This is a genomic window from Geodermatophilus sp. SYSU D01119, from assembly GCF_054049975.1.
Genome location: NZ_JBJGYL010000026.1, coordinates 1 through 57,169 on the forward strand (window position 1 = coordinate 1; position 57,169 = coordinate 57,169).

49 protein-coding genes (1 of these 49 cut by a window edge) are annotated in these 57,169 nt (G+C 77.0%); 30 read left to right on the plus strand and 19 right to left on the minus strand.

Translation table 11 applies throughout. The features are described 5' to 3' along the window. Positions 1-118: 118 nt before the first annotated feature. On the minus strand, positions 119-916 hold the full coding sequence (locus tag ACI79X_RS18185) for a LuxR C-terminal-related transcriptional regulator (RefSeq protein ID WP_457026820.1): 798 nt from the start codon (positions 914-916) through the stop codon (positions 119-121). Positions 917-1,143: 227 nt separating this feature from the next. Then, complete coding sequence (locus ACI79X_RS18190; RefSeq protein WP_457026821.1) at positions 1,144-1,875, minus strand: LuxR C-terminal-related transcriptional regulator; 732 nt, start codon at positions 1,873-1,875, stop codon at positions 1,144-1,146. 379 nt (positions 1,876-2,254) lie between these two features. Between ACI79X_RS18190 and ACI79X_RS18195 the strand changes: the two genes are divergently transcribed. From ACI79X_RS18195 to ACI79X_RS18255, 13 genes are all read left to right on the plus strand, one after another. Further along, positions 2,255-2,569 (plus strand): TcmI family type II polyketide cyclase, encoded by a 315-nt coding sequence (locus ACI79X_RS18195; RefSeq protein ID WP_457026887.1) that lies wholly within the window; start codon positions 2,255-2,257, stop codon positions 2,567-2,569. Further along, entirely contained in the window at positions 2,566-4,281 is a 1,716-nt protein-coding gene (accA, locus tag ACI79X_RS18200) for a carboxyltransferase subunit alpha (RefSeq protein ID WP_457026822.1), read from the plus strand. The genes ACI79X_RS18195 and accA overlap by 4 nt, the downstream gene beginning before the upstream one ends. After that, complete coding sequence (locus ACI79X_RS18205) at positions 4,268-4,801, plus strand: acetyl-CoA carboxylase biotin carboxyl carrier protein (RefSeq protein ID WP_457026823.1); 534 nt, start codon at positions 4,268-4,270, stop codon at positions 4,799-4,801. The genes accA and ACI79X_RS18205 overlap by 14 nt, the downstream gene beginning before the upstream one ends. Further along, on the plus strand, positions 4,798-6,528 hold the full coding sequence (locus ACI79X_RS18210) for an acetyl-CoA carboxylase biotin carboxylase subunit (RefSeq protein WP_457026824.1): 1,731 nt from the start codon (positions 4,798-4,800) through the stop codon (positions 6,526-6,528). Before ACI79X_RS18205 ends, ACI79X_RS18210 begins: the two co-directional genes overlap by 4 nt. Before the next feature lie 10 nt (positions 6,529-6,538). Then, positions 6,539-7,039, plus strand: coding sequence for an SRPBCC family protein (locus tag ACI79X_RS18215; RefSeq protein ID WP_457026825.1), 501 nt, complete (start codon positions 6,539-6,541; stop codon positions 7,037-7,039). Further along, positions 7,036-8,010 (plus strand): ACP S-malonyltransferase, encoded by a 975-nt coding sequence (locus ACI79X_RS18220; protein WP_457026826.1) that lies wholly within the window; start codon positions 7,036-7,038, stop codon positions 8,008-8,010. The genes ACI79X_RS18215 and ACI79X_RS18220 overlap by 4 nt, the downstream gene beginning before the upstream one ends. Positions 8,011-8,040: 30 nt before the next feature. Next, positions 8,041-8,466 carry a cupin domain-containing protein gene (locus ACI79X_RS18225; RefSeq protein WP_457026827.1) on the plus strand — a complete coding sequence of 142 codons (426 nt, stop codon included), beginning with the start codon at positions 8,041-8,043 and terminating at the stop codon, positions 8,464-8,466. Continuing rightward, entirely contained in the window at positions 8,463-9,749 is a 1,287-nt protein-coding gene (locus ACI79X_RS18230) for a beta-ketoacyl-[acyl-carrier-protein] synthase family protein (RefSeq protein ID WP_457026828.1), read from the plus strand. Before ACI79X_RS18225 ends, ACI79X_RS18230 begins: the two co-directional genes overlap by 4 nt. Continuing rightward, on the plus strand, positions 9,746-10,990 hold the full coding sequence (locus ACI79X_RS18235) for a beta-ketoacyl synthase N-terminal-like domain-containing protein (protein WP_457026829.1): 1,245 nt from the start codon (positions 9,746-9,748) through the stop codon (positions 10,988-10,990). The genes ACI79X_RS18230 and ACI79X_RS18235 overlap by 4 nt, the downstream gene beginning before the upstream one ends. Beyond that, the gene (locus tag ACI79X_RS18240; protein ID WP_457026830.1) at positions 10,987-13,455 is read left to right on the plus strand and encodes an FAD-dependent monooxygenase; all 2,469 of its coding nucleotides are present in this window, start codon (positions 10,987-10,989) and stop codon (positions 13,453-13,455) included. The genes ACI79X_RS18235 and ACI79X_RS18240 overlap by 4 nt, the downstream gene beginning before the upstream one ends. A gap of 84 nt (positions 13,456-13,539) precedes the next feature. Then, positions 13,540-16,224 (plus strand): hypothetical protein, encoded by a 2,685-nt coding sequence (locus ACI79X_RS18245; RefSeq protein ID WP_457026831.1) that lies wholly within the window; start codon positions 13,540-13,542, stop codon positions 16,222-16,224. Further along, the gene (locus ACI79X_RS18250) at positions 16,214-17,038 is read left to right on the plus strand and encodes an ABC transporter ATP-binding protein (RefSeq protein WP_457026832.1); all 825 of its coding nucleotides are present in this window, start codon (positions 16,214-16,216) and stop codon (positions 17,036-17,038) included. The genes ACI79X_RS18245 and ACI79X_RS18250 overlap by 11 nt, the downstream gene beginning before the upstream one ends. Then, the gene (locus tag ACI79X_RS18255) at positions 17,038-17,748 is read left to right on the plus strand and encodes an ABC transporter ATP-binding protein (RefSeq protein WP_457026833.1); all 711 of its coding nucleotides are present in this window, start codon (positions 17,038-17,040) and stop codon (positions 17,746-17,748) included. Before ACI79X_RS18250 ends, ACI79X_RS18255 begins: the two co-directional genes overlap by 1 nt. Here ACI79X_RS18255 and ACI79X_RS18260 read toward each other — a convergent pair. After that, on the minus strand, positions 17,745-18,821 hold the full coding sequence (locus tag ACI79X_RS18260) for an alkene reductase (protein WP_457026834.1): 1,077 nt from the start codon (positions 18,819-18,821) through the stop codon (positions 17,745-17,747). The two genes, ACI79X_RS18255 and ACI79X_RS18260, sit on opposite strands and share 4 nt — an antisense overlap. 73 nt (positions 18,822-18,894) lie before the next feature. Here ACI79X_RS18260 and ACI79X_RS18265 point away from each other — a divergent pair, with 73 nt between their 5' ends. Beyond that, a complete protein-coding gene (locus ACI79X_RS18265) occupies positions 18,895-19,800 on the plus strand; it encodes a hypothetical protein (RefSeq protein ID WP_457026835.1) in 906 nt (301 codons plus the stop codon). A 186-nt stretch (positions 19,801-19,986) separates the two neighbouring features. Next, positions 19,987-21,375 carry a DUF222 domain-containing protein gene (locus ACI79X_RS18270; protein ID WP_457026836.1) on the plus strand — a complete coding sequence of 463 codons (1,389 nt, stop codon included), beginning with the start codon at positions 19,987-19,989 and terminating at the stop codon, positions 21,373-21,375. A 136-nt stretch (positions 21,376-21,511) separates the two neighbouring features. Here ACI79X_RS18270 and ACI79X_RS18275 read toward each other — a convergent pair whose 3' ends face one another. After that, on the minus strand, positions 21,512-22,294 hold the full coding sequence (locus tag ACI79X_RS18275) for a hypothetical protein (protein WP_457026837.1): 783 nt from the start codon (positions 22,292-22,294) through the stop codon (positions 21,512-21,514). A 55-nt stretch (positions 22,295-22,349) separates the two neighbouring features. Beyond that, positions 22,350-23,222 (minus strand): ABC transporter ATP-binding protein, encoded by an 873-nt coding sequence (locus tag ACI79X_RS18280; protein WP_457026838.1) that lies wholly within the window; start codon positions 23,220-23,222, stop codon positions 22,350-22,352. Positions 23,223-23,404: 182 nt separating this feature from the next. Here ACI79X_RS18280 and ACI79X_RS18285 point away from each other — a divergent pair, with 182 nt between their 5' ends. Together ACI79X_RS18285 and ACI79X_RS18290 are read left to right on the plus strand one after the other, a co-directional pair. Further along, positions 23,405-24,550 carry a sensor histidine kinase gene (locus ACI79X_RS18285; RefSeq protein ID WP_457026839.1) on the plus strand — a complete coding sequence of 382 codons (1,146 nt, stop codon included), beginning with the start codon at positions 23,405-23,407 and terminating at the stop codon, positions 24,548-24,550. Then, positions 24,547-25,221, plus strand: coding sequence for a response regulator transcription factor (locus ACI79X_RS18290; protein WP_457026840.1), 675 nt, complete (start codon positions 24,547-24,549; stop codon positions 25,219-25,221). The genes ACI79X_RS18285 and ACI79X_RS18290 overlap by 4 nt, the downstream gene beginning before the upstream one ends. A gap of 22 nt (positions 25,222-25,243) precedes the next feature. On the opposite strand, the gene ACI79X_RS18295 is transcribed toward ACI79X_RS18290, so the two are convergent. From ACI79X_RS18295 to ACI79X_RS18305, 3 genes are all read right to left on the minus strand, one after another. Continuing rightward, positions 25,244-26,017 (minus strand): thioesterase family protein, encoded by a 774-nt coding sequence (locus tag ACI79X_RS18295; protein WP_457026841.1) that lies wholly within the window; start codon positions 26,015-26,017, stop codon positions 25,244-25,246. Next, the gene (locus ACI79X_RS18300) at positions 26,014-26,706 is read right to left on the minus strand and encodes an SDR family oxidoreductase (RefSeq protein WP_457026842.1); all 693 of its coding nucleotides are present in this window, start codon (positions 26,704-26,706) and stop codon (positions 26,014-26,016) included. Before ACI79X_RS18300 ends, ACI79X_RS18295 begins: the two co-directional genes overlap by 4 nt. Positions 26,707-26,776: 70 nt before the next feature. Further along, positions 26,777-27,415 carry a dihydrofolate reductase family protein gene (locus ACI79X_RS18305; protein ID WP_457026843.1) on the minus strand — a complete coding sequence of 213 codons (639 nt, stop codon included), beginning with the start codon at positions 27,413-27,415 and terminating at the stop codon, positions 26,777-26,779. Positions 27,416-27,576: 161 nt separating this feature from the next. On the opposite strand from ACI79X_RS18305, the gene ACI79X_RS18310 reads away from it, so the two are divergent. Then, positions 27,577-28,794, plus strand: coding sequence for an EAL domain-containing protein (locus tag ACI79X_RS18310; protein ID WP_457026844.1), 1,218 nt, complete (start codon positions 27,577-27,579; stop codon positions 28,792-28,794). Between the two features lie 26 nt (positions 28,795-28,820). Here the strand turns inward: ACI79X_RS18310 and ACI79X_RS18315 are convergent, their stop codons facing one another. Beyond that, the gene (locus ACI79X_RS18315) at positions 28,821-29,384 is read right to left on the minus strand and encodes a GNAT family N-acetyltransferase (RefSeq protein ID WP_457026845.1); all 564 of its coding nucleotides are present in this window, start codon (positions 29,382-29,384) and stop codon (positions 28,821-28,823) included. Positions 29,385-29,491: 107 nt separating this feature from the next. On the opposite strand from ACI79X_RS18315, the gene ACI79X_RS18320 reads away from it, so the two are divergent. From ACI79X_RS18320 to ACI79X_RS18330, 3 genes are all read left to right on the plus strand, one after another. After that, positions 29,492-30,418 carry a diguanylate cyclase domain-containing protein gene (locus tag ACI79X_RS18320; RefSeq protein ID WP_457026846.1) on the plus strand — a complete coding sequence of 309 codons (927 nt, stop codon included), beginning with the start codon at positions 29,492-29,494 and terminating at the stop codon, positions 30,416-30,418. 48 nt (positions 30,419-30,466) lie between these two features. Beyond that, positions 30,467-31,297, plus strand: coding sequence for an SDR family oxidoreductase (locus ACI79X_RS18325; RefSeq protein ID WP_457026847.1), 831 nt, complete (start codon positions 30,467-30,469; stop codon positions 31,295-31,297). Between the two features lie 67 nt (positions 31,298-31,364). Continuing rightward, the gene (locus ACI79X_RS18330; protein WP_457026848.1) at positions 31,365-32,480 is read left to right on the plus strand and encodes a winged helix DNA-binding domain-containing protein; all 1,116 of its coding nucleotides are present in this window, start codon (positions 31,365-31,367) and stop codon (positions 32,478-32,480) included. Between the two features lie 15 nt (positions 32,481-32,495). Here the strand turns inward: ACI79X_RS18330 and ACI79X_RS18335 are convergent, their stop codons facing one another. Together ACI79X_RS18335 and ACI79X_RS18340 are read right to left on the minus strand one after the other, a co-directional pair. Continuing rightward, positions 32,496-33,785, minus strand: a complete 1,290-nt coding sequence (locus tag ACI79X_RS18335; RefSeq protein ID WP_457026849.1) for a methyl-accepting chemotaxis protein — start codon at positions 33,783-33,785, stop codon at positions 32,496-32,498. Positions 33,786-33,885: 100 nt separating this feature from the next. After that, positions 33,886-35,715: an ABC transporter ATP-binding protein gene (locus ACI79X_RS18340; RefSeq protein WP_457026850.1), complete on the minus strand. Its 1,830-nt coding sequence runs from the start codon at positions 35,713-35,715 to the stop codon at positions 33,886-33,888. A gap of 67 nt (positions 35,716-35,782) precedes the next feature. On the opposite strand from ACI79X_RS18340, the gene ACI79X_RS18345 reads away from it, so the two are divergent. Continuing rightward, a complete protein-coding gene (locus ACI79X_RS18345) occupies positions 35,783-36,208 on the plus strand; it encodes a MarR family winged helix-turn-helix transcriptional regulator (protein WP_457026851.1) in 426 nt (141 codons plus the stop codon). A 182-nt stretch (positions 36,209-36,390) separates the two neighbouring features. Next, a complete protein-coding gene (locus ACI79X_RS18350) occupies positions 36,391-36,819 on the plus strand; it encodes a DUF1707 SHOCT-like domain-containing protein (protein ID WP_457026852.1) in 429 nt (142 codons plus the stop codon). Position 36,820: 1 nt separating this feature from the next. Here ACI79X_RS18350 and ACI79X_RS18355 read toward each other — a convergent pair whose 3' ends face one another. Both ACI79X_RS18355 and ACI79X_RS18360 read right to left on the minus strand, forming a co-directional pair. Then, positions 36,821-37,681 (minus strand): GGDEF domain-containing protein, encoded by an 861-nt coding sequence (locus ACI79X_RS18355; RefSeq protein WP_457026853.1) that lies wholly within the window; start codon positions 37,679-37,681, stop codon positions 36,821-36,823. A gap of 137 nt (positions 37,682-37,818) precedes the next feature. Further along, positions 37,819-44,601 carry a DUF7507 domain-containing protein gene (locus ACI79X_RS18360; RefSeq protein ID WP_457026854.1) on the minus strand — a complete coding sequence of 2,261 codons (6,783 nt, stop codon included), beginning with the start codon at positions 44,599-44,601 and terminating at the stop codon, positions 37,819-37,821. A 211-nt stretch (positions 44,602-44,812) separates the two neighbouring features. Between ACI79X_RS18360 and ACI79X_RS18365 the strand changes: the two genes are divergently transcribed. Both ACI79X_RS18365 and ACI79X_RS18370 read left to right on the plus strand, forming a co-directional pair. Continuing rightward, a complete protein-coding gene (locus ACI79X_RS18365; RefSeq protein WP_457026855.1) occupies positions 44,813-46,903 on the plus strand; it encodes a hydantoinase/oxoprolinase family protein in 2,091 nt (696 codons plus the stop codon). Continuing rightward, the gene (locus tag ACI79X_RS18370) at positions 46,900-48,768 is read left to right on the plus strand and encodes a hydantoinase B/oxoprolinase family protein (RefSeq protein ID WP_457026856.1); all 1,869 of its coding nucleotides are present in this window, start codon (positions 46,900-46,902) and stop codon (positions 48,766-48,768) included. Before ACI79X_RS18365 ends, ACI79X_RS18370 begins: the two co-directional genes overlap by 4 nt. Before the next feature lie 50 nt (positions 48,769-48,818). Here the strand turns inward: ACI79X_RS18370 and ACI79X_RS18375 are convergent, their stop codons facing one another. The 3 genes from ACI79X_RS18375 to ACI79X_RS18385 form a co-directional block, all read right to left on the minus strand. Beyond that, positions 48,819-48,986, minus strand: coding sequence for a hypothetical protein (locus ACI79X_RS18375; RefSeq protein ID WP_457026857.1), 168 nt, complete (start codon positions 48,984-48,986; stop codon positions 48,819-48,821). A 104-nt stretch (positions 48,987-49,090) separates the two neighbouring features. Further along, the gene (locus ACI79X_RS18380) at positions 49,091-50,539 is read right to left on the minus strand and encodes an APC family permease (protein ID WP_457026858.1); all 1,449 of its coding nucleotides are present in this window, start codon (positions 50,537-50,539) and stop codon (positions 49,091-49,093) included. 24 nt (positions 50,540-50,563) lie between these two features. Then, the gene (locus ACI79X_RS18385; RefSeq protein ID WP_457026859.1) at positions 50,564-51,784 is read right to left on the minus strand and encodes an alpha/beta hydrolase family protein; all 1,221 of its coding nucleotides are present in this window, start codon (positions 51,782-51,784) and stop codon (positions 50,564-50,566) included. 132 nt (positions 51,785-51,916) lie between these two features. On the opposite strand from ACI79X_RS18385, the gene ACI79X_RS18390 reads away from it, so the two are divergent. Beyond that, positions 51,917-52,525, plus strand: a complete 609-nt coding sequence (locus tag ACI79X_RS18390) for a TetR/AcrR family transcriptional regulator (RefSeq protein WP_457026860.1) — start codon at positions 51,917-51,919, stop codon at positions 52,523-52,525. On the opposite strand, the gene ACI79X_RS18395 is transcribed toward ACI79X_RS18390, so the two are convergent. After that, a complete protein-coding gene (locus ACI79X_RS18395; RefSeq protein ID WP_457026861.1) occupies positions 52,502-53,314 on the minus strand; it encodes a helix-turn-helix domain-containing protein in 813 nt (270 codons plus the stop codon). The two genes, ACI79X_RS18390 and ACI79X_RS18395, sit on opposite strands and share 24 nt — an antisense overlap. A gap of 88 nt (positions 53,315-53,402) precedes the next feature. Between ACI79X_RS18395 and ACI79X_RS18400 the strand changes: the two genes are divergently transcribed. After that, the gene (locus ACI79X_RS18400) at positions 53,403-53,816 is read left to right on the plus strand and encodes a hypothetical protein (protein WP_457026862.1); all 414 of its coding nucleotides are present in this window, start codon (positions 53,403-53,405) and stop codon (positions 53,814-53,816) included. Between the two features lie 17 nt (positions 53,817-53,833). After that, on the plus strand, positions 53,834-54,196 hold the full coding sequence (locus tag ACI79X_RS18405) for a nuclear transport factor 2 family protein (RefSeq protein WP_457026863.1): 363 nt from the start codon (positions 53,834-53,836) through the stop codon (positions 54,194-54,196). Between the two features lie 42 nt (positions 54,197-54,238). Here the strand turns inward: ACI79X_RS18405 and ACI79X_RS18410 are convergent, their stop codons facing one another. Beyond that, entirely contained in the window at positions 54,239-54,736 is a 498-nt protein-coding gene (locus ACI79X_RS18410; protein WP_457026864.1) for a DnaJ family domain-containing protein, read from the minus strand. Between the two features lie 34 nt (positions 54,737-54,770). Here ACI79X_RS18410 and ACI79X_RS18415 point away from each other — a divergent pair, with 34 nt between their 5' ends. After that, positions 54,771-55,313: an NUDIX domain-containing protein gene (locus ACI79X_RS18415; protein WP_457026865.1), complete on the plus strand. Its 543-nt coding sequence runs from the start codon at positions 54,771-54,773 to the stop codon at positions 55,311-55,313. A gap of 42 nt (positions 55,314-55,355) precedes the next feature. Here the strand turns inward: ACI79X_RS18415 and ACI79X_RS18420 are convergent, their stop codons facing one another. Continuing rightward, positions 55,356-55,928, minus strand: a complete 573-nt coding sequence (locus ACI79X_RS18420) for an NADPH-dependent FMN reductase (RefSeq protein WP_457026866.1) — start codon at positions 55,926-55,928, stop codon at positions 55,356-55,358. A gap of 240 nt (positions 55,929-56,168) precedes the next feature. On the opposite strand from ACI79X_RS18420, the gene ACI79X_RS18425 reads away from it, so the two are divergent. After that, positions 56,169-57,169, plus strand: the 5' portion of a protein-coding gene (locus tag ACI79X_RS18425) for an ATP-dependent DNA ligase (RefSeq protein WP_457026867.1). Its footprint extends 13 nt past the window's final position; 1,001 of the gene's 1,014 nt are visible here — the first part of the coding sequence; the start codon lies at positions 56,169-56,171; its stop codon lies off the right edge, out of view.

Genomic DNA, 57,169 nt, shown 5'->3' on the forward strand with positions numbered 1-57,169 from the left:
CCCCCCCCCCCCCCCCCCCCCCCCCCCCCCCCCCCCCCCCCCCCCCCCCCCCCCCCCCCCCCCCCCCCCCCCCCCCCCCCCCCCCCCCCCCCCCCCCCCCCCCCCCCCCCCCCCCGGCTCAGGCGGCGGGCGAGGAGTCGCGGTTGACCAGGATCGCCAGCTGCGTGCGGCTGCGGACGCCGAGCCGCCGCATGGACGCCGTCAGGTGGCTCTTGACGGTGGCCAGGCTCAGGAACAGCCGCCGGGCGATCTCCTCGTTGCTCAGCCCCTCGGCGACGAGCTCGGCCACCTCGCGCTGCCGGTCGGTGAGCCGGTCCAGCGGGCGCTGCGGCGGCCCGGCGGCCGCCCCGGGCTCGGCGAGGTAGCGCACCAGCTCGCTGGTGGCCGTGGCGTCGATGGCCGGCTCGTGCCGGGACAGCGCGCGCACGGCCTCGACCAGGCGCGCCGCGCACGCCCGCCGGGGCAGGTAGCCGCGCACCCCGGCGCGCAGGACCTCCACCAGCTCGCCGCACGGGTCCTCGCGCTGCTCGGCGAGCACGAGCACCGCCGTCCCCTGCCGGCACAGGTCGCGCAGCAGCGGCAGCGTGCTGCCCTCCACGAGCCCCTGGCGGGCGACGACCACCTGGGTGGGCACCTGTGCGGTGGCCGCCAGCGCGCCGGGCAGCGAGGCGGTCTCGGCGACGACGGCGATGTCGGGCTCGGCCTCGAGCACCACCCGCAGGCCCAGCCGGAACACCTCCTGGTCCTCGCAGAGGAGCACCCGCACCAGGTGCGACGGCGGCCGGGCCAGCGTCGGCCGGACCGGCCGGGGCAGCGGCCGCGGGCGCGGCGGTGCGGCACCGCCGGGCGCGGAGGCGGTCGGTCCGTGCGGCCGGTGCACGCGCGGGCCCTGCCGGATCGGGACGTCGTCGGGCATGTCGTTCCCCCCTGTCCGGCCGGCGACCGGGTCCGGGGACCGGGATCTCCGGTCCGACCGGATCCGCCCGTCGGGACGGACCAGCCTGAACAGTCCTGCGTCACCCCCGTGAGGACCGGATCGTGCACGGGGTCACAGCGGGCGTCCAGGCAGTTGCCAGGGAGTTGCGCGAGTCTCCGGGGCCGCTGGCCCGCCCCGCACCCAGCGTGACGACCCGACCACGGAAGTCATCCCCCCACGGGCCCGGCCTCCCGGCCCGGCCCCGGCCGCGCGACGCGGTTGACGTGGATGGCCAGTTGGGTGCGGTCGCGCAGGCCGAGCCGGCGCAGGGCGACGGTGATGTGGCCCTTCACCGTGGCGCGGCTGACCTGCAGCCGGGTGGCGATCTCGGCGTTGGTCAGCCCCTCGGCCACCAGCTCCGACACCGCCTGCTGCCGCGCGGTCAGCGGGTTGTGCCCGCCGGGACCCAGGGCGCCGGGACGGGCGCCGTCGAGGCGGGTGAGCAGCTCCCCGGTCACCGCGGCGTCGAGGAGGGTCTCCCCGCGCAGCACCGCGCGCACGCCCTCGACGAGCCGGTCGGGGCTCACCGTCGTGTGCAGGTAGCCCCGCGCCCCGGCCCGCAGCGCCTCCACCAGGTCGCCGCTGCTGCCGGCCTCCCCGAGGAGCAGGACCTGCGTGCCGGTCGCGGTCAGCGCCCGCACCAGGTCGGGGATCCCCGCACCCCCGGTGCCCAGGCCCACGAGGGTGACCTCCGGGGACAGGTCGGCGGCGAGGACCAGCGCCTCGCGGGCGTCCCCGGCCTCGGCGACGACGTGCAGGTCGGTCGCCCAGCGCAGCACCGCACGCAGCCCGTGCCGCAGCACCTCGTGGTCGTCGCAGACGAGGACCGAGGCCGGGGCGTCGTCCGTCGAGGACCCTCCCCGGGGCCCGGGGGCCCCGCTGTCCGGCTCGCCGCCCATGCGTCCGCTCCGCTCGGTCGGGTTCCCCGCGCCTGTCGCCCGGAGCCGGACGCTAGCGACGGAACGGGACGGTCCGCCACAACCGGCGGCCTCGCCGCGCGGGGCGAGGCCGGCGATTCATACCCGGGTCGCGGTCCGCGCGGGCCGGAGGGCGGGTGCGCACCGGTCCCCCGGCGCTGGACCGGGAGGCGGGGGCGCCCCCTCCTCCGAGCGCCCACCCCGGCGACCGGCCCCCTCCACCGGCGGGCGGGCACCGGAAACCCGACCCGTGGCCGGTGCCCGGGCCCGCGGCGCGGTCCTAGCGTCGCCCGGCATCCGTCCCCGGCCGGCCCGCCCGCGGCCGGCCCGCAGCGACGCTGGAGTGCCCGTGCACCAGACGATGATCATCGCGAGGATGACCCCGGCCGACGCCGGCCGGGTCGCCGACGTCTTCGCCCGGTCCGACGCGACGTCGATGCCGCACGAGATCGGGGTGCGGCACCGCTCGCTCTTCACGTTCCACGAGCTCTACGTCCACCTCATCGAGTTCGACCGCCCGCCGGCCGAGGCGATGCGGGTGGCGCAGTCGCTGCCGGCCTTCCGGTCGGTCAGCGAGGAGCTGCGGCCCTACATCGCCGCCTACGACCCGGGCTGGCGCTCACCGCAGGACGCGATGGCGCGGCGGTTCTACGAGTGGTCGGCGGACCGGCCGTGACCGCGACGACCCCGGCGCGCCGGCCGGCCGCGGCGCCCCGTCCCGCGGACTGGGTGAGCTGCCCGGGCTGCGGCTGGCTGCTGTACCGCAAGCGGCTCGAGCGGAACCTGTCGGTCTGCCCCGAGTGCGACCACCACCTGCGGCTGGGCGCGCGGGCCCGGATCGAGCTGCTGGCCGACGCCGGGTCGTTCACCGAGCAGGCCTGCCCGCCCGGGACGCCGGACCCGCTGGCGTTCACCGACCTGCGCGACTACCCCGACCGGCTGGCGGAGGCCGCGGCCCGCTCCGGCGAGACCGAGGCCGTCGTCACCGGCACCGCCCGCATCGGCGGGACCGCGGTGGTGCTGGCCGCGATGGACTTCGGGTTCCTCGGCGGCAGCATGGGCGTGGAGGTGGGCCGGCGGGTGAGCGCCGCGGCCGACCTGGCGGTGGAGCAGCGGCTCCCCCTGGTCACCGTGTGCGCCAGCGGCGGCGCCCGGATGCAGGAGGGCGTGCTCTCGCTGTTCCAGATGGCGCGCGCCGGGCAGGCCTACGCCCGGCTGCGCGAGGCCGGGCTGCTGTCGGTGTGCGTGCTCACCGACCCCACCTACGGCGGGGTGTCGGCGTCCTTCGCCACGCTGGCCACCGTCCTGGTGGCCGAGCGCGGCGCGCACGTCGGGTTCGCCGGGCCGCGGGTGGTGCGGGAGACCATCCGCGCCGAGCTGCCCGCTGACTTCCAGACCGCGGAGTTCCTCCTGGCCCACGGGCTGGTCGACCGGGTGGAGGGCCGCGCCGAGCTGCGCCCGCTGCTCACCCGGCTGCTGCGCCTGCACGCGCGTCCCGTCCCGGACGCGCCCGCTCCCGTCGCCGCGCCGGCGCCCGTCCTGCGGGAGTCCGACCCGTGGGACGTCGTCCAGCGGGCGCGGGTGGCCGAGCGGCCGACGACGCTGGACCACCTCGCCGGCTTCGACGACTTCGTCGAGCTGCACGGGGACCGCACCCACGCCGACGACGCGGCCGTCGTCGGCGGCGTCGCCTCGCTCGGCGGCCGCACGGTGGTGGTGATCGGCCACGAGAAGGGCCACACCGTGCGCGAGCGGGTGACCCGCAACTTCGGCATGCCGCACCCCGAGGGCTACCGCAAGGCGATGCGGCTCATGGCGCACGCCGAGGCCGCGGGCCTGCCGGTGGTCACGCTCGTGGACACCCCCGGCGCCCACCCGGGACCGGAGGCCGAGGAGCGCGGCCAGTCGCACGCCATCGCCGAGACGATCATGCGCAGCAGCCGGCTGCGGGTGCCGGTGGTCGCCGTCCTCACCGGCGAGGGCGGCAGCGGCGGCGCGCTGGCGCTGTGCACGTCCGACCGGCTGCTGGTCAGCGAGAACGCCTACCTGTCGGTGATCAGCCCCGAGGGCTGCGCGGCGATCCTGTGGCGGACGGCGTCGGCGGCCCCCGCCGCGGCCCGGGCGATGCGGCTGGGCGCCGGCCACCTGCTGGCCAGCGGGATCGCCACCTCGGTGGTGCCCGAGCCGCCCGGCGGGGCGCACGCCGACCCCGCGGAGGCCACGCGCCTGGTCCGCGAGGCCGTGGCCGCCGAGCTCGACGAGCTGTGCCGGCTCGACGTCGGCACGCTGCTCGCCCGGCGGGCCCGCCGGCTGTCGCGGATCGGCGGCGAGGACACCCGCCCGCTGCACGTGGTCGCCCCGGGGGGTGGCGGACGTGCGGCCCGCTGAGCTGCCGCCGCGGGCCGACGGCGGGGCCGACGCCGACCTCCCGGGGAGCGGGGTGCGGTCGCTGCAGGAGGAGGTCGTCGACCTCGCGCGCGCGCTGCCCGGCCCGCTGCGCCGGCTCACCGTGCGCAGCGGCGACCGGGCGGTGGAGGTCGAGTGGGCCGAGGCGCCGGCGCCCGCCCTCTCCCCGGCCCCGGCGCCGCAGGGCGGGCTGACCGCGGTCGCCCCCGCGCCGGCCGACCCCGGCCCGGAGCCCGAGGTGCCCGAGGGCACGGTCGCCGTCCGGGCGCCGCTGGTGGGCACCTTCTACGTCGCGCCCTCCCCCGGCGCCGAGCCGTTCGTGCGGGTCGGCGACGAGGTGGAGGCCGGCCAGACGCTCGGGATCGTCGAGGCGATGAAGCTGATGAACCCGATCCTCGCCGACACCGCCGGGGTGGTCGCCGAGATCCGGGCCGGCGACGCGGAGTCCGTCGAGTACGACCAGGTCCTGCTGCTGCTCCGGCCGCCCGGGGGCGCCCGGTGATCGCCCGGCTGCTCATCGCCAACCGCGGCGAGATCGCCGTCCGGGTGGCCCGCGCCTGCCGGGAGCTCGGCATCGAGGTGGTCGCCGTCCACTCGACCGCCGACCGGCGCTCCGCCGTCGTCGAGATGGCCGACGAGGCCGTGCACATCGGCCCGCCGGCCCCGCGGGCGAGCTACCTGCACGTGCCCAACGTGGTGGAGGCGGCGCTGCGCAGCGGCGCCGACGCCGTCCACCCCGGCTACGGGTTCCTCTCGGAGGACCCCGACTTCGCCGAGATCTGCGAGACCGAGGGGCTGACCTTCGTCGGCCCGCCCCCGGAGGTCATGCAGCAGGTGGGCAACAAGGCGACGGCGCGGCGCCTCATGGCCGCGGCCGGGCTCCCGCTGCTGCCCGGCGTCGTCGACCCGGTGCGCACCGCCGAGGAGGGGCAGGCCGTCGCCGACGAGATCGGCTACCCGGTGATCATCAAGGCCGCGGCCGGCGGCGGCGGGCGCGGCATGACGGTGGTGCGGGACCCGGCCGACTTCGCCGAGGCCTTCACCACCACCCGGGCCGTCGCCCGGGCGGTGTTCCGCGACCCCGCCGTCTACGTCGAGCGCTACCTCTCCGGCGCCCGGCACGTCGAGGTGCAGGTGCTGTGCGACCAGCACGGCGCGGGGGTGTACCTCGGCGAGCGGGACTGCTCGCTGCAGCGCCGCCACCAGAAGCTGCTGGAGGAGGGCCCGGCCGGGCACCTGACGCCGGAGCAGCGGGCCGCGCTCGGGGAGATGGCGGTCCGCGGCGCGCTGTCGGTCGGCTACACCGGCGCCGGCACCGTGGAGTTCCTCGTCGACGACGCCGGCCGCGCGTACTTCATGGAGATGAACGCCCGCATCCAGGTCGAGCACCCGGTGACCGAGCTGCTCACCGGCATCGACCTGGTGCGCGAGCAGCTGCTGGTGGCCGGCGGGGAGCCGCTGCGGCTGCGCCAGGAGGACGTCGTCGTCCGCGGTGCGGCGGTGGAGTGCCGGATCAACGCCGAGGACCCCGCCCGCGGGTTCGCCCCGGCACCCGGCCGGCTCGACGTGCTGCGCGTCCCCGACGGTCCCTGGACCCGCTTCGACACCGGCTACCGGCAGGGCGACGAGGTCAGCCCGCACTACGACTCGCTGCTCGGCAAGCTCGTCGTCTGGGCGCCCGACCGCGAGCAGGCGCTGCGCCGGATGGACCGGGCGCTGGCCGAGCTGCGCGTCGAGGGCCCGGGCGTGCACACCACCACCGCCCTGCACCGTGCGCTGCTGCGCGACCCCGACGTGCGCGCCGACCGGCACGACGTCCAGTTCCTCGACCGCCGGCTGCCCGACCTGCTGGTCCGCGCCGCCGCGATCGCCGCGTGCCCCGAGCCGGCGCTGCCCGCGCTGCGCGGGCCGCTGCACCTCGTCCCGGACGGCGAGCCCGCCGTGCCGGCCGACCCGCACCACCGTCCCGAGGAGGACACCGTCATGCCCTTCAGCCAGTCCGACCTCATGCAGCTGCTCACCGAGAAGGCGGGCCTGCCGCAGGAGGCGCACACCACCGACCCCGACGCCCGCTTCGCCGACGTCGGCCTGGACTCCCTGGCGTTCCTGTCCATGCAGACCGAGCTGCACGACCGGTTCGGCACGACGATGCCCGACGACGACCCGGAGGCGTACACCTTCGGCGAGATCGTCGAGACCGTCCGCGCGGCCGCCTCCCAGCCGGCGTGAGGCGCCCGCGATGACCACCACCGACAGCCCGTCGACCCTGACCGTCGGGCACACCGACAACTCGATCGTCATCGACGCCGACATCGACCACGTGTGGGCGATGACCAACGACCTCGCGTCGTGGCCTGACCTGTTCACCGAGTACCGCTCGGTGGAGATCCTGGAGTCCACCGACACCTGGTTCCGGTTCCGGTTGACCATGCACCCCGACGAGTCGGGGCGGACGTGGAGCTGGGTGTCCGAGCGGACCCTCGACCCGGCCGCGCGCGAGGTGCGCGCCCGCCGCGTGGAGCCCGGCCCGTTCGAGCACATGGACATCCACTGGACCTACACGCCCGAGGGCGGCGCCACCCGGATGCGCTGGGTGCAGGACTTCCGGATGCGGCCGGAGGCGCCGATCGACACCGAGGGGATGACCCGCCGGATCGACGCCAACAGCAAGGTCCAGATGTCGGTCATCAAGCAGAAGGTCGAGGCGGCGGCCGCCACCGCGCGGGGGGCCGAGGGGTGACCGCGGCGCGGGGTCCCGCCGTCGTCCTCCCCGGTGAGGACGGCTCCCGGCCCGGGATGGTCGACCCGTGGCTGGCCGACCCGGTGGCCGCGTCCACCGTGACCGGGGTCGACGCCGTCGTCGGCCGCGACGTCGCCGCCTGGTGGCGGGACCCCGCGACCGCACCCGACCCCGTCGCGGCCCACCTCGAGGTGGTCGTGGCCGGGGTCGCCGGCTTCCGCAGCCTCACCGCCCGGGGCCTGGACCCCGTCGCGGTGGCCGGCCACGGCGTCGGCGAGTTCGCCGCGCTGGCCGCCGCCGGCGCCCTGCCGCTGGAGCAGGTGGTGGAGCTGGTGCACTGGCGCGCCGAGCTCCTCTCGCTGGCCCCGCGGCCGTCCTGCGCCGGGCAGGCGGCAGTCCTCGGCCCGGGCGCCGCGGCGATCGCGGCCGCCGCCGTGGCGGTCGCCGGGGCCGGCGGGCCGCTGTGCATCGCCTCCCTCGACGCGCCGGAGCGGGCCGTGCTGGCCGGTGGGCGGGCCGAGCTCGCGCACGCCGGTGAGCTGGTCCGCGCCGCGGGGCTGGAGCTGGTGCGGCTGCCCGGCCGGGCACCCTGCCACGGGGCGCTGGTCCGCCCGGTGGCCGACCACCTCGCCGCGGCGCTCGCCGACCTCGAGTGGTCGGCGCCCGCCCTGCCCGTCGTCCCCAACGCCGACCCCGTGCCCACCCGCGACCCGGACCGGCTGGCCGCGGCCCTGCGCCGCCACCTCACCGCGCCCGTGCTGTGGGAGGCCACCGCGCACGCGCTCGCGGACCTGGGCGCGACGGCGCTGGTCGAGATCGGTGCCGAGCCGCTGGTCGGCCCGTGGGCGGCGCAGACCGTCCCCGGCCTGCCCGTCCGCCTGGTGAGCGGGCCCGTCCCGCCCGTCCCCGGCGCCGTCCCCGGACCCGCGCTCGCGGGGTCCGTGCCCGTCCGACCGCCCGTGCCCGCCTGACCGCCCCGTGCCCGCACATCGAGGAGAACCATGACGACCATCCAGCACGCGCCGGCGACGCCGACGCGGTGCGGCCCCACCGTCTCCCGCGCCGACACCCCGCCCAACCGCCGGCGCGGCGGGGACATCCGGGTGCTGCTGTCCCCGGCCAGCGTCGGCTCCACCGCCGGGTTCATGGGGACGCTGACCCTCGAGCCCGGCGAGGTGGTGACCGAGCACTGGCACCCGTACTCGGAGGAGTTCCTCTACTGCTCGGCCGGCGACGTCCTGGTCACCCTCGACGGCGAGCCCCGGCGGCTGGTCGCGGAGTCGGCGGTGCACATCCCGGTCGGGGTGCGGCACCGCATCGTCAACGACTCCGCGACGACGGCCGAGTTCGTCTTCCTGTGCGGCCCGCTCGCGCCGCGGCCCGAGCTCGGCCACGTGGACACCGAGCTCCCCCCGGGCGTCCGGTGAGCACCGGCCGGCGGCGGGTCGTCGTCACCGGGATCGGGGTGGTCGCCCCCGGGTCGATGGGCCGCGAGGGCTTCTGGGACATGATCACCGCGGGCCGGACGGCGACCCGCCGCATCACCTTCTTCGACCCGGCGCGCTTCCGCTCCCAGGTGGCCGCGGAGGTCGACTTCGACGGGCGGAAGCTGGGCCTCACCGCGCACGAGGTGTTCCGCACCGACCGCTTCGTGCAGATGGCGATGGTCGCCGCCGACGAGGCGGTGGCCGACAGCGGGCTGGCGTTCGGCGCCGACGACGGGCCCGACCCCGACCGGGTCGGGGTGACGCTGGGCAGCGCCGTCGGGGCCACGATGCGGCTGGAGCAGGAGTACGTGTCGGTCAGCGACGCCGGCCGGCTGTGGGAGGTCGACCCCCGCTACGCCTCCCGCTTCCTCGCCTCCGCGCTGGTGCCCAGCTGTGGCGCCACGGAGCTCGCGGTGCGCTTCGGCGCCCACGGGCCGGCGACCGTGGTCTCGACCGGCTGCACGTCGGGCATCGACGCCGTCGGGTACGGCGCGCAGCTGGTGGAGGACGGCGACGCCGACGTCGTGATCGCCGGGGCCAGCGACGCGCCGATCTCGCCCATCTCGATGGCCTGCTTCGACACCATCCGGGCGACCACCGACAGCAACGACGACCCCGAGCACGCGTCCAAGCCGTTCGACGCGCGGCGCAACGGGTTCGTCATGGGCGAGGGCGCGGCGGTGCTGGTGCTGGAGGAGCTCGGTCGCGCCCGGGCGCGCGGCGCGGAGGTGTACTGCGAGGTCACCGGCTACGCCAACCGCTGCAACGCGTTCCACATGACCGGCCTCAAGCCCGACGGCACCGAGATGGCCGAGGCGATCACCGTCGCGCTCGGCCAGGGCCGCACCGACCCCGGCGAGGTCGGCTACGTCAACGCGCACGGCTCGGGCACCAAGCAGAACGACCGGCACGAGACGGCGGCGGTCAAGAAGAGCCTGGGCCCGGCCGCCGGGACGGTGGCGATGAGCTCGATCAAGTCGATGGTCGGTCACTCGCTCGGCGCGATCGGGGCGATCGAGGTGGCCGCCACGGCGCTCGCGGTGCAGCGCGGCGTGCTGCCGCCGACGGCGAACTACGAGGTGCCCGACCCCGAGTGCGACCTGGACTACGTGCCGCGGACCGCGCGCGAGCAGAAGGTCGACGTCGCGATCTCGGTGGGCAGCGGGTTCGGCGGGTTCCAGTCGGCGATCGTGCTCGCGAGCCCCACGCGGAGGGAGTCGTGACGGGGCTGCTGGTCACCGGGATCGGCGTCGTCGCCCCCACGGGGGTCGGCGTCGAGCAGCACTGGGCGTCGCTGGTCCGCGGCGAGCCGGCGATCCGGCCCGTCGAGGGCTTCGACTCGGCGCGCTACGGCGTCCCGCTCGCCGGGCAGGTGCGCGACTTCGTCCCGGCCGACCACGTGTCCCCGCAGCTCATGGTGCAGACCGACCGGTGGACGTGGATGTCCCTGGCCGCGGCGACGCTGGCCGCCGAGGACGGCGGCTACACCGCGCCGGAGGACGTCTACGCGACGTCGGTGTTCCTCGCCTCGGGCTCGGGCGGCAACGAGTTCAGCCAGCACGAGATCCAGGGGCTGTGGGCGAAGGGGCCCCGGTCGGTGGGCGCCTACCAGTCGATCGCCTGGTTCTACGCCGCCTCCACCGGCCAGGTGTCCATCCGCGACGGGTTCAAGGGGCCCTCCGGCGTCGTCGTCAGCGAGGGGGCCGGCGGGCTGGACAGCATCGGCTGGGCCCGGCGGGTGGCCCGCCGGGGCACGCCCGCGGTGCTGGTCGGCGGCACCGAGGCGGGGCTGTGCCCGTACGCGGTGCTGTGCCAGGCCACCGGCGGGCGGCTGTCGTCGGCCGGGCGTCCCGAGGACGCCTACCTGCCCTTCGACCGGCGGGCCAACGGGCACGTCGTGGGCGAGGGCGGGGCGATCCTGCTGCTGGAGGAGGCGGGAGCGGCCGCCGCGCGCGGCGCGTCGCGGGTGTGGGGCGAGGTGGCCGGCTACGCGGCCACCCACGACGCCCACCACCACGAGGACCCGGCCCCCGACGCCGTGCAGTACGCGCGGGCGATCCGGCTGTCGCTGGCCGACGCCGGCGTCTCCCCGGACGAGGTGGACCTCGTCATCGCCGACGGCGCCGGCGTGCTCGAGCTCGACCGGCTCGAGCTCGAGGCGCTCGGCGCGGTGTTCGGCGGCCGCGCCACCCCGGTGCCGGTGACCGCGCCGTCGTCGTTCACCGGCCGGCTCATGGCCGGCGGGTCGGCGCTGGACGTGGCGACGGCGCTGCTGGCCATGCGGGACGGGATCGTGCCCGGCACCGCCTTCCTCACCGAGCCGGTCGAGGCGCCGCCCGGGGTCGACCTGGTGACCGCCGGGAGGGTGCAGGACCTGTCCACCGTCGTCGTCCTCGCGCGGGGCGCCGGCGGCTTCAACAGCAGCCTGGTGCTGCGCCGACCCGCTGGAGGAGCGACGTCATGACGACCCTGGAGGAGCGGCCGGCCACCACGCACGACGGCGCGGTGCGCACCCTGCTGCGGATGCGCGTGCGGGAGGGCTGCGAGCAGGCGTTCGAGGAGGCGTGGCGGGAGGCGGCGGCGCGGATCGCGACCGTGCCGGGCAACGTGCGGCAGGAGCTGCTGCGCGACGCCGCCGACCCGCGCACCTTCCTCATCGCCGCCGACTGGGCCGACCGGGCGGCGGTGGACGGCTTCGGCCGGTCGGAGGCCCGCGAGACGCTCACCGCCGCGCTGCGCGACCTGCGCGAGGACGCCGACCGCAGCACGTTCGAGGTGCTCTACGGCATCACCGGCGGCGAGCAGGCCTCGCACGTGCGGGTGGACATCAGCACGAAGGTGGCGCCCGGCGAGGAGGAGGCGTTCGAGCGCGCGTACGCGATCGTCACCGACCGGCTGCGCGGGACGAAGGGGCTGATCCGCGAGGAGCTGCTCCGCGAGCCCGACTCGGACCTCTACCACATCTTCGCCGAGTGGGAGTCCGACGAGGACTTCCGCAACTGGGTGGAGGACCCCTCCCACGCCGACCAGAGCGGGCCGCTGATCCGCTGGCTGTCGGTGTTCTTCCAGCGCAAGCTCTACGAGATCCGGTTCCGCCCGCAGGAGGCCGGCGTGCGCGGGATCCGGGCCGCGGCCGCGCCCCCGGTCCCGGCTCCCGCCCCGGCGGCTCCGGTGGAGGTGCCGGCCCCGCGTCCGGCGGTGTCCGAGCCGGTGACCGCACCGATCGACGTCGGCTCGCTGCCCTCCCCCGTGCCGGCGCCCCCGGCCGCCCGCACCCGGGCGGCGGCGGAGGTGCTGGTGGTCGGCGCCGGGCCCGCCGGGCTGACCGCCGGCATCGAGCTGGCCCGCCGCGGGGTCGCCGTCCGCGTCGTCGACAAGCGGCCGGAGGCCTCCACCCAGGCGGACAAGGCGATCGGCATCCACTGCCGGACGATGGAGATCTGGGAGGACCAGGGCGTCGTCACCGAGGCGATGGACGCCGGCAGCTGGCTCTACGGCCAGACGGTGTTCGTCAACGGCGAGCGGACCCACCAGGTGGACTGGTCTGGCCTGGAGGAGCTGCCCTTCGCCCACCTCGGCCTGCCCCAGTACGAGACCGAGCGCATCCTCACCGGGCGGCTGCGCACGCTCGGCGTCGAGGTGGAGCGCGGGGTCGAGCTCACCGGCTTCACCCAGGACGACGAGGGCGTCACCGCGACGCTCGCCCACCGCTCCGGCGACGTCGAGGCGGCGCGGGCGGCCTACCTCGTGGGTGCCGACGGCGCGTCGAGCGCGGTGCGCGCCCAGCTCGGGCTGCGCTTCGAGGGCGGCCTGTCGATGTTCCCGCAGCTGTTCATGCTCGGCGACGTCGACGTCGACTGGGAGATGCCGCCCGGGCACCTGGTGCGCTGGGTGCGCATCGAGGACGACGGCGACTTCACCGGGATGCTCGTCTGCGTCCCGCTGCGGGGTCGCAACCGCTACCGGGTGGCCACGCTGGCGCCCAAGCGGCTGCAGGAGACGATCGGCACCGGCGTCGTCCCGCCCGGGTTCTGGAAGGAGTACGACCCGCCGGGGCTGGCCGACATCCAGGCCGCCATCGACGACCTCGGCCCGGCCGGGACGACGGCGAGCAACCTGCGCTGGTCGTCGATCTTCCGGATCAAGCACGGCATCGTCGACCGCTACCGCGAGGGCCGGGTGTTCGTGGCCGGCGACGCCGCGCACCTGCACCCGCCGGCCGGCGGGCAGGGCATGAACACCGGCATCCAGGACGCGTGGAACCTGTCGTGGAAGCTGGCGCTGGCCGTCCGCGGGCAGGCCTCGCCCGGCCTGCTCGACAGCTACGACGCCGAGCGGCGCCCGGCGGGCAAGGCGATCGTCGACCGGGCCGTGGCCATCGCGTTCACCGACGAGATGGACATGGAGGACGAGAAGGCGCAGTTCCTGCTCGAGATGCAGATGACCATGAACTACGCCGGCAGCCCGCTGGTGGGCGAGGACGCCGGCCGGCCGGGCGCGCGCGACGGGTTCGACGGCGGACCGGAGCCGGGCCACCGGGCGCCGGACGTGACGGGGCTGCGCCGGTTCGGCGTCGCGCACGACCTGCGGGTCTTCGACCTCACCCGCGGGACGCACGCGACGCTGCTGCTCTCCGCCGACGACACCGCCGACCCCGGCGCGCTGGAGGAGCTGGCCGCGGCGGTCCGGCGGGACACCCGCGGGCAGGTGCGGCCGTACCTGGTGCTCGCACCGGGCACCGCCGTCCCGCCGCTGGTGGAGCTGCCGGTGCTCACCGACCCCGGCGGCGGCTTCCGGGCGGCCTACGGGATCACCGGCGCCGGCACGGCCGCCTACGTCGTCCGGCCCGACGGGCACGTCGGGTTCCGCGCCCGCCCGGTGCGGGAGGACACGCTGCGCGAGCACCTGGCCGGCGTCTACGCGCTCTGATCCCCCTGTCCCCGTCCGTCCCTCCCGGCACACCACGGCGCCGGGAGGGACGCGGGTGTGGCGTGCACCACTACGGTCCGCCCCATGACCACGGCCCGGCGCCTGCTCCGGCGGCTCCGGGTGGCGCTCGTCCCCGGGGGTGGGCAGGCGCTGGCGCTGGCCGCGCTCGCCGCGCTGCTGGCCGCGGCGGTGGTGTCGGCGCCGCTGTTCCTCGCCGCCGCGGAGGAGGGTGCCTGGCTCGGCGAGCGCGCCCGCACCGACGAGGCCGACCTCGGGATCGTCCTGGACACCACCACGGTGCCGACGAGCGGCGCGCCCTCCCCCGCCCGGATCGGCCGCGCCGGCGAGCTCGACCAGGGCGTGACCGACGCCGTCGCCGCCGCCGGGCTGCCCGGCCCGCGGCTGCAGGTCCGCCTGCGCGAGCCGCTGGTCACCGACGGCCCCGGGGGCGTCACGACGCTGGAGATGCTCTCGCGCGCCGGGTGGGAGGAGCAGGTCGAGTTCGTGGCCGGCGGCCCCGGCGACGGCGTCGCCGTCCCCCGCCGGCTCGCCGAGACCACCGGCCTCGCGCTGGGCGGGGTGCTCGAGGCGACGTCGGCGGAGGGGCTGCCGGTGTCGCTGCCGGTGACCGGCGTCTACGCCGAGCCGGCCGCGCCCCTGCCCGCGTACTGGGCCGAGCAGGCGTCGCTGTTCCTGCCGCGCGTCCGCAAGGTCACCGGGCTGCCGATCCCCCGCCCGCCGGTGCTGCTCGCGCCCCGGGAGGTCGTCCTCGACACCGCGACGGGCCTGCAGGTCGACCTCTTCCTGCAGTGGCGGGTGGCGGTCCCCGACGGCATCGGCACCGACGGTGCGCGCGACGTCCTCGGCCGCGTCGACGACCTCCGGGACGCCCTGGCCGACCCCGCCTCCCCGGTCGCCCGGCTCACCGCGCAGGAGGACGTCGCCCGGCCCACGCCGCGCAGCGGGCTCGGGGACGCGCTGGTCGCCGTCGACGACACCGTCGGGCTGCTGCGCTCACCGGTCCGGGCGGTCGGCGCGGGCGCGGGCCTGACCGCGCTCGTGCTGGTCGGCGCCTGGGCCGGGCACCGGGTGCGGCGCCGGGAGGACGAGCTGCGGCTGCTGCTGGCCCGCGGCGGCTCCCCCGCGCGGGCGGCCGGGCAGGCGGTGCGCGAGGCGGTGCTGCCGGTGCTCGCGGGAACGGCGGCCGGCGCGGCGGCGGGCTGGCTGCTCGTGCGGCAGTTCGGGCCGGCGCCGCGCTTCCCCGCGGGCACGCTGCCGCCCGTGGCCGCGGTCCTCGCCGCCGGTGCGCTGGCCGGTCTCGCCGTCCTCGCCGTCACCTCCGCGCTGCTCGTCGCCCGGCTCGACCGCGGCGGCCGCCCCGCGCCCGCGCGGCTGCCCTGGCTGGCGGTCACCGCCGCGGTCACCGCCGTCGTGGCGGTGCCTGCGGTGGCGGGCGCCGATCCCAGGGGCGGCGACGGCGGGGGCGGCGGCGGGCTCGGCGTGCTGCCGCTGCTCCTGCCGCTGCCGGTGGCCGCCGTCGTCGCGGGCCTGCTGACCGCCGGGCTGTCCCGGCTCGGCCGGGGCGCCGGGCGCCGGCTGCCCGCGCCCGCCTTCCTGGCGGTGCGCCGCGTGGCCGCCGCGAGCGGCACCAGCCGGCTGGTCGTGGTCACGACGGCGGTGTCGCTCGCCCTGGTCGTGCACGCCACCACGCTCGCCGGGTCGGCCGAGCGCACGATGGACGCGAAGGCGGTGGTCGCGGCCGGCGCGGAGACCGTCGTCCCGCTGCTGCGGCGCACCGACGAGCCCGGACCCGTTCCCGCGGGAACGGCGCTCGTGTCCACGGAGACCGGCGTGACGCTCTCGCCCGGCGACCTCGACGCCGACCTGCTGGCCCTCGACCCCGCCGAGGCGGCCGGGGTGCTGCGCTGGGACGACGGCCTCGCCGACCGGCCGCTGCGCGACGTGCTCGACGCCCTCGCCGCCCACCGCGGGGACCGGGTGCCGGTGCTGCTCGCCGGCCCCCTCCCCGACGACGCGCTCGGCGTGCCCGGCACCGACCTCGTGCTCACCCGCGTGCGCTCCTACACCCTGCCCGTGGAGGTGGTCGGGCGGGTGGCCGCGTTCCCGGGGCAGCCGTCGCGGACGCCGCTGGTGGTCGCCGACCGGGACGCGGTCGAGGCCGTGCTCGCGGCGGGCGGGCGCGACCCGGTGCAGCTGCTCGACCGGCAGGTGTGGGCCGGGACCCCGCCCGCGGTCCTGCTGCCGGAACTGGAGGCCGGCGGGCACGCCTTCGACCGCGAGGAGGTGACGACGGCCGGCGCCTTCGCCGCCCGCCCCGCCGCGCGGGCGCAGCTGTGGTCGCTGGAGTACCTGCGCGCCGTCGGGCTGGCCGCCGGGGCGCTGGGCCTGCTCGGCGTGGTGCTGCACGCCCTCGCCCAGCAGCGGCGGCGCCGGGTGGCCGCGGTGCTGCTCGCCCGGGCCGGGCTGCGGCGGCGGTCGGCCGACCTCGCGGTGGCGCTGGAGACCGGCCTGCTGGCCGGGCTCGGCGCCGCGGTGGCGGTCGCGGTGGCGCTGCCGGCGTCCGCCCTGGTGGTGCGGCTGCTGGACCCCGACCCGCAGGTGCTGCCCGGGCCCGTGCTGGCGGTGCCGGCGGGCACGCTCGCCGTCGTCGCGGCTGGGGTGGCGGCCGTCGCCGGGGTGGCCGCGGTACTGGCCGCCCGCGCCCGCCGGACCGCCGACGCCGGGCTGGTGGTGCGCGGTGCGCCGTGACGCGGCGGCCGCCCGCTGCGAGGGGCTGGTCCGGATCTACCCGTCGCCGAGCGGGGAGGTGCACGCGCTCAAGGGCGTGGACGTCGTCGTCCCCGCCGGGCGGCTGACCGCGGTGACCGGCCCGTCGGGATCGGGGAAGAGCTCGCTGCTGCGGATCCTCGCCGCGCAGGACCGGCCCACGGCGGGCGTGGCGGAGGTGGCCGGCACGTCGCTGGCCGGCCTGTCCGCGCGGCGGCTGCGGGCGCTGCGCCGCCGGGAGATCGGCTACGTCTTCCCGCGTCCCGGGCAGAACCTGCTGCCGCACCTCACCGGCACCGAGCACCTGGTGCTGGCCGGGCGGCTGCGCGGGATGGGCCGCCGGGAGGCGGCGCGGCAGGGCGCGGAGCTGCTCGACGTCCTGGGCCTGGCCGACCGCGCGGGGCACCTGCCGGCCGAGCTCTCCGGTGGCGAGCAGCAGCGGCTGGCGCTGGCCCAGGCGGTGCTCGGCCGGCCGGCGCTGGTGGTGGCCGACGAGCCGACCAGCGAGCTGGACTCCGCGACGACGGAGCAGTTGCTCGCCGCGGTCGCCGAGCTCACCCGCGACGGCACGAGCGTCGTCATGGCCACCCACGACCCGCAGGCCGCGGCCGCCGCCGACCGGGTGGTGCACCTGCGGTCGGGCGCGGTGGCGCACGAGGAGGTGGCCGGGCGCCGGCTCGCGGTGGTCGACGGCGAGGGCCGGGTGCAGCTGCCCGAGGAGGCCCTGGCGCGGTTCCCGGACCGGCGGGTCGCCGTCGAGCTCACCGCCGACGGCGTGCTGTTGAGGGAGCCGTGATGGCGGGCGTCCCCGCGGCCGGCGTGCCCTCGGCGGGCGGCGCCGCGCTGCGCGGCGCCGGCCTGTACCGGACCCACCGGCGCGGCCGCGAGGAGGTGCACGCGCTGCGCGGCGTCGACGTCGCCGTCGCCCCGGGCGAGGTCGTGGCGCTGCTGGGCCGCTCCGGGTCGGGCAAGACGACACTGCTCCACTGCCTCGTCGGCTGGGAGCGCCCCGACCGGGGCGAGGTCACCGTGCCGGGTGCCCGCTCACCGGCCGAGGCCGGCTGGGCCACCCTCGCCGTCGTCCCTCAGCGCCTCGGCCTGCTCGACGAGCTGACCCTCGCCGACAACGTGGCGATGCCGGCGCGGCTCGCGGGCGCCCCCGACCCGCGGGCCGCCGCGCTGGCCGGGCTCGAGCAGCTGGGGCTCGGCGCCCTGGCCGACCGGCTGCCCGACGAGGTCTCCCTCGGCGAGCAGCAGCGCACCGCGCTCGCCCGGGCGCTGGTGCTGCGGCCGGCCTTCCTCGTCGCCGACGAGCCGACCGGCCGGCTCGACCAGGAGCTGTCGGTGCACGTGCTCGGCGTGCTGCGGGCGTGCGCCGACGCGGGCACCGGGGTGCTCGTCGCCAGCCACGACCCCCTGGTCGTCGCGGCGGCCGACCGGGTGGTGCGGCTGTCGGACGGCCGGGTGGTCGGGGCCGGCGACGGCGGCGACGAGGCGGCCGGCTAGCCCGCGCGCAGAGCCGGGTAGTCGGTGTAGCCCTCGGCGCCGGACGCGTAGAACAGGTGCGACCGGATCTCGTTCTCCGGGTGCTCGCCGGCCCAGCGCTCGACCAGGTCGGGGTTGGCGATGGCCGCCCGGCCGACCGCGATGACGTCGGCGTGCGCGGCCTCGATGAGCGACAGCGCCTCGTCGCGGGTGGTCACGCTGCCGAAGCCGCTGTTGGCCATGAGGTGCCCGCCGAAGCGGCGGCGCAGCTCCTGCACGAGGTCGCCGCCCGGCTCGCGGTGCAGCACGGAGAGGTACGCCAGGCCCAGCGGGCGCAGCTGGTCGACCAGCGCGCCGTAGGTGGCGAGGACGTCGTCGCGGTCGGTCTCGAGGGCGTCCTGGATGTCGTGCTCCGGCGAGATGCGCAGCCCCACGCGGCCCGCGCCGATCGCCTCGGCGACGGCGGTGACGACCTCGACCACGAGGCGGGCGCGGTTCTCCGGGGAGCCGCCGTACTCGTCGTCGCGCACGTTGGAGGCCGGCGAGAGGAACTCGTGCAGCAGGTAGCCGTTGGCGCCGTGGATCTCGACGCCGTCGAGGCCGGCCTCGCGGGCCCGCTCGGCGGCGCGCACGAAGTCGCGGACGACGTCGCGGACCTCGTCCGTGGTGAGCGCGTGCGGCACCGGGTAGGCCTGCTTGCCCTTCTCGGTGTGGCCCTCGCCCTGGATGGCGATCGCGCTCGGGGCGACGACGCGGCGGCCGCCGTTGACGTCGGGGTGGGTGACGCGGCCACCGTGCATCACCTGCATGACGATCCGGCCGCCGCGGGCGTGCACGGCGTCGGCGACGCGACGCCAGCCGGCCACCTGCTCGTCGGTGACGATGCCGGGCTGGCCGACGAACGCCTGGGACTCGTGGTTGGGGTAGGTGCCCTCGGTGACGATCAGGCCGATGGAGGCGCGCTGCGCGTAGTGCTCGACGACGAGGTCGCCGGGGACGCCGGACGAGCCGGAGCGCATGCGGGTCAGCGGCGCCATGGCCACGCGGTTGGCGAGCTCGAGGTCGCCGAGGGTCACGGGGGAGAACAGGTCCACGAGGGCTTCCGACACCGGGCGGGGCCTGGATCTTCCGCAGTGCGGGCGGTGTCACACCCGGCACGATGGGCCGGTGAGCCCGCTCGCCGCCGCCGTCGAGGGCTGGTCGCCCGGTCCGGTCACCGACACCGCCGTCGTCGCGCCCGGGCCCGCGGCCGCCTTCGCCGCGCTGCTGGACCGCCCCGCCGACGCGCCCGCCGAGGGCGACCCGCTGCCACTGGGCTGGCACTGGTTCACCTTCGTCGAGCGGCCGGCCAGCGCGGATCTCGGCGAGGACGGCCACCCGCGCGACGGGCACTTCCTCCCGCCGCTGCCGCACCGCCGCCGGATGATCGCCGGCGGCCGGTTCGAGTCCTCGGCCCCGCTGGTCGTGGGCTCGACGGTCGAGCGGACGTCGTCGCTGGCCCGCTGCGAGGTCAAGACCGGGCGCAGCGGCGAGATGCTGCTGGTCACGGTGCGCAGCGAGTTCCGCTCGGCGGGCCGGCTGCTGCTCACCGAGGAGCAGGACGTCGTCTACCGGTCCCAGCCGGGCGGCTCGTTCCCGGCGCCGGCGGGCACGGGGGCGCCGGGTGTGGACGGCGGCCCGTCGGTGGACCTGGTCCCCGACGAGGCACTGCTGTTCCGCTTCAGCGCACTCACCTACAACGCGCACCGCATCCACTACGACGCGCCGTACGCCACCGGCGTCGAGGGCCATCCCGGGCTGGTCGTGCACGGCCCGCTGCTGGCGCTGCTGCTCCTGGAGGTCCCGCGCCGCGCGGTGCTGGAGGCCACCCGGGACCGCTCCACCCGGGGCCGGCCCGCCCCGGACCGGTCCGTCACGTCGTTCGCCCACCGGCTGGTCCGCCCGGTGTACGCGGGCACGCCCGTGCGGGCGACCGGCCGGGCCGAGGGCGAGCGGTGGTCGCTGTCGGCGGGCGCAGCCGGCGGGCCGGCGTCCATCACCGGCACGGCCACCCTCGGGCCGCGCACCTCCTGACGCCCGCGCCGGGACCCGGCGCGTTCCCGCGGGAACGCCTCCGGACCGCTGACCTGCGGTTCTGTCGGTGGCCGCGACTAGCGTCCCGAACACCCGTTCGAGGAGGGCGCCCTGACCGAGGACCACCCCGCCGCCGAGACGGACCTGCCGCTCGACGAGCTCGCCGGGCTCATCACCGGCGCCGCCGTGCGCCTGGCCGCCGCCACCGCGGAGTGGCTGCTGCTCATCGCCCGGTTCGACCGGCGCGAGGGTTGGGCCGGTCATGCTCTCCGGTCGTGCGCCCACTGGCTGGCCTGGCAGTGCGGGCTGTCCCCGGGCACCGCACGCGAGCACGTCCGGGTCGCCCGCGCCCTCGCCACGCTCCCCGGGATCCGCGCCGCCTTCGCCTCCGGCCGGCTGTCCTACTCCGAGGTCCGCGCCATGACCCGCGTCGCGGCGCCCGACACCGAGGCGGCACTCCTCGCGCTCGCGGGTGAGGCCACCGCCGCGCAGGTGGAGCGGGTGGTCCGGGAGTGGCGCCGCTCCGACGCCGTCGACGCCGGCACCGTCCGCGAGAAGCGGCGCTTCGAGTACTGGTGGGACGACGACGGGATGCTCGTCGTCCGCATGCGCCTCGACCCCGAGCAGGGTGCCACCTTCCTCACCGGCGTCGACGCCCTGGCCGAGCGCGACGCCCGCCGGGAGCGGGCCGCCGCCGGACGGGCGGCCGCTGCCGCGACGGCCACCTCCGGGACCACCGCCACCCCGGGCGCCGACCCGGACGACGCCGTGGACGGCACGGCCGACGAGCCGCTCGACGAGGTCGCCCTCGCGCGGGAACGGACAGCCGAGCGTCGCTGCGCCGCCGTAGCCCGGCTCGGTGCCGCCGCGCCGGAGGCCGACCGACGGGCCGGCGACCCGCCGCGGCGCGAGGTGGTCGTGCACGTCGACGCCGCCGTCCTCGCGGACGACGCCGCGGCGGGCCGCGCGTACCTGGAGAACGGTCCGGCGCTGCACGGCAGCCAGGTCCGCCGGATGCTCTGCGAGGCCACCGTCGTCACGATGCTGGAGCGGGGCCGGGAGCCGCTGGCGGTGGGACGAGCACGGCGGCTGGCCACCCGGGCCCAGCGGCGGGCGCTCGTGCGGCGCGACGGCGGCTGCATCCGGCCGGGGTGCCCCGAGACCCGTCCCGAGCGGCTGCACGCCCACCACCTGCGGCCCTGGTCCTCCGGCGGTGGCACCGACATCGACAACATGGCGCTCCTCTGCGACGCCGACCACGGCCTCGCGCACGACCTCGATCTGCGGATGAGCCGGCGCGGCGGCGAACTGGTCGCCGTGACGCCCGACGGCCGCCGGCTGTGGGGCCGGGGCGACAGCGCCTTCGCCGCGGACGCCCACCTCCCCGACGGCGCCTCCCGGGACGCCGGACGCGGGGCCGTCCTTGGGCTGCTGCCCGGCGGGGGCCGGGACCTCCCCGGGACGCTGGCGGTCGGTGGCGAGCGGATGGACCTCGGCTACGTCGTCGGGGTGCTGCTCGGCAACCGCGACCTGGAGCGCCGGCTCGCCGCCGAGCGCGGCAGTCGGGCGGCCTGACCCGTCCGGCGTTCCCGCGGGAACGCGGGCCACGACCGCGGCGGCGCGGTCAGGGGGGTCCTGACGGAGCCCGACGGGATTGCGTCCGGGGTGGCCGGAGCTGCGGCTCCGGCCACCCCGGACGGGACGTCGTCGGTCAGGCCACCGCGCGACGCCGGGTGACGACCGCCCCGGCGGCGAGGCTCGCCACGAGCCAGCCGGCGAGGACCAGCAGGGACTGCGTCTGGGCCTGCTCCTGGGCGAGGGCGAGCACCGCCTCGGCCGGGTCGAGCCTCGAGCCGACCTCCGGCTTGAAGGTGCGCACCAGCGGCAGCACCCCGAGGACGACGAGGTAGAAGGACGTCAGCGCGGCCGGGGTGTTCGCCAGCGCCGCGCCGATCCCGGTGCCGACCAGCGCGAACACCGCCCCTGCGGCGGCGACCACCCCGAGCGCCCGCCCGGCACCGTCCCAGGACACGCCGTCGGCGAGGAGGGCCAGGGCGCCGGCGACGAGCGCCGCGGACACCGCCGCCAGCGCCGCGCCGAGCAGCCCGACGGCCGCCGCCTTGGCTCCCAGCACCCGGCCGCGGCGCGGGACGAGCAGGTAGGTGGTCTGCACGGTCCGGTGGCTCCACTCCCCCGCGCTGGACAGCACGCCGAGGGCGACCAGCACCAGGCCGGTGAGCATCCCCATGACGCCGATCGGCCCGGTGACCGACCCCAGGTCCTCGTCGCTGGCGGACGCGACGAGGACGGTCGCGGCCGGCGCCAGCAGCGCGGCCGCCGCGGCCAGCGACCGGCCCGAGCGGGTGGACAGGGACTTGCGGACCTCGACGCCGACCAGCGTGGCGGCCGACGGCCCCCCGGCGCGGACGGGCGGCCGGGTGACGGTGGCAGTGGTCGGGGGCGCGGTGGTGCCGGCGGGCAGGACGGTGGCCATGACGGTCTCCAGAGAAGGGGCGGAGGGATAGGGGGTCGGGACGGGCGGGAAAGGCTCAGGCGGCGGTGAGCTGGAAGAACAGGTCCTCGATGCCGCGGCGGACAGGGCGCAGGTCGGTGAGCACCAGGCCGGCCGCGGCGGCGACCGCGCCGACCTGACCGGGCTCGGCGCCCGGCACCACCAGCGCGCCGTCGGCCCCGTGTTGCACGTGGAACCCGGCCGCCTCCAGGGCCCGGGCCAGCGCCGCCGGGTCGGTGGCGCGCACCGTGGCGCCCTCGCCGCCGAGCAGGTCGCCGACCGGGCCGTCGGCCACCACCCGCCCGGCGCCGATGACCAGCAGCCGGTCGACGGTCGACTCCACCTCGCCGAGCAGGTGCGAGGACAGCAGCACCGTCCCGCCGCGGGCGGCGTGGGCCCGGAGCAGGTCGCGCATCCAGCGGATGCCCTCGGGGTCCAGGCCGTTGGCCGGCTCGTCGAAGACCAGCACCGCCGGGTCGGCCAGCAGCGCCCCGGCGATGCCCAGCCGCTGCCGCATGCCCAGCGAGTAGCCGCCGACTCGCCTGCCGGCCGCCGCGGTGAGCCCGACCAGGCCGAGCACCTCCTCCACCCGCGCCGCCGGCACCCCGACGACCGAGGCGAGCAGCCGCAGGTGCGTCCGGCCGGTGCGCCCGGGGTGGACGGCGGAGGCGTCGAGCAGGGTGCCGACGACGGCGCCCGGGTTCGGCAGGTCGGCGTAGGCGCGGCCGTCGATCCGGGCGGTGCCCGCGGTGGCCGGCACCAGGCCGGTCATCATCCGCATCGTCGTCGTCTTGCCCGCGCCGTTGGGCCCGAGGAAACCGGTCACCGTGCCGGGCTCGAGGGTGAAGGACACGTCGTCGACGACGGTCCGGGCGCCGTACTGCTTGGTCAGTCCGCTGACCTCGATCATCGCTGCCTCCGGGCTCTCGCTGCGGTCACCGCAGAACCTGCCGCCCGGGACGGCGTCCCCGCGTCGGCCGGAGGCAGCCGATCCGGGTCGACGGACGGCGCCGTCGTGTCGTCCGGAAGTGGACACGGGACCGCGCCGGACGGACGACCCGCAGGCGCCCCCGGCCGACCTACGCTCCGCCCATGGGGTTCCGGCAGCGCGTGTGGCCGGGCCTGCGCGCGCGCAGCATCGGCTTCGAGGCGCTCCTGGCGCTGGCGAGCGCGGGCACCGTGGCGGTCGGCGTCGTCACCCCGGAGGCGCGCCTGACGCCCGACGCCGTCCTCCTCGGAGGCGGCCTGCTCCTGGTCGCCACCCTGTTCCTGTTCCGGCGGTCGGCACCCGTGGTGCCCTTCGTCGTCAGCGCCGTGCTCGGCGCGCTGGTGCCGGCGCTGGTGATCGGCATGCTGCTCACCGCCTACGCGATCGGCCGCTACGAGGGCCGCTGGGCGGTGCGCGCGGTCGCCGGCGCGCTCGGGACGGTCGCGCTGACCCAGCCGTGGACGGTCGGCACGCCCGACGAGGCGGTGGGGGCGCTCGGCGCGGTGGCCATCGCCCTCGTGCTGCCCGCGGCGCTCGGCATCTGGCAGCGCACCCGGGCCCAGCTGCTCGCCGCGCTCCGGGAGCGGGCGGCGCGCGCCGAGGCCGAGCGGGAGCGGCTCGCCTCCGCCGCGGTGCTGGCCGAGCGCACCCGGATCGCCCGCGAGATGCACGACGCGGTCGGGCACCGGGTGAGCCTGATGGTGCTGCAGGCCGGCGCGATCGAGGTGGCCGCCGCCGACCCCGGGCGGGTGGAGCAGCTCGCCGGGCAGGTGCAGACGGCGGGGCGGCAGGCGCTGGAGGAGCTGCGGCAGATGGTCGGGGTGCTGCGCGCCGGAGAGGTCGACGAGGCCGCGCCGCTCGGGCCGCAGCCCGGCCTGCCCGACCTGCCGCGCCTGGTGGCCTCCGCGCGGGAGGCGGGCATGGCGGTGTGCTGGACCGGCCCCGCGGAGGGGACCGCTCCGGTCGACCCCGTCGTCGGCCGGGCGGCGTACCGCATCGTGCAGGAGGCGCTCACCAACGCCGGCCGGCACGCCCCCGACGCGCCGGTGGAGGTGACCGTCGAGCGCCGTCCGGACGAGCTGCACGTGCGGGTGGTCAACGGCCCGCCCGCCCGGGCGGCCGAACCGGTGCCCGGCGGCGGCTTCGGCCTCGTGGGGCTGGCCGAGCGGGTGCGCACCCTCGGCGGGCGGCTGAGCGCCGAGCCCCGCCTCGACGGCGGCTTCGGCGTCGAGGCGGTGCTGCCCGCGTGACCGGGGACGGGCGCCGGATCCGGGTGCTGCTGGTCGACGACGAGGAGCTGGTCCGCTTCGGGCTGCGGACGGTGCTGGAGGCCGCCGGGGACATCGACGTCGTCGGGGAGGCCGGCGACGGCGCCGCCGGGGTGGCCGCGGCGCGCGAGCTGCGGCCCGACGTCGTGCTCACCGACGTCCGCATGCCCGGGATGGACGGGCTGGCCGCCACCCGCGCGATCCTGGCGCTGCCCGACCCGCCGCAGGTCGCCGTCCTCACCACCTTCCACGTCGACGAGTACGTCTACGCGGCGCTGGCCGCGGGTGCCGCGGGGTTCCTGCTCAAGGACACCCCGCCGCGGCAGATCGCCGCCGCCGTGCGGGCGGTGGCCGACGGGACGGCGACCCTCTCCCCCGCCGTCACCGCCGGGCTGATCGCCTCCTACGTCGGCAGCCGGGCCACCCCGCGGCGGGCCGAGGCGCTGCAGCGGGTGGCCGCCCTCTCCGACCGCGAGCGCGAGGTGCTCACCCTGCTCGGCAGCGGCGGCTCCAACGCCGAGCTGGCCGGCCGGCTGTTCGTCAGCGAGGCCACCGTGAAGACCTACGTCTCCCGGCTGCTCACCAAGCTCGACCTCGCCAACCGGACGCAGGCGGCGATCCTCGCCCACGAGGCAGGCCTGCTCGAGGGCTGACCGCCGCCCGGGTCGGTCCCGCTCAGCGCGACAGCAGCCGCCGCGTCTGCCGGGCGCGGGCGACCAGCGAGCCGTCCTCGGCGCGCAGCTCGGCCTCGTCGACGGCCACGGCGTCGTCGGCCCAGGTGGTCACCTGGTCGACCAGCACCCAGGCGCCCGTCGCCGGCGGCGGGCCGGCGAGGTGGGCGGTGAGCTCGACGGTCGGCATGACCGCGGGGGCGGTGCGGACGGCGAACAGCGACGGCGGCAGCGCGTCGAGCAGGACGCCGAGCTGCACCAGCGGCGGGAGGTCGCCGTCGATGCGCACCCACGCGGTCAGGCGCGGCTCGTCCCCGCCCGCGAGCGGGCGGGAGGTCCCCAGCGCGCGGATCGACGTGTGGTCGGCGATGGGCACCAGGTCCCGCGGGAGCGCGAACGGCACCCCCTCGGCCACCGGCGGGACCGGCACGGACGGCCCCGGGACCGGCGGCCGGGCGACCGTGAGCACCTGGGCGACGGCGGCGAGCCGGCCCTCCTGGTGCAGCGTGGCGCGCACGCTCGCGGTCGTCCCCGCCCGGTCGGGAGCCGCGCCCACGGCCGCCGGCACCCCCGGCTCGACGCCGGCCAGCAGGTGGGCGCTCACCGTCCGCGGGGCGGCGCCGGTCGCCTCCGCCGCCGCGGCCAGCAGGTGCCCGGCGACGAGCCCGCCCTGCACGTGCGAGAAGGACCGCCAGCTCGGGTCGACCACCAGCGCCGGCGCGGCGCCGGCCTCCACCACGCCGGCCTCCACCACGCCGGCCTCCACCACGCCGGTCACGGCAGCGCGGGGTACAGCGCCGTGACGCCGCCGGCCAGGCCGGACTGCACCCGGCGGCTGACGTCGTCGGCCAGGACCTCGTACGTGCCGGCCGCGACGCCGTCGAGCGCGGCCCGCACGACGTCGGCCGGGGCGGACTTGGGGGCGTCGATGCCGGCGGTCATGTCGGTGTCCACGTAGCCGACGTGCAGCGCCGTCACGCGGATCCCGCGGGGCGCGAGTTGCTGGCGCAGCGCGTTGGTCATCGCCCACGCCGCCGACTTCGACGCGCAGTAGGCGCCGGTGCCCGGGAAGGCCAGCCAGGACAGCGCGGAGAGGACGTTGAGCACGCCGCCCCCGGCCGGCAGCTGCGGCAGGAAGGCCCGGGTGACGGCGAGCGGGCCGAGGTAGTTGACGTCGAGCTCGCGCTGCACGTCGGCGAGGTCGCCGGTGAGCAGGTCGACGCGGGAGTCGATGCCGGCGTTGTTCACCAGCAGCGTCACGTCGCCGGTGGCCGCGGCCGCCGCGGCGACCGACGCCGGGTCGGTGACGTCGAGGGCCACCGCCTTCGCGCCGGGCAGGTCGACGGCGTCGGGGTCGCGCGCCCCGGCGTACACGGTGGCGCCGCGGGCGAGCAGCTCGAGCGCGAACGCCCGGCCGAGCCCGCGGTTGGCGCCGGTGACGAGGGCGGTGGTGGCGGCGAGGTCCACGGATCCTCCTGAGACGTCGGTTGGACCGTCCAACCGACGCGTCAGGACCGTACACCACTCGGTATGAGGATCAAACCGAGGAGGCGTACTCGTACTCGAGCCCGAAGGCGCCCGTGGCCACCTCGCCGTCCCGCCGGTGTGCGGACATGACCGCACCGGTGGACGTGACCTCCGACGAGACCGTCCGCCACGTCCGCGGCGCCGCGCCGCCCTCGAACAGCCGCTTCCCCCGCCCGAGCACCACGGGGAAGACGACGGTGCGCAGCTCGTCGACGAGGTCCTCGGCCAGCAGGGTCTGCACCAGCCCGATCGAGCCGTGCACCTGCAGCTCCCCGCCGTCGGCGGCCTTGAGCGCGCGGACGGCGGCCGGCACGTCGCCGCCCAGCAGCCGGGCGGTGGACCACTCCAGGGAGGTCAGCGTCCGCGAGGCCACGTGCTTGGTCTTGGTCTGCAGCGCCGTCGCCACCGCGTCGCCGGTGGGGTCCACGTGCGGCCAGTGCTGGGCGAAGATCTCGTACGTCGTCCGGCCGAGCAGGAAGTCCTCGGCGGGGGCGAACCAGGCGTCCATCTGCGCGCCGAGCCGCTCGTCGAAGAAGGGCACCAGCCACCCGCCGTACGGGAAGCCGCCCGAGGTGTCCTCCTCCGGGCCGCCCGGCGCCTGGGCGACGCCGTCGAGGGTCAGGAACGTGGTGACGGTGAGCGCGCGCATCGGGTCCTCCTGGGGAGCGGGGCTGTCGGAGGGACAGACGGCGGCGGGCGTGGCGACTCATCGGTCCGGGTGAGGTCCGGGCGAGGTGCGGGGCGTGCGCTCCAGTTGTGCGCAACCGGTGCCGATGGGGGGACGTCACCCCTCACGGACGAGGAGCACCGATGGCCCGACAGCGCACGGACGCCGAGCAGCAGATCGCCGACCTGCTGCACACGGCGAGGAAGTCGCTGCACATGAGCGTGGCGTTCCTCAGCCGGCTCGACGGCACCACGCAGCACCTCGAGGTGGTCGACACCCGGGTGCCGGTGCTCGTGCAGGAGAAGGCGAAGGTCGCCCAGGACACCTCGTTCTGCCAGGCGATCCTCGACGGGAAGCTGCCCGCCGTCATCGACGACGTGAAGCGCCACCCGCTGGCGATGTCGCTGCCGGCGGCGCGCATCCCGCGCATCCGCAGCTACGTCTCGACGCCGGTGACGCTGTCCGACGGCTCGCTCTACGGCACCTTCTGCGCGTTCGGCTTCACCTCCGACAAGGAGCTCACCGGCCGCGACGAGGCGCTCATGAAGGTCCTCGCCTCCGCCGCCTCGGTGATCATCGAGCCGGAGATCCGCGAGCAGCAGCGCCGCGACGACATCGACGGCCGGCTCGACCCGCTGGTCGCCGCCGGCGGCCCGAGCGTCGTCCTGCAACCGATCGTCGACCTGGCCACCGGCGTCCGGGTGGGCGCCGAGGCGCTCAGCCGCTTCCCGCGCGAGTGGGGCAAGGGCCCCGACGTCGTCTTCGAGGAGGCGCACAGCGTCGGCCGCGGTCACGAGGTCGAGCTGCTCGCCCTCCGCGGCGCGGCCGCGCACCTGGACCGGGTGGGCGGCTACGTGGCGATGAACGTGTCCCCGCAGACCCTGCTCACCCCGGAGTTCGCCGGGCTGCTGAGCGACCTGCCCCTCGACCGCGTCCTGCTCGAGCTCTCCGAGCACGACCCGGTCGCGGACTACGACGCGCTCACCACCGCGCTCCTGCCGTTCCGCGCGGCGGGCATGCGGCTGGCCATCGACGACGTCGGCGCCGGTTTCTCCTCGCTGCGGCACATCGTGGTGACCGACCCCGACGTCATCAAGATGGACCGCAGCATCGTCAGCGGCCTGCACGCCGACCCGGTGCTGTCCAAGCTCGTCGAGTCGCTGGTCAACTTCGGCCACGGGTGCGGCGTGAAGGTGGTCGCCGAGGGCATCGAGACGGCGGAGGAGGCCGCGCGGCTGCGCGACCTCGGCGTCGACCTCGGCCAGGGCTGGTTCTTCGGCCGCCCGGGCCCGCCGGAGGCGCTGTCCCCGGTGGCCCCCGCCGTCCCGTCGCCCCGGGCCGCGGAGCGCCAGCCAGCTTGAGGACCCGGACGCGCGCACCCGGCGGGTCAGGCACCCGGCGGCTCAGGGGGCCGGCGCAGCAGGTAGACGACGTGGTCGGGCGGGTCGACCGGGTTGTCCGGCGTCAGCGGACCCTCCGCGACGCGGGTGAACCCGGCCCGCTCCAGGGCCCGCCACGACGCGACGTTGCCCGCGGCCACCGGCACCAGGACGGCGTCGGCCTCCGGGTACGCCGCCCAGCTGTCCGCCACGAACGCCCGCAGCACCGCCGCGCCCGCACCCCCGCCGCGGACGCCGGGCTCGCCGATGAGGTAGTCGATCGACAGCGCGCGCGGCGGCACCGCCACCACCGGCGCGAGCTCGTCCACGTACTCCGGGAAGTCCGCGATCCGGTACCGCTGCACCAGCCCGAACGGCCGGCCGCCGGCCAGCGCGAGCAGCACCTCGGCGGGGTCGGTGCCGTCGATGCACGGCCCGAAGTCGGCCTCCAGCGCCTCCGGCGTCGTCTCGTGCGCCCACCAGCGGGCCACCAGCGGCTCCTCCAGCCAGCGGCCCAGCAGCGGGAGGTCGGCGCGGGTCAGCGGGCGGAAGCCCACCGGGCCGTCGAGCACCTCGCCACCGTAGGGCGCGGGCACCCCCGACGGGGGATGCGCGCTCGAGCAACGACGCTCCCGGGCCGACGAGGACACGGACAGCAGCACTCCCGAGGAGACCGACCGTGCACGCATCCCGACGGCCGTCCCCGTCCGGCGGCCTCCCGCGGACGGCGACGGTCTCCGTCACCCCCACCGCCCTCGACGGCCTGGCCCGCGCCACGCTGGAGGCCACCGCCGCCCTGGTCCTCGTCTGCGACGACGGCGGCCGGGTCCTGCTGGCCAACCCGGCGCTGCAGCGCTTCGCCGGGCGCACCCGTGAGGAGCTCGTCGGCCGCCCGTTCTGGGAGGTGGTCGCCCTCCCCGAGGAGGTGGAGCTCGCCCGGGCCGCCATGGCGATGGTGGTCTCCGGCCGCCCGGCCGTCCCCGGCGAGGTCGACTGGCTCACCGGCGACGGCGCCCGGCGGCGCATCGAGCTGCAGACCAGCGTGCTGACCCGCGACGACGGGACGCCCTACGCGATCGCGTTCGTCGGCATCGACGTCACCACCCACCGCGAGCGCGAGGCCCAGGTGCGCCGGCAGGCGGTCACCGACCCGCTCACCGGCCTGGCCAACCGCAGCGCCCTGTTCGCCGTCCTCGCCGCGCGGCTGCACGTCGAGACCGGCGACGGGTGCAGCCTGGTCTTCTGCGACCTCGACGGCTTCAAGGCCGTCAACGACCGCTTCGGCCACGCCGCCGGCGACCGGCTGCTGGTCGCCGTCGCCGGGCGGCTGCGGGAGCTCACCGGCCCGGACGACGTCGTCGCCCGGCTCGGCGGCGACGAGTTCGTCGTCGTCTCCCGCGGCCTGGACGCCGACGGCGCGGCCGAGCGGGCGCGCCGGATCGAGGCGGCCGTGCGCGAGCCGTTCGACGTCGCCGGCGAGGTCGTGCGGATCGGCGTGAGCACCGGGACGGCCACCGGCGGCCCCGGCGACGACCCCGACAGCGTGATGAACCGCGCCGACATGGCCATGTACGGGGTCAAGAGCGTGCGGCGCTCCCGGCGCTGACCTGCGCGGGCCGGGAACATCCGGCCCGGCGGCCGCGCTGCCGCCGGCATGCCCAAGACCTGGTTCATCACCGGCGCGTCCCGCGGCTTCGGCCGCGAGTGGGCGATCGCCGCCCTCGAGCGCGGCGACACCGTGGCCGCCACCGCCCGCGACACCGCCAGCCTCGACGACCTGGTGCAGCGCTTCGGCGACGCCGTCCTGCCGCTGCGGCTCGACGTCACCGACCGCGAGGCCGACGTCGCCGCCGTCCGGCAGGCCGCCGAGCGGTTCGGCCGCCTCGACGTCGTCGTCAACAACGCCGGCTACGGCCAGTTCGGCATGGTCGAGGAGGTCTCCGAGGCCGAGGCCCGCGCCCAGTTCGAGACCAACCTGTTCGGCGCGCTGTGGGTCACCCAGGCCGCGCTGCCGGTCATGCGGGCGCAGGGCTCCGGCCACGTCCTGCAGGTCTCCTCGATCGGCGGCATCAGCGCCTTCCCGAACATCGGCATCTACAACGCCTCCAAGTGGGCGCTCGAGGCGTTCAGCCAGTCGCTGGCCGCCGAGGTCGCCGACTTCGGGATCAAGGTCACGATCATCGAGCCCGGCGCCTACGGCACCGACTGGGGCGGCTCGTCGGCGAAGCACGCCACGCCGGACCCCGCCTACGACGCCTTCCGCGAGAAGGCCGCCGAGCAGCGGAGGGCCCGCGCCGGGAACCCCGGCGACCCGGTCGCCACCCGCGACGCCGTCCTGCAGCTCGTCGACGCCGACGAGCCGCCGCTGCGCGTCTTCCTCGGCGACGGCCCGCTGGCCATCGCCATCCGCGACTACGAGTCCCGGCTCGCCGAGTGGCGGCGCTGGGAGCCGCTGTCGGTCGCCGCGCACGGCCGGCGCGACTGACCCCGGCGGGGAACCGAACCGGCCGGGGACCGGCCGACCGTCCCCGGCCGGCCCTAGGGTCCGCGGCGTGCCGACCGCGACCGCCGCCGACGTCCTCGCGTACCGCGCCGCCGCCCAGCAGCTCGACCGCGACGCCGGGACGGCGGGCGGCACCTCAGCTCGTGACACCGCCGTCCTCGACCTCGGCGTCCAGGACACCGGGCCCGACGGCGGCGCCTGGGCGCTGGCGATCCGCGGCGTCGAGCCGGACGACCGCGAGCTGGCCACCGTCTGGACGCTGCGCGGCGCCCCGCACCTGTACCGCCGGGAGGACCTGCCCGGTGTCGCGGCCGCCACCGCGCCGTTCTCCGAGGCCGACGCCGCCAAGCGCGTCTACGACGCCGCGAAGCCGCTGAAGGCCGCCGGCATCCCCGTGCTCACCGCCCTGGACACCATCGCGGCGGCGATGCGCGAGGCCGTGACCGCCCCGAGGGTCAAGGGCGAGGTGTCGCGGGCGGTCTCCGACGCCCTGGCCGGCGACGACGAGCCCGGCCCGTTCACCCGGTACTGCCGCCCGTGCGACGCGGTGCACCTGTTCGAGCAGCCCTTCCGGCTCGCGGCCCTGCGGGCGGGCCTGGAGCTGCAGCCGGGCACCTCCCCGCCGGTGCTGCAGCCGGTGCCCGGGTTCGCGCCGGAGGAGACCGTGCCGGCCCGGCTCGACGTCGTCCGCGCGTACCTGCGCCTGCTCGGGCCGGCCACGCCGCAGCACGTCGCCGGCTACCTCGACGCGCCGGTGAAGGACGTCAAGGCGCGCTGGCCCGAGGACGCCGTCGAGGTGGACGTGGACGGGGAGCGCCGCTGGCTGCTCGCCGGCGACGCCGGCCGGCTGGGCGCCGCGGCGCACCGCGGCGTGCGCCTGCTCGGCCCGTTCGACCTGTTCCTGCAGGCCCGGGACCGCGAGACGCTGGTGCCCGACCCCGCCCGCCGCAGGGAGCTGTGGCCGGTGCTCGGGCGGCCGGGCGCGGTGCTCGCCGACGGCGCGATCGCCGGCGCCTGGCGGCCCCGGAAGGCGGGGAGGGCGCTCGCCGTCGCCGTCGAGCCGTGGACCCGACTCTCGCCCACCGTCCGGGCCGCCGTGGAGGAGCAGGCCGAGCGCCTCGCCGCCTTCCGCGGCATCGGCCTGAAGGCGGTGGAGGTCGGCTGAGGGTCTGGCCGGGGATCAGATCCCGGAGACGAGGCCGCGGAGGTCGCGAGCCATCCGGGTGGCCTCCTCGGCGGCACCGGCGATCGCCCGGCGGGCCTGCTCGGAGGCGCTGTCCTGCTCCGCGACGGCGGCGGTGATCGTCGTCTGGGCCGACACGACGCCGCTGATGATCTCCTGCACGCCACCCAGCGCAGCTCCCGCCGCGCCCACGTCGCCACGGACGACCTCGACGACCCGGCGGATCCGCTCGGTGGCCCGTGCGGTCTCGGTGGCGAGGTCCTTGACCTCCCCGGCGACGACGGCGAAGCCCTTGCCGGCCTCACCCGCGCGGGCGGACTCGATCGTGGCGTTGAGTGCGAGCAGGTTGGTCTGGTCGGCGATCCCGGAGATGCTGCCGGCGATCTGGTCGATCTCGGCCATGGTGACCGCGAGCCGCTCGACGGTCTCGGCGCTGGCGCGCGACTGCTCGCTCGCCTCGTGTGCCGTCGTGGTCGCCGAGGTGGCGGCAGCTGCGATCTCGCCGATCGCGGCACGCAGGCCGTCCATGACGGTGGTGGCCAGTCCCACGTTGGCGTCCAGCCGCTGGCCGGCGTCGAGCAGCGCGGTGTGCTGGTGCTCGAGGGCGGCAGCTCGCCGCTCCCGCTCGGCCAGCCGGGCGGCGGCCTCCTCAGCGACGCGCGCCCGCTCCTCGGCCAGTTCGCGGGTCGCCTCGACCTGAGCCGCCTGCTGCTCCTCGGCCCGGCGCCGCTCGGTCCGGCGCGCTCGCTCGGAGGCCTCGGCGAACTTCCAGCCGTACGCGAGGAAGGTCGCCTCGGCGAGGATGAAGACCGCGTGCAGCCCGGCGAAGAGGACGGGGTGCTCCTGTCCCTCCTGGGTCGAGAACACCGACGTGGGCATCCAGAGGCTCATCGCCGCGTGGTGCACGGCGACGAACGCGACGGCGAGCAGGAACGGGATCCACGCCTGGTAGAGCGAGACGAGCGCGAGGACCACGTAGAACCAGATGTGCAGGTCGGTGAGCCCGCCACCCACGTGGACGAGGACGTCGGCACCGATCATCAGGCCGAGGCCGACCGCGCTGGCCCGGGCCGCCTGGCCGCGGAGGACCTGGCCGAGGACGAGCACCGCCACCAGGGCGGCGAGCTGCCCCCAGAGCAGCCAGCCGCCCACGCCGCGGGCGAGGCCGACGGCCACGAGCACCGGCACGTGCAGCGCCAGCACCACGGAGATCACCCGGTGACGGCCGGCGAAGCTCTCGTCGTCGAGGCGGACGCCGCGGGGGAGTACGGAGGATCGGTGCGCCACGTCACTGGAGGGCATGCCGGACAGATCGGCACCACATCGCCCGCCATGAAGTCGGACGCAACAGTTCCGTTCGTGCGACGACCCGGCGAGCACCGGCTCCTCAGGCGGCGAGCAGGTCCTCGGCGTCGCCGGCGGCCACCAGCTCGGCGTAGCGGCCGCCGCGGGCCACGAGCTCCGCGTGCGTGCCCGACTCGACCACCCGGCCGGCGTCGAGGACGACGATCCGGTCGGCGTGCCGCACGGTGGACAGCCGGTGGGCGATGGTGATCGTCGTCCGGCCGCGGCGCGCCTCGTCCAGCGCGTCCTGCACGGCCCGCTCGGTGGCGGTGTCCAGCGCGCTGGTGGCCTCGTCGAGGACCAGCACCCGCGGGTCGCGCAGCAGCGTGCGGGCGATGGCGAGCCGCTGCTTCTCCCCGCCGGAGAACCGGTGCCCGCGGGCGCCGACGACCGTGTCGTAGCCGTCGGGCAGGGCGGCGATGACGTCGTGCACCTGGGCACGGCGGGCCGCCTCCTCGATCTCGGCGTCGGTGGCGCCGGGGCGGGCGTGCCGCAGGTTCTCGCGCACGGTGGTGTGCAGCAGGTAGGTCTCCTGCGACACGACGCCGACCACCCGGGCGAGCGTGGCCAGCCGCAGGTCGCGCAGGTCGACGCCGTCGACGCTCACCCGGCCGGTGGTCGGGTCGGCGAGCCGGGCGACCAGCGAGGCCATCGTCGACTTGCCCGACCCGGTCTCGCCCACCAGGGCCAGCGTCGTGCCGGCGGGGACGACCACGTCGACGTCGGCCAGCGCGGGGCGTGCCCCGTCGGGGTAGGTGAACCCGACGCCCTCCCACCGCACCTCGCCGCGCACGGCGGCGGGGTCGAGCTCGACCGGGTCGGCCGGGTCGTCGATCTCCACGGGCAGGTCGAGGTACTCGAACACCCGGCTGAACAGGGCCATCGAGCTGGTCACGGTGACGCCGACGTCGAGCAGGCCCATGAGCGGGCGGAACAGCGCGCCCTGCAGCGTGGTGAAGGCGACCAGCGTGCCGATCGTCATCCCGCCGGAGGTCGCCGGCAGGCCCGCGAACAGGTAGATCAGGGCCGGGATGCCGGCGAAGACGATGTTCATCGTGGCCATCCGCCAGCGGCCGGCCAGCTGGGAGCGCACCTCGAGGCCGACGAGGTCCTCCGAGGTGGCGGCGAACCGCCGGGACGCGGCGGGGCCGGCGCCCAGCGTCTTGCCGAGGAGCACGCCACTCACGCTGAGCCCCTCCTCGACCTGCCCGTGCAGGTCGGCGAGGTGCCGCTGGCGCTGCGCGGTGACCGCCCGGCGCATCCGCGCCACCTTGCGGGTCAGCGCGATCGCCGGCGGCAGCACGACCAGCGAGAGCAGGGACAGCCGCCACGACAGCGCCACCATGGCGACCACGGTGCCGACGACGGTGGTGGCGTTGGCCGCCAGCGACGTCGCCGTCGAGGTGACCACCGACTGCATGCCGCCGATGTCGTTGGTCAGCCGGGACTGCACCTCGCCCCCGCGGGTGCGGGTGAAGAAGCCCAGCGACTGGCGCTGCAGGTGGGTGAAGACGGCGGTGCGCAGGCCGTGCATGACCCGCTGCCCGACGGTCGTGGACAGCCACGTCTGCACGACGCCGAGGACGGCGGTGAGCGCGGTGACGGCGACCATCCCGGCGACGGCCAGGACGAGCAGGTCGACGTCCTGCTGCGGGATGGCCTCGTCGATGACCAGGCGCACCAGGAACGGCGTCGCCAGCGCGACGGCCGAGGAGCTGACGATGAGCGCGACGACGGTCGCGACCTGCCAGCGGTACGGGCGGAACAGCGCCGTCACGCGGCGCAGCGGGACCGGCGCGCGCTCCAGCTGCGCGCGGTCCGCGGGGTCGACGGTGCGGCCCGACCGCCCGCCGGAGCCGCTGCCGCGGCCCAAGGGTCCCTCGTCGATGGCGACCACCTCCGGTTGTTGAGGCTACCTCACGATCCGGTAACCTCAGGGCATGGCGGCGCATTCCCGGGACGACGACGCGGCCGTGGTGGACCTGCTGATGCGCGCGGCGCGCACCCAGCGGCGACGCTGGCTCGACGTGCTCGCCCCCTGGGACCTCTCGCCGCACCACGCGCGGGCACTGCGGGTCGTGGCCGGGCGCGACGGCACCCGGCTGTCCGACCTGGCCGAGGCGCTGCACATCGCCCCCCGCTCGGCGACCGAGGTGGCCGACGCGCTGCAGGCCCGCGGCCTGGTGGAGCGCACACCCGACCCGGCCGACCGCCGCGCCGTCGTCCTGCGGGCCACCGACGAAGGCCTGCGCGTGCGGGCCGAGGTCGACGCCGCCCGGGCGGCCGACAGCCGCGAGCTGCTGGCCCGCCTGTCACCCGGCGACCGCGCCGAGCTCGCCCGCCTGCTCCGCGCCCTCACCGACTGACCCCGCCGCCGGTCCGGGCGGCCTTCGTCGCGCTGTTGGCCCCTGGCTGCCGCCGCCCGTGCGCGGAAGGCGCCGGAAGGAGGGCCTGTGTAGCGCTGTCGGCCCTCGCCTCCCGCGCGCTGGATGGCGGGACCACCGATCGGTGGACCCCGGCGGGTGGACGGCGGTGCCACGATCGGCGCATGGGCGAGCCGGTGCGCACCGAGCAACTGCGGGTCTCCGACGTCGAGCGCGCCGCGGTGCAGGAGCGCCTGCGCCGGGCGGTCGGGGCGGGCCAGCTGGACCTGCACGAGTTCGACGAGCGGCTGCAGGCGGTGTGGGCGGCCCGCACCCGCGGCGAGCTGCAGCGGGTGACCCTCGACCTGCCCGAGCCGCCGCCCCCGCCGCCGCCGGCCCCGCGGCACCGCGTCTTCTCCACCACCCCCGGCGGCACCGCGATGCGGGTGCTCACCACGGTGTGGGCGAGCATCGTGGCGGTCAACGTCGTCGTCTGGCTGCTGGTCTCGCTGGGCGCCGGCGGCCCGGTGTACCCGTGGTTCATCTGGCTCGCGCCGTCCGGTGCGGTGCTCGCGGTGCTCTACGCCACGGGGATCGGCCGCCCCCGCCGCTGAGTCAGCGCTCGGAGCGGCGGCGCTGGCGGGTCTTCGCGCCGTACATGGCCCGGTCGGCCCGCGCGACCACCTCGTCGGGCGCGTCCCCGGCCCGGCCGACCGCGCCCCCAACGCTGACCCCGACCCGCAGCGCGCCCGCGACCGTGGGCACCGGCGCGGTCACCCGCTCCCGCACCCGCACGGCGAGCTCGGCGACCTCGTCCTCCTCGCAGCCGGGGCACAGCAGCACGAACTCGTCGCCGCCGAACCGCGCGACGACGTCGTCTCCCCCGACCGCCGTCTGCAGCCGGGCGGCGACCTCGGCGAGGACGGCGTCGCCCACCGCGTGCCCGTGCACGTCGTTGACCACCTTGAACCCGTCGAGGTCGCAGAACAGCACGCCGCAGGGCACGCCGTCCTCCTGCGCCAGCCGCCGGCCGAGCTCCTCGAAGAAGGTGTGCCGGTTGGGGATGCCGGTGAGCCGGTCGGTGCGCGCCCGCTGGGCCAGCGCCTCCTCGCGGCGCCGCTGCTCGGTCACGTCCATGCCGACGGCGGCCACCGCGTAGGGGCGGCCGTCGGGCCCGGTGAGCACGTTGTTGCGCATCGAGATGAGCCGCCGGGTCCCGTCGGCGGTCAGCCAGTCACCCTCCTGCGGGTACGCCCGGCCGGTGGCGACGGCGCGCGCGACGGCGTCGAGGGCGAGCTCCCGGTGCTCCGGGGCGACGAAGACGTCGACGAACAGCTCGCCGAGCAGCCGGTCGGGCGTGCGCCCGGTGAACCGCTGCAGCGCCGGGTTGGCCAGCAGGATCCGGCCCTCGCCGTCCACCACGCAGACGAGCGCGTCGGTGCCCTCGACGAACCCGTGGGCGAGCCGGGCGTCCACTCAGCCGCGCTCGGCGGGGGCGCTGCGGTCGCCGTCGCCGTGCCCGATGGCCATCCCGGCACCTCCCCGTCGTCCGCCCGCGGGCGATGAGACCACGCCCACCGTCGCACGTCGATACGACGCTCCGCCGTACCGGATCAGTTCTCCCCGCCGGGCCGGCGCCGCGCGCCCCACACGAGCAGCACGCCGGCGACGAGGAGCACCGCCCCCGACCCGGCGGGCAGGGCCGGCTCGGCACCGGTCCGCGCCAGGGCGGCCGGAGCCGGCGCCCGGGCGGGCGACGGGGTGGACGACGGGGTGGTCGGCCGGGCGGTGACCGGCGGGGCGACCGGCGGGGCCACCGGAGCGGCGTCCACCGGCACGGTCAGCCCGGCGCTCGCGGTGGCCGCGCCGAGGCGGGAGCGGACCGGCGGCGTGCCGGTGACCGTGGCGGTGCTGCTCAGCCGGCCGAGCGCCAGGTCCTCGCCGGTGACCTCGCGGCCGCGGTCGGCCCAGCACCCGGTGGACGTGCCCGGTGCGAGGTCGGTGCGCTGGCAGACGACGTCGCCGGCGGCGGGGTCGGCCACGGAGAGGCCGGTGAGCGTCACGGTCCCGGTGTTGCGCACGGCGTAGCGGGTGCGCACGACGTCCCCGACCCGCGGGGCGACGACGGGGGTGCCGGTACCCGCGTCGGTGAAGGCGACGACGAGGTCGACGCCGCGCCGCGGGGCCGCGGTGGGCACGGGGTCGTCCGCGGGTGCGGAGGCCACCGTGGCGCCGGTGAGCGCGGCGGTGCCGGAGGCGACGGCGGGGGCGGCGACCGGGGTGCCGAGGAGGTCGTCCTCGGTGACCGCGCGCGCGGCGGTGTCGCACTCCGCCGACCCGCCGGGGAGGAGCAGCGGCGTCGCGCAGCCCGCGACGGCGGGCGCGGACGCGGCGGCCGCGAGGCCCGCGCCCGCCGGGACGGCGCCGGCCGCGCCGGCCGGCGCGACCGTGACGCCGGCGACCGGCACGTTGCCGGTGTTGGTGACGACGAGGTGCCAGGTGACGGTGTCACCGAGGTCGGCGGCGGTCTGCCGGGCGGCCGGGCGCACCCGCGCGACCGAGGTCAGGGCGAGCGCCGGCGCCGGGGTGGTGGCCACGCGGGCGCCCGCGTCCGGGCCGGTCACCGCGGCGCCGTCCCGCACCGCGCGGGCCGTGGCGGTGGCGGTGGCGACCAGGGCGCCGGCCGCGGAGTCGCCGTCGGTGACGACGACGGGGTCGGAGGTGCAGCGCACCGACGCCCCCGCGGCCAGCCGGCCCACCGGGCAGCCGACGTACAGGCCCGGAGCGGTGACCAGCAGGTCCTCGAGCGTGACGTTGCCGGTGTTGGTGACCTGCACCAGCCAGGTGACGGTCTCGCCGGCCTCCAGCGCCGCGTCGCCGTCGTCGGCCCAGTCGGCGGTGGTGACCAGCCGGAGGGCGGGCGCCGAGGCGGGTGCCGCGACCGGGGCGGAGGCGGGCGCGGAGCGCAGCGCCGGGCCACCGGTCTGGGTGGCCGTGGCCGACGCGGTGAGGCCGACGGGCAGGCCGGCGTCGACGTCGTCCTGGCCGAGCACGTAGGCGCCGCCCCCGGTGCACGGGGTCCACTCACCCGGGGCGAGGACGGCCGCGCCGCAGGCCGGCGTGCCGCCCGCGGAGTCGGTCACCGCGACGTCGGCGACCGTGACGTTGCCGGTGTTGGTGACCGTCCATGCGTAGGTGATCCGGTCGCCGACGGCCGCGGCGGTGCCCGCCGGGACGCCGGTCAGCTGCAGCCGGCCGGCCGGCGCGGCGGTGGCCACCTCGCCGGTGGCCGGGGCGGAGTCGACGGTGCGGGCGCCGGCGGTCCAGGTGGCGGTGGCGTCGGCGGTGCGGGTCAGCCGCCCGGTGCGCAGGTCGGCCTCGGAGACGGTGCGGACGGCGGCGGAGGTGCACGTCACCGACTGCCCGGGCCGCAGCGGGCCCGTGCCGCAGGGCAGCGCGGTGCCGCCGGGCTCGCGGACGGTGACGCCGTCGAGCGGCACGGTGCCGACGTTGGTGACCGTGTGGTGCCAGGTGACCCGGTCGCCGGGGTCGGCGGGCACCGACCCGTCGTCGACCGTGGCGGTGACGGCGGTCGCGAGGCCCGGCACCGGGGTCCCCGGCACGGAGGAGGCGGCGGTGGCGCCGGTGCCGTGCCCGGTCCGCGGGTCGGCCGCCACGGCCACGGCGTCCTCGGTCAGCGTCCCGGCGGCCTCCTCCTCGGTGGTGACCACGTGCGCGGCGGTGCGGCACACGGCGGTGGCGCCCGGGGCGAGGGCGGCGGGCGGGCAGGCGGCCGCGCCGGTGCGCGGGGTGCTGGCGCTGAGGGCCGACAGCGTGACGTCCCCGGGGTTGCCGACGACCAGCGACCAGGTCACCGTCTCGCCGGCCTCGAGGACGCCGTCGCCGTCGTCCTGGTGGTCGGGGACGGCGGTCAGCGCCAGCGCGGGCGCGGCGGCGTCCAGGGCGACCGGGTCGGAGGCGGGGCCGAAGGGCAGCGGGGTGTCCGACCCCGCCGGGACGCCCGAGGCCCACGCGGTGCCGCCCACAGGACGGCCGGCGTCGAACTCGGCCTGGGTGACCCGGTGGCCGCCGCCGGTGGCGCAGGTGGTGCGCTCGCCGGGCGCGAGCACGTCCTGGACGCAGCCGGCCGGGCCGACCAGGTCGTCGGTGACGGTGACCAGGCGGATCGTCACGTTGCCGGTGTTGGCGACGGCGTGCCGCCAGCGCAGCTCGCTGCCGACCCGCGCCGGGGCGGGGTTGCCGGGGTCGGCCTGCACGGTGACCTGCAGCGACCGGACGACGTCGGCCAGCCCGACCGACCGCACCGCGGGCGCGGAGCGGACGGTCCCGCCCAGCGCCGACGGGGTGCCGACGGCGCTCGCGCGGGCGGCGAGCCGGCCGGCGAGCAGGTCGGCCTCGCCCACGACGGTGCCGTGCACGGCGGTGCAGGCGGCGGAGGCGCCGGGCTCCAGCACCGTCCGGTCGCAGGTGACCGCGCCCGCGCGGGCGTCCTCGACCGCCACGTCGCGGACCGCGACGGTGCCGAGGTTGGTCACCCCGTAGTGCCAGGTGACGACGTCGCCGAGCCCGGGGGCGCGGCCGGCGACCGGTCCCTCGCCGGTGACCGCCAGGCCGAGCGCCGCGCGGGGGTCGTCGGGCACGGCGGCCGACGACGGGGCGCTGCGGACCGGCGCGCCGGTGCGCCCGTCGGTGGCGGTGGCGGCGGCGGTGACCGACCGCTGGCCGGCGAGGACGTCGGCGGAGGTCACCGGCGCGGCCGGGGCGGTGCAGGTGGTGACCGCGCCGGGGGCGAGCTCGCCCGCGTCGCACACGAGGGCGGGCGCGCCGGGGGCGTCGACGGCGACGTCCCGCAGCGTGACGTCGCCGCGGTTGGCCACCAGCGCGGTCCACGTGACCGTCTCGCCGGCGTCGAGGGCGTCGTCGCCATCGGCGTCGTCCCAGACCGGCACCAGGGTGGCCTCGAGCGCGGGGGCGGTCGCGGCGAGCGGCAGGTCGGTGCGGACCGGGTCGAACACCAGGTCGGTGGTGCGGTCGGGCGAGCGGCCGGCGGCGGTGACCAGGCTGGCGAGCGGGGCGCCGAGGTCGAACTCGGCCTGGGTGACGCGGTGCCCGGCGTCGGCGCGGCAGGTCATGGCCTCGCCGGGCCCGAGCCGGTCGCGCGGGCAGGTGACGCCGCCGCCGGTGAGCGGCTCGGTGAGCCGGATGCCGGACATGACGACGTTGCCGTCGTTGGTCACCTCGTAGGTCAGCGTCAGGGTGTCCCCGGTGCGCAGCGCCGCGGTGTCGGCCGGCGGGGCGACGGCGGCCACGGTGCGCACGAGCAGGTCCCGGTCGGCCGGGGTGACGGCGACGGTCGCCGTCGCGGTGTCGTTGCCCGCCTGCGGGTCGCGGGCGTCCGAGCCGAGCGCGGCGGCGCCGTTGACCACGTCGGAGGCGGCCTCGGCGGTGCCGTCGACGGTGAGCGTGACGGTCTGGCCGACGGCGAGGAACGGGATGCGCCAGGTGCCGTCGGCGTCGCCGTAGGTGCCGGCCGACGGTGTGGCGCCGGTCAGCACGACGCCGGGCCGGGGCTCCTCCCGGACGAGCACGTCGCGGGCGTCGGAGGGGCCGCGGTTGGTGGCGGTGACGGTGAACCGCACCGGGTCGCTCTGCACGACGGCGGGGGTGTCGGCGGTCTTGGCGACGGCGACGTCGGCGCGCCGCTCGACCGGCACGGTCACGCTGCTGGTGTCGTTGGCGCGGACGGGGTCGGCGGAGGCGGCGGTGACCGTCCGGGTGCGGGTGAGCGTCGCGTCGGTCCAGCTCGTGCGCAGCAGGCCGACGTGGGTGAGCTGCCAGGTGCCGCCCGCGGCCAGCTCGGGCAGGGTGCACAGCAGCACCCCGCCGTCCACGGCGACGCCGTCCTGGACCGTGCCGGAGAACTCGCAGCTCCCGCCGCTGAGGGTGGTCGCGGGCAGCGTCTGCCCGGCGCCGACCGCCTGACTGACCAACAGGCTCTCCGCCCGCGTGGGGCCGGCGTTGGCGACGGTGACCACGGTCCGCACGTCGGTCCCGGGCACCACCGCGGACCCGGGCTCCGCCGCGTTCTCGACGGTCTGGGTCAGCGCCAGGTCGGCCTCGAGCACGATCTGCCCGGTGAAGGAGTCGGAGTCGTTGGTGCGGTCGCCGTCGGGCACCGCGGAGACGGCGGTGACGAACGCGCCGCCGGGCCCCTCCTCGGCGGCGGGCGAGACGACCGCCTGGCCGGTGACCACCAGCTGCTCGCCGGCCCGCAGCAGCGGGATGCTGCAGCCGGCGCCCGGGGTGCAGCCGGCGTAGGAGATGGCGGTGGTGACCAGGCCGGGGGCCAGCGTCGCGCGGACGACGACGTTGGTGGCGTCAGAGGGGCCGGCGTTGGAGACGACCAGGGTGAAGGGGAACCGGTCGCCCGGCCGCACCGTCGTGTGCTGGGGGTCCACCTGCAGGTCGACGCCGACGTCGGCGGACTGGCTGCCGCTGCCGGCGACCTCCGCGGTCAGGTCGGAGACGTCGGGGTCGGGCGTGCCGGCCGAGACCGACACGGCGTTGTCGATGGCGCCGGTGCCCGAGGCCGGCAGCTGCAGCTCGATGCGCACCTGCGCGGCGTCGCCGGGCGCGAGCTCGGGCAGCGCGCAGCGCAGCGTCCGCGACCCGGCGGGCAGCGCGCAGGACCCGCCCGGGACGGTGGCGCCCACCAGCGCCGCGCCGTCGGGGAGGGCGTCGAGCAGCACGACGCCGCGCGCGGTGGACGGGCCGTCGGCGCGGACCGTGGCGGTGTAGACGACCGGGCCGCCGGCGACGCCCTGCGCCCGGTCGGCGGCCAGGGTCACCGAGACGTCGGCGGAGGCGGTCACCGAGTCGGTGAGCGAGGCGGTGTTGTTGCCGGCGACGTGGTCGAAGGTGTCGCCGGTGGCCGCGGCCGACACCGTGTACTGGGTGCCCGGGGCGGCGCCGGCGGGCACCGTGCCCGACACCGTCACCGTCCGGGCGTCCCCCGGCGCCAGCGCGGACAGCCGGCAGGTGACCGCGGTGCCGGAGACGGTGCACGTCCCGCCGGAACTGCTCGCCGCGAGTCCCGCCAGCTGCGCCGGCACGGTCACCGTGACCACCGGCGCGGCCTCGGGGGCGGGCCCGTTGCCGCGGACGGTCGCCGTCCAGGTCACCGGGGAGCCGGCGACGAGCGCGGCGGGGCTCTGCGCCAGCGCGACGGCGAGGTCGGCGGCGGCGCCGACGGCGGTGGACACCGTGGTCGACCGCGACGTCCGGGTGGTGCCGGTGAGCGGGTCGGTGAAGGAGACGGTGGCGTCGTCGGTGACGGTGGTCGCCGACGCCGAGGGCCGCACCCGGACCTGCCAGCTGACGCCGTGCGCCTCGCCCGGGGCGACGGCCCCGCCGGCGGCGGCGGTGGCGCCCTCGCCGATCCGCACCCGCACGGTCCGCGTCGCGGCGTCGTACTCGGCGGCGTCGTCCCCGGCCGCGTCGGTGCGGGCGGCCGTGGCGGTACCGGTGGTGACGCGCAGGGAGCCGGGCACGAAGTCGACGCCGGCCGGGAGCTCGTCGGAGACCACGGTGCCCCGGGCCGGGTTCCCGCCGTCGTTGCGCGTGGTGACGGCGTAGGTGAGCACGTCGCCGACCTGGGCGGTCGTGCCGCCGCGCTGCGTCGTCACGGTCTCGGTGGTGACCAGGCACGGGCCGGTGCCGAAGGAGATGCTGTCGAGGAAGTTGCCGACCGAGGCGTTGCCGCCGGCCGCGCTCACCGACTGGAACGCGAAGCGGGTGGTCGTCTGGCCGGCGGGCACGGTGTAGACGCCGCTGTGCGTGCCCCACGTCCGGCCGTCGCTGAGGTTGGCGCCCTGCCGGGTGACGAGGGACAGCGGCGTGCCGGGGACGGCGATGTGCACGGCCATGGTGTCGGTGCCCAGGCGCCCGCGGTGCTGCAGCTCCCAGCGCAGCGTCTGGCCGGGGGAGGTCGGCACGTCCTGGTAGAGCGTGGACACCTGGTTGGCGTTGAGCTCGGCGAACTGGGCGCCCGAGCCGGCCGGCACGCCCTGGTAGCCGCGCCACAGCTCGATCTGCCTGTCGGTGGCCGTCGTCGTCCAGCCCGGCACCTGGTCCTGGTGGAGGAAGGCCAGGTCGTTGGCCCGGATGGCCGGCTGCTCGAAGCCGCCGTTCGCCAGCGCCACGGTCGAGGAGCAGGAGACCGGGTCCTGCGCGGCGGTGTCGAGCCCGGGGACGGGTGCGGCGGGCACGACGGCGACGACGGCGCCCGCGTACAGCCCGCCGACCAGGGCCAGCGCGCCCCATGCGAGGGAGCGCCCGCGCACCGTCCGCCGCACGTCCACCTCCCTGGTCGCCATCGGTCCCGCTGACCCCACCGGTCACTCGGTGGTGCGCAACCTGACAGCGCGGGACGGGACACGCGGGGACGCCGCGGCCGTGTCGCGGCAGAAAGGTCGGTGACCGCCCCGCGGGCGTCGACATGGCGATCGCGCAGGTCAGCGGCGTGTCGCGCGCGACGCGCGCGGCGTCCCTTCCGGACGAGATGTCTCATCACTAAGGTATCCGCCCATGGCAGCGGCGCGCCGGGTCCGGATCGGCATCGACACCGGAGGCACGTTCACCGACGTGGTCGCCGTCGACGAGGACACCGGTCAGACGACGACCACGAAGACACCCTCCACCCCGGCCGACCCCGCCGAGGGTTTCCTCGAGGGCGTGCGCAAGGTGCTCGGCCTCATGGGGCTCGACGGCTCCGCGGTGACCGCGGTCAGCCACGGCACCACGGTGGCCACCAACCAGCTGCTCGAGGGCAAGCTGGACCGGATCGGGTTCGTCACCACCGAGGGCTACGAGTCGGTGCTCGAGATCGCCCGGCAGTCGGTGCCCGACGGCTACGGCAACAGCTACTTCTGGGTCAAGCCGCCGCGGATCGTCCCGGCCGACCTGGTGCGCACCGTGCGCGGGCGGCTGGACCACACCGGCGCCGAGGTGCGCCCGTTCGACCGCGACGACGCCGTCGCCGCGGCCCGGTTCTTCCGCGAGGCCGGCATCACCACGATCGGCGTCTGCTTCCTGCACGCCTACGCCGACGACGCGCACGAGCGGGCCGTGCTCGAGGTGCTGCGCGAGGAGCACCCGGACGCCGTCGTGAGCATCAGCTCCCAGGTGCTGCGCGAGTACCGCGAGTACGAGCGGTCGGTGACCACGCTGGTCGACGCCGCGGTGAAGCCGCGGGTGGGCGCCTACGTCACCAACATCCGCACCCGCCTGGACGAGATCGCGCCCGGCGTGCCGTTCTACGTGATGAAGAGCAACGGCGGCGTGCTGTCGGCGGCCGAGGTGGTGCACCAGCCGATCACCACGATGCTGTCCGGTCCGGCGGCCGGCGCGCTGGGCGCCGCGCTCATCGCCGGGACGGCGGGCTTCGACCGGGTGCTCACCTGCGACGGCGGCGGCACCTCCACCGACGTCACCGTGGTGGTCGACGGCGAGCCGGCGCTCACCACCGAGGGCTCGGTGGGCGACTACCCGAGCAAGATCCCGATGATCGACGTCGTCACGGTGGGCGCGGGCGGCGGGTCGATCGCCTGGCTCTCGCCCGAGGGCACGCTCAAGGTGGGGCCCAAGTCGGCCGGCGCCGACCCCGGCCCGATGTGCTACCCCGCCGGTGGCGACCAGCCGACCGTCACCGACGCGCACGTGGTCCTCGGCCGGATCCCCCCGCACCTGCTCGGCGGGGAGATCCCGCTGTCGGTCGACGCCGCCCGCGCGGGGCTGGAGGCCCTCGGCGGGAAGCTCGGGCTGTCGCTGGAGCGCACGGCGCTGGGCATCCTCGAGATCTCGGCCTGGAACCAGGCGAACGCGCTGCGCCAGGTCACGGTGGCCCGCGGCCTGGACGTCCGCGACTTCACGCTGACCACCTTCGGCGGCTCGGGCTCGCTGCTGGCCTGCCGGCTCATGGACGTCCTCGGCCTGCCGCGCACGCTGGTGCCGCCGAACCCGGGCAACGTCAGCGCGTTCGGCCTGCTCACCGTCGACGTCCGCAACGACCACGTGCAGACGGCGATCAGCCGGCACCTCGACCTCGACCTGGACCGGGTGCGCGGGCTGGTGGCGGGCCTGGAGGAGCGGGCGCGGGAGTCGCTGGACGGCGAGGGGTTCGCCCGCGCCGAGCAGCGCGTGGCCCGCTCGGCCGACCTGCGCTACGTGGGCCAGGCCTTCGAGGTGCGCGTGCCGGTTCCCGACGGCGACCTCGACGCCGCCGCGCTCGAGCAGGTGGCGCAGGCCTTCCACGCCGCGCACCGGCAGCTCTACGGCTACGACTTCGCCGACGACCCGCGCCAGGCCGTGGAGTGGGTGAACCTGCGGGTGAGCGGCATCGGCCCGATCCGCCGCCCCGACCTGGTGGAGCTGCCGCCGGGCGAGGGCGGGGTGGAGCGGGCGCGGACCGGCTCGCGCCCGGTGCTCTTCGGCGAGGACGGGTCCGAGGACTGGGCCGAGACGCCCACCTACGACCGCACGCGGCTCGCGCCGGGCGACGTCGTCGCCGGGCCCGCGGTGGTCGAGGAGTTCGGCTCCACCGTGCCGGTGCACCCCGGCTTCACCGCGACCGTGGACCGGTTCGGCAACCTGCTGCTCGAGAAGGGAACGGGCCGATGAGCCTCACCGACGGCGCCCCCGCCGACCCGGTGCTCGTGGAGATCGTCGCGGGCACGCTCGCGGCGATCGAGAAGGAGGTCGAGACGGCGATCGGCCGGACCTCCCGCTCGCCGATGATCCGCGACGCGCACGACTTCCGGGCCGGCATCCACGACCGGCAGCTGCGCAAGCTCACCGGCCGCTCGTACTCCGCGCTGGTGCACCCGGTGGTCCGCGACTACCCGATCGACCGGATGCACCCCGGCGACGTCTTCTTCCACAACGACGTCTACCTCTCCGAGGGCGGGATCGGCCACCTGCCGGACCTGTGCGTGACCGTGCCGGTCTTCGCGCACGTCGACGGCGAGGAGCGGGTCGTCGCGTTCGTGCAGGCGTTCGGCCACCACGACGACATCGGCGGCGCGGTGCCCGGGTCGATGCCGTCGGCGGCGACCAGCGTGTACGAGGAGGGGCTGATGGTCCCGCCGATCCGGCTGTGGGACCGCGGCGTGCCCAACGAGAGCGCGCTGAAGATCATGACGCGGAACTCGCGGATGCCCGACTCGCTGGCCGCCGACCTCGACGCCGAGTGCTCCGCGTGCCTGGCCGGCGCCCGGCGGCTGGGCGAGCTGTTCGACCGCTACGGCGTGGCCGCCGTCGAGGCGTGCTTCGACGCGATCCTCGACGCCTCCACCCAGGTCTACCGGCGGGAGATCCTGTCGCAGATCCCCGACGGCACCTACGTCTGGGAGGACTACGCCGAGCACGACGGCGTCGAGGAGCCCAAGCTCCACCGGCAGCGGATCACGCTGACCATGGACTCCTCCCGCGAGGTGCCGCTGGTCATCGACTTCACCGGCACCGGCCCGCAGGCCAAGGGCCCGATCAACCACTGCGGCGACTACGCCGACGGCAACTTCCTCAAGAAGTGGCTGGCGCCGATCCTGCGCAACCTCGCCGAGACGCCCGAGCGGATGGCCGAGCTCGACGTCAACGAGGGCGTCGTCCCGCTGATCGAGATGCGCTTCCCGGAGAAGGGCACGCTGCTCACCCCGGTGTTCCCGGCGCCGACCAACGCGCGCACGTTCGTGATCCTGCGGCTGCTCGGCGTGCTCGCCGGCGTGCTGGCCAAGGCCACCGGCGGCCGCATGCCCGCCGACCAGGAGACGATCCGCTACACCGGCGTCTACGGCACCGACCTCGACGGCAACCCCTACCTCATGCGCGAGGTGCTCGGCGGCGGCTCCGGCGGGCGCTGGTACGCCGACGGCGAGGACACCATCCACGTCGTCCCGGACTCGCGGAACCTGCCGACCGAGTTCACCGAGTCCCGGTTCCCGCTGCGCGTGGAGCGCCTCGGGCTGGCGCTGGACTCCGGCGGGCCGGGCCGCTACCGCGGCGGGTGCGGCTACGAGAAGCACATCCGGGTGCTGCGCGACGCGCACTTCATGTCGATCGCCGACCGCTCGATCCTGTCCTGCTGGGGCGTCAACGGCGGCAAGGCGGGGCGGCCGTTCCAGGTGACCGTCGACCCGGGCGGCCCGGACGAGCACGACGTCGACGCGCTGGCCGATGCCGAGCCGCTGCCGGCCGGCACCGTGGTGCGCATCCGCACCACCGGCGGCGGCGGGTGGGGCGACCCGCTCGAGCGGCCGGTCGAGGAGGTGCTGCGCGACGTGGCCTGGCGCAAGGTGTCGGTCGCCGGCGCCCGCGCGGACTACGGCGTCGTGGTGCGCGAGGACGGCTCGGCCGACGAGGCCGCCACCGACGCGCTGCGCGCGGAGCTGCGGGCCGCCCGCAGCGGCGAGGAGCCGTTCTTCGACCGCGGCCCCGGCTACGCCCTGCTGTCCGGCGGCGCGACCTCGAACGAGCTCGACGTCCTCTGACGGCTCGTGCTCTGCCCCGTGCCGCGGGGCAGAGCACGAGCGGCGCGGGACTAGGTGACGGGGTCGGTGGAGCCGGCACCGGGCTTGGCGTCGTCGACGGTGACGCCCTCGTCGCCCTCCGCGGACGCGTCCTCCTCGACGCCCTCCGGGCGCAGCGGCGTCTCCTCGAGCACGTTCTCCCTGGCCTGGTCGCGGTCGGTGCCGGGTACCTCGGTCATCGGGTCCTCCCTGTCGTGGGGTCGCGCGGGGTCGGGCACCCCTCCCCTACCCGGCGGCCCGGATGGCAGGCCCCGGTTCGCCCCCGGCTGAACGGGCCGGCCCCTCAGGGGGCGACCTCGACGTCCGGCTCGGGCGCTCCCAGGCGCCGCTGCCGCCAGGCGCCGAACGCAGCCCCGACGACGAGGACGGCGGGCAGCACGTTGATCCACACCGCCGCGCTGCCGGTGACGCCCTCGTAGTTGGCCACGATGAGCACACCGGCACCGAGCAGCGCGAGCCCGGAGACGACCGGGGCGATCCGGGTCGCCCAGCGGGAGCCGGTGACACGGCCGCGGGAGGCGGCCACCACGACGCTCGCGCAGCACGCGGTCATCAGCACGACCACGGCCAGGGAGTTGATCCCCGAGATGGCGGGGAACATCCCGGTCAGCGGGTCGATGCCGGCGACGGCGAACGGCGTGACCAGCACCGCGCTGACCGCCAGCTGGGTCAGGACGGCGACGTGCGGCGTCCGCCGCCGGGGGTGCGTGCGGGCCAGCCCCGACGCGAGCAGTCCCGACCGCCCGAGGGCGAACAGGTACCGGGTCGCCATGTTGTGGAAGGCGACCGTGGCCCCGAGGAAGCTGCCCGCCACCACGAACGCCAGGACGGGACCGGTCCACGTCCCCAGGTAGGTGGCGAACAGGCCGAACACCAGGCCGCCGGGATCCTGCCTCGCCAGTTCCTGCACGTCGGGGACTGCGGCGGTCACCGCCCAGGTGGCGGCCAGGAACACCCCGCCGAGGGCGAGCAGGGCCAGGTACGTCGCACGGGCGACCGTCCGCCGGGCGTCCCGGGCCTCCTCGCAGTACGCGGCCGTCGCCTCGTACCCGGAGAAGGCCAGCAGGACGGTCACCAGCGCCAGCCCGATGCCGCCGGAGAACACCACCGACGGCGCCAGTGGTGCGGCGGTGAAGCCCTCCGGCCGGCGCAGGAGCACCGCGACGACGAAGGCGGCGAGCAGCGCGAACTGCACCGCGCAGATGACCGTCGTCGCCCGCGCGGCGGAGGAGACACCGACGAGGCCGAGCGCACCGGTGAGCGTCAGGGCGAGTGCGGCGAGCAGCCACCACGGCAGGTCGATCCCGGCGTACGCCGCGAGTCCGAGGTCGGCGAAGTAGCCGGTGGCCGCGGCCATGCCCGCCGTCGCCGCGTTGTAGGCGATGGTGGCGATCGAGGCGGTGGCCGCCCCCGCCGTGCGGCCGAGGCCGTGCGCGACGTAGGCGTAGTAGGCGCCGGTGTTGACCACCGCGCGGCTCAGGGTGACGTACCCGGCGGTGAACACGACGAGGACGGCGACCACCAGGACCAGGACGCCGATGGTCCCGGGACCCGGGCCGAAGGCCAGGCTGAGCGAGATGTTCGAGGCCATCGCGGTGAGGGGCGCCGTCGCCCCCACCACCATGACCGCCATGCCCACGACCCCGAGGGCACCGGCGCGCAGCGCGCCCGCCTGCGGGGTCCGGACGGGGAGGGGCCCCTCGTGCTGCTGCGTACGCGCGTCGATCGTCATGACCAGCCTCCTGCCGCCCCGGCCTCAGCGCGCCAGCGTCTCGTCGAGCCAGTCGTAGATGGTGGCCGCGGCGCGGCGCATCACGTCGACCTGGTTGTGCAGGTCACCTCCGTACCGCGGACCGAACTCGACGAAGGTCGCCGGTGCCCGCAGGTGCGCGAGGAGCTGCTCGGGCTGCCCGCCCAGAGTGGCGTCGCGCGTCCCGCTCATGACCAGCGTCGGGCAGGTGATGCGTTCGGCCACGCCTCCGGCCACCGTGAAGTCGGCCCAGCGGGCGAACAGGGCGCGGGTGGTCGGGACCCCCATCACCCAGCGCCCGTGACCCGAGAACCACCGCGTCGTGCCGTCCTCGGCGATCCGCCGCTCGATCGCGGCGTCGAGCTCCGGGTCCTCCGGCGCGCGCAGCCGTTCCAGCAACTCCTCCCGCCGGTCCGGCGCCACGGAGAAGACGTAGTCCAGCGGCACGGTGGACATGTCGTAGACGCCGTCGAAGGCGACGAGGGCGGCGACGCGGTCGTCGAAGGCGGCGGCCCGCGGCGCGAGGACACCGCCCATGCTGATGCCGGCCAGCGCGATCCGGTCGCCGTCGATGTCGGACCGGGACAGGGCGACGTCGAGGACCGGTCCCACGACGTTCTCCCAGTCGGGACGGAAGGGCAGGCCCTGCTCGCGGATGACCTGACCCTGACCGGGCCCCTCGAAGGCCAGGACGTTCCACCCGCGCTCCTGCCCGGGCCGCCCGAGCATCGACCACAGCTCCTCGGCCGTGCCGTCGAAGCCGTTGTGCAGCAGCAGCGTCGGGCGGGGTCCGGGAGCGCCCGAGCGGTAGAGGTAGGCGGGCAGGGTGGTGCCCTCGTAGGGGATCTCCAGGACCTCGATGGCCGGCTCGCACAGCGCGGCGGCCCGCCGGAAGGCCTCGACGCCGCGCCGGGACGCGGTGCGGATGCGCGGGTCGGCCGGATCGCCGTGGAGGAAGAACTCGGCGGTGCGGAAGTAGTTGGCGCTGCGCAGGAAGGCGTCCCGGGCGCTCACGCGGTGCCCTCGGGCCAGAGCGGCCTCACCCGTGGCATGCACCCACTCCGCGGTGTCGGACCACTCGCGGTACCAGCTGTCGTAGTCGCCCTCCACCACGCGCCGGGCCGTGGCCAGGCACTCGCCGAGCTCCGCGCCGCCGTAGGCCGTCTGGCCCATGGTGCGCAGGAGCTCGAAGTCGAACTGCGGGTCCTTCTCGAAGACGAGGCTCACGGGTTTCCTCCGGTCGGAGAGGCCACTGCGGCGTGGCGACGGGGAGTGGAGCGTCAGGACGGGACGGTGTCGTCCCGACGAGGACGGTAGGTGGGACGGGACCGTCCCGTCCATCCCCTAGACTCACTTTTCGTGACGCAGGCCACGAAGCGGACACCCACCGGGGCCGCGGTGCTCCAACCCGGGGTCACCGAAGCCATCGCCGCGGCGGTGCTCGACGAGATGGCGGAGGTCGGCTACGGGCGCCTGTCCATGGACGCCGTCGCCCGGCGCGCGGGCGTCGGCAAGAGCGCGCTGTACCGGCGCTGGCCGTCGAAGCAGGACATGGTGCTCACGGTGCTCGGGGACTTCAGCGTCGCCCTGGCCGAGGTCCACGACACCGGCAGCCTCCACGGGGACGTCGTCGCCGCGCTGGAGGCGATGCGGGGGTGGCTGACCCATCCGCAGTTCTCGCGGTTCTTCCCCGACCTCATCGCCGAGGCCGGACGCAACCCCGCCCTCGCCGAGGCGGTGGCCGCCACCATCGGTGAGCCGCGCCGGCGGGTTCTCGGAGGCGTCCTGCGCCGGGCCGTGGAGCGGGGCGAGCTCCCCGCCGACCTCGACGTCGAGCTCGCGCTCGACGTGATCGGCGCTCCCCTGTACTGGCGGCTGGTGGTGCGGCACACCGACATCGACCCCGGCTACGTGGACCGCCTGACCACCGTCCTGCTGCGCGGGCTAGGGGCGGTCACCCCGGCGTGACGCCCGGGACCCGGCTGAACGGGCCGTGAGCCAGCGGGCGGTGGCGGCGTCGGCGGGCAGGAACGCCTCCACCGAGAGCTCCGCGGCGGTGAGGTCGACGGCGGTGCCGAAGGTGGTCACCGTGCTGAGGAAGCACAGGACGTCGTCGCCGGCCCGCAGGCGCAGCGGCACCGCGATGCCGTCCGGCGTCGAGCGGTCGCTGCCGCCCGGCAGGGCGGCGAGCTCGCGGTGCAGGGCGGCCAGCGCGGGGTCGCCGGTGAGGTCGGCCTCGCGGGCCAGCCGGTGCAGCACGTGCGCCCGCCACTGCGGCAGGTTGAGCACCCGCGGCGCGAGCCCCTCCGGGGACAGGCTCAGCCGCAGCACGTTGACCGGCGGCTCGAGCAGGTGCGCGGGCAGCCCCTCCAGGAACAGGTCGACGCCGCGGTTGGCCATCACCAGCTCCCACGAGCGGTCCACCACCAGCGCCGGGAACGGCTCGTGCGCGGTGAGCACGAGGTCCAGCGCGCGGGTGACGGCGGCCATGCCGGGGTGGCCGAGCCCGCGGCGGCCGTAGGCGGGCGCGAACCCGGCCGACAGCAGCAGCTCGTTGCGCTCCCGCAGCGGCACCTCCAGCCGCTCGGCCAGCCGCAGCAGCATCTCCCGGCTGGGCCGAGCCCGGCCGGTCTCGAGGAAGCTCAGGTGCCGGGCGGAGACCTCGGCCTCGGCGGCCAGGTCGAGCTGGGACAGCCGGCGGCGCTGCCGCCAGCCGCGCAGCAGCTCCCCGACGGGTGGGCGCACGGCGGTGCTCACGGCGGGGAACGCTAGTGACGACGGGGGCCGGCGTCGCCTACCTCGCAGGTAATCGACGCGCTTCCCCACCGGGGCCACCGTTCCGGCCATGACAACGACCACCCCCCGACCCCGCACCCCGTCCCTCCTGGGCGCCGACCCGCTGCGCACCGTCCTGCGCCTCGACGCCGTCGTCACCGGGGCCAACGGCCTCGCCTACCTCGCCGCCGCCCCGCTGCTGGCCGACCTGCTCGGCGTCCCCGCCGGGGCGCTGCGCGGCCTGGGCGGCTTCCTGGTGGCCTTCGCGGCCGGTGTCGCGCTGGTCGCCACCGGGCGGCCGGTCCGCGGCGGCGCCGTCGAGGTCGTCGTGGCCGCCAACCTGCTGTGGACGGCGGGCAGCGTCGCCGCCGTCGTCGCGGACCGCTTCGACCTCACCGCCGCCGGCACCGCCTGGGTGCTGCTCCAGGCCGCCGTCGTCGCGGGGTTCGCCGCCCTGCAGCTCGCCACCCTCCGCACCCGCTGACCCGAAGGAGACCCGCCGTGCCAGCCACCCCCGCCCTCGCCGTCCGCTACCTCGCCGCCTGGAACGAGACCGACCCCGCCGCCCGGCGGGCGCTCGTCGACCAGCTGTTCACCGAGGACGTCCGCTACACCGACCCGATGGCCGACGTCACCGGCCGCGAGCAGCTCGCCGGCCTCATCGGCGCCGTCCAGGCGCAGTTCCCCGGGTTCGTCTTCCGGCCCGCAGGGGACGCCGACGCCCACCACGACCAGGTGCGTTTCACGTGGCACCTGGGGCCCGACGGCGCCGAGGCCCCGGTGACCGGGTTCGACGTCGCCGTCACCGACGGGGACGGCCGCATCCGGACCGTGCTCGGCTTCCTCGACCGCGTCCCGTCCTGACCGCACAGCCCGCCCCGCCCCGCGCCGTGATCGCGGGAGAGGTCAGCCGCGCCGCCGCTGCCACCAGCGGCGGCGCGGTGGCACGTCCCGCGGTGTCACGGCCGGGACCTCCGCGGCCGGCGGCGGGGGCGGCGGGCGGTCCCGGCGCCAGCCCTCGACCAGCGCCTCGACGTCGGCCAGGCCCGGCACCGGTGACCAGCGGCTCTCCTGCGGCCGGCGCCAGAAGGCCTCGACGCGGGCGTTGTAGTCCTCGGCGACGGCGCGGACGGCGTCCTCCGACGGCAGCCCGGCGACGCGGGCGGGCAGGTCGTCGCGCTCGCGGCGCAGCGCCAGCCCGGGCGGCAGCATCTCGGCCGGCGCGATGCCCTCGCGGCGGGCCTTGGCCACCGCCCAGTCGAACACCGTCTCGTCGGGGTCGAAGGCCGGCAGCGGCCGGCCCGTGCCGCGCAGGCCGGTGAAGTCACCGCGCTCCTGCGCCTGGCCGATCTGCCGCTCGACCCAGGTCTCGAAGGACACCCCGGGCGGCTTGCGGTCGGTCACGCCCCCATCGTCCGCCTCTGCCAGGCTCCCCTGCATGCGCACCACGGGCAGCCGGGAGGTCTACCGCAACCCCTGGATCCGGCTGCGGGAGGACACCGTCGAGCGGGCCGACGGCTCCACCGGCGTCTACTCCGTCGTCGAGAAGCCCCACTTCGCCGTCGTGCTGGCGGCCGAGCGCGGCGGGTTCTGGCTGGTCGAGCAGTTCCGCCACCCCGTGCAGCGGCGGGCGTGGGAGTTCCCGCAGGGCACCTGGTCCGCCGAGGTGCTGGCGGCGGGGCAGGGCGGGACCCCGGAGGAGCTGGCCCGCACCGAGCTCGCCGAGGAGACCGGGCTGCGGGCCGGCCGGCTCGAGCACCTCGGCCGGCTCGGCCTCGCGCCCGGCCTGTCGACGCAGGAGTTCGACGTCTGGCTGGCCGGTGACCTCACCCCCGGCCCGACGGCACGCGAGGCCACCGAGGCCGACATGGTGAGCGCGTTCGTGACGGAGACCGAGCTGCGCGCCATGGTCGCCGACGGCCGGTTCACCGACGGCCCGTCCCTCGCCGCCTGGGCCCTGCTCCTCCTGAGGAGCCATTAGCGCGACGAAGGCGACCTCCGCGCGCGGGAGGCGGAGACGACGTCAGGCGGCGCGGAGGGTGCGCAGGGGCGCGGTGACGCGGGCGAGCTCGTCGAGCATCGCCGTGCCTCCGGCCTCGAGCTCGGCGTTCGGCGCGAACTCGTCGTCCTCGTCGAGGAACTGCGCGAAGAACGGCACCGACACCGCCTCGGGGACGGTGTGCACCCGCAGCGCGCCGAGCACCGGCTTGAGCGCCGAGGAGGCGCGCAGGCCCGCGGAGACGCCGCCGTAGGTGACCAGGCCCGCGGCCTTGTCGGCCCACTCGGCCGACAGGTAGTCCAGGGCGTTCTTCAGCGACGCGGGGAACGAGTGGTTGTACTCCGGGGTGACGAACACGAACGCGTCGGCGCGGTCGACCGTCGCGCTCCACCGCCGGGTGTGGTCGTGCACGTAGCGGCGCAGCCGCGGGTGGTCGGGCTCGTCGAACACCGGCAGGCCCACCTCGGCGAGGTCGACGAGCTCGACGTCGAAGGCGCCGTGGGCCTCGGCCAGGCGCTGCACCCAGCGGGCGACGGCGATGCCCCGGCGGCCGGGACGGGTGCTGGCGGCGACCACCTGCAGGACGGGACGGGACACCGGGGACCTCCGGACGACGACGGGACGTGTCGTTGAGTGCTCAACCGTCGCCCGCGCGCACCGCTTCCCCGGACGCGGCGTGATCCGGCCCGCAGCCCGTGACCCGATCGTGCCTCGACACCGGAGGGCCGCTCGTGCCCGCTTCCGCCGCCGTCGCGGAGCGTCGCGGACATGCCCTGATGGGGTGACCCGGCAGCTCAGGGGCCTGCGGACCGCCGCGGCACCCCCGACGCTGGCCGGGTGCCGCTCTCCGCCCCGGGCCTGCCCGGCCTGCCGCGCGACCTCGCGGGGCCGGTCGCGGTGCAGCTGGCCAAGCCGGTGCGCGACCTGCCGACCGGCGACGCGCTGCCCGGCGGCTGCCGGTACGAGCCCAAGTGGGACGGCTACCGGCTCGTCGTCGTCCGCGGCGCCACCGGCACCCGGCTGTGGTCGAAGCAGGGCCGCGACCTCACCGACCGCTTCCCGGACGTCGCCGCGGCCGCCCTCGCGCAGGTGCCGGCTGGCACGGTCCTCGACGGCGAGGTGGTCGTCTGGAACGGCGAGCGGCTCGACTTCGGCCTGCTCCAGCGGCGCCTGGTCACCCCGCCGTCGCGGATGGCCGCCCTGGCCGCCGCCTCCCCGGCCTCCTACGTCGCCTTCGACCTGCTCGCCGCCGGCGGGGCCGACCAGCGCCGCCGCCCCCTGCGCAGCCGCCGCGCCGCCCTGGAGGAGCTCGCCGGGCGGTGGGCGCCGCCGCTGCAGCTCTCCCCCGTCACCGCCGACCCGGCCGAGGCGCGGCAGTGGGCCGCCGACCTGCGCGCGCTCGGCGTCGAGGGCGTCGTCGCCAAGGGGGCCGCGACCCGCTACGCCGGCGGCCGGCGGGAGTGGCTCAAGGTCAAGACGTGGGACACCACCGAGGTGGTCGCCGGCGGCGTCATCGGTCCCCTCGACCAGCCGGGCCAGCTGGTCGCCGGCCGGTACCGGGACGGCGAGCTCGTCGTCGTCGGCCGCACCGGTCCGCTCACGCCCGCCCAGTCGGCCGAGCTGGCCGCCGTCCTCACCCCCGCCGGCGACGACCACCCCTGGCCCGAGCGGATCGGCACCGGACGCTTCGGCGGCGGGCGGCTGTCGGTGGCGCTGACCCGGGTCGAGCCGACCGCCGTCGTCGAGGTCAGCGCCGACGCCGCCCTGACCGCCGGGGTGTTCCGCCACCCGCTGCGCTTCGTCCGGGTCCGCCGCGACCTGCGCCCCGAGGACGTCCC

Excerpts from the sequence above, each read along its gene's own strand:
- ACI79X_RS18310 (WP_457026844.1), top strand. The coding sequence starts at position 27,577 with ATGGCCCGACAGCGCACGGACGCCGAGCAGCAGATCGCCGACCTGCTG.
- ACI79X_RS18185 (WP_457026820.1), bottom strand. The coding sequence starts at position 916 with ATGCCCGACGACGTCCCGATCCGGCAGGGCCCGCGCGTGCACCGGCCG.
- ACI79X_RS18415 (WP_457026865.1), top strand. The coding sequence starts at position 54,771 with ATGCGCACCACGGGCAGCCGGGAGGTCTACCGCAACCCCTGGATCCGG.
- ACI79X_RS18275 (WP_457026837.1), bottom strand. The coding sequence starts at position 22,294 with ATGGCCACCGTCCTGCCCGCCGGCACCACCGCGCCCCCGACCACTGCC.
- ACI79X_RS18400 (WP_457026862.1), top strand. The coding sequence starts at position 53,403 with ATGACAACGACCACCCCCCGACCCCGCACCCCGTCCCTCCTGGGCGCC.
- ACI79X_RS18345 (WP_457026851.1), top strand. The coding sequence starts at position 35,783 with ATGGCGGCGCATTCCCGGGACGACGACGCGGCCGTGGTGGACCTGCTG.
- ACI79X_RS18255 (WP_457026833.1), top strand. The coding sequence starts at position 17,038 with ATGGCGGGCGTCCCCGCGGCCGGCGTGCCCTCGGCGGGCGGCGCCGCG.
- ACI79X_RS18380 (WP_457026858.1), bottom strand. The coding sequence starts at position 50,539 with ATGACGATCGACGCGCGTACGCAGCAGCACGAGGGGCCCCTCCCCGTC.
- ACI79X_RS18240 (WP_457026830.1), top strand. The coding sequence starts at position 10,987 with ATGACGACCCTGGAGGAGCGGCCGGCCACCACGCACGACGGCGCGGTG.
- ACI79X_RS18285 (WP_457026839.1), top strand. The coding sequence starts at position 23,405 with ATGGGGTTCCGGCAGCGCGTGTGGCCGGGCCTGCGCGCGCGCAGCATC.
- ACI79X_RS18365 (WP_457026855.1), top strand. The coding sequence starts at position 44,813 with ATGGCAGCGGCGCGCCGGGTCCGGATCGGCATCGACACCGGAGGCACG.
- ACI79X_RS18375 (WP_457026857.1), bottom strand. The coding sequence starts at position 48,986 with ATGACCGAGGTACCCGGCACCGACCGCGACCAGGCCAGGGAGAACGTG.
- ACI79X_RS18350 (WP_457026852.1), top strand. The coding sequence starts at position 36,391 with ATGGGCGAGCCGGTGCGCACCGAGCAACTGCGGGTCTCCGACGTCGAG.
- ACI79X_RS18190 (WP_457026821.1), bottom strand. The coding sequence starts at position 1,875 with ATGGGCGGCGAGCCGGACAGCGGGGCCCCCGGGCCCCGGGGAGGGTCC.
- ACI79X_RS18280 (WP_457026838.1), bottom strand. The coding sequence starts at position 23,222 with ATGATCGAGGTCAGCGGACTGACCAAGCAGTACGGCGCCCGGACCGTC.
- ACI79X_RS18195 (WP_457026887.1), top strand. The coding sequence starts at position 2,255 with ATGATCATCGCGAGGATGACCCCGGCCGACGCCGGCCGGGTCGCCGAC.
- ACI79X_RS18225 (WP_457026827.1), top strand. The coding sequence starts at position 8,041 with ATGACGACCATCCAGCACGCGCCGGCGACGCCGACGCGGTGCGGCCCC.
- ACI79X_RS18215 (WP_457026825.1), top strand. The coding sequence starts at position 6,539 with ATGACCACCACCGACAGCCCGTCGACCCTGACCGTCGGGCACACCGAC.
- ACI79X_RS18245 (WP_457026831.1), top strand. The coding sequence starts at position 13,540 with ATGACCACGGCCCGGCGCCTGCTCCGGCGGCTCCGGGTGGCGCTCGTC.
- ACI79X_RS18360 (WP_457026854.1), bottom strand. The coding sequence starts at position 44,601 with ATGGCGACCAGGGAGGTGGACGTGCGGCGGACGGTGCGCGGGCGCTCC.
- ACI79X_RS18305 (WP_457026843.1), bottom strand. The coding sequence starts at position 27,415 with ATGCGCGCGCTCACCGTCACCACGTTCCTGACCCTCGACGGCGTCGCC.
- ACI79X_RS18370 (WP_457026856.1), top strand. The coding sequence starts at position 46,900 with ATGAGCCTCACCGACGGCGCCCCCGCCGACCCGGTGCTCGTGGAGATC.
- ACI79X_RS18325 (WP_457026847.1), top strand. The coding sequence starts at position 30,467 with ATGCCCAAGACCTGGTTCATCACCGGCGCGTCCCGCGGCTTCGGCCGC.